Raw genomic sequence first — 45293 nt, forward strand, 5'->3', positions numbered from 1 at the left:
AGGGGATATGACGTCCCCGCAGGCCAGCGAGCGCCGCGGGCCACCGGCTGCCCCCGCCGACTTCCAACCCGAGAAATGCGGCGAACGCCATCTGCGCCTGTTCGACGGGAATTTCGATCAATTCTGGTCCTATGCCGAACGCCATGGCTGGACCGGGGTCGGGGAATTCGCCTGGTCCGTCCCCCATCCGGAAGGGGAGGCGGACGCCGTCTGGCGCGCCCGCGCGAAGCAATGCTTCCTGGAGGTCGAACGGCGCAACATGGGCCGTAGCGACGTCGTCAGCCTCTACACCCTCGGCTATTTCCTGTGGCATGGCGGCACCGCCTTCGGCTTCGAACGCGACCCCGCGAAGCAACCCGGCGTGCGGGAGCGCGGCTATCGCATGCTGCTGCGCGCGCGCCAGATGGGGTATGAGAAAGCCTCGCTCGCGCTGGTGGGCGTGCATTACTCAATGGTTCGCGCCCTCGACACGGCGGCGTTGCGCCGCATGCGCGACGGCACCGACCCGTCGCCGACGCCGGAATGGTGGCCCTCGACCGACCGATTGCTAGAGGATTTGAACGCCATGGGGGCGAAGGGGCTGGCCGGCGCGTTCCTCTCGCTCAGCTCGATCTATCGCGAGCGCTGGCTGATGGCGGAATATTTCCACATCGACCACAAGGGCGAGCCCGTGCGCGGCCCGGACCCCGACCTCCTCAAGGCGTCGAACGTCTATACCCATTGGTACGATACGTTGCGCGCGGAGCAGAACCTGACCGTCGGTGTCCCCTCGCCCCGCCCGTGATCCCCGCCCGTGCCCCCATGATCTCCGCCTGCGGCCCCTGCCGGGCGGTCCATGCGGAAGCCGATTGACAAAACCATATAAAGATATTTTTATATGTAGGAGGAAACGCGCTACGAGGCGTCGATCATGGACGAGTTGCTGCAAGGCCTGCGCGCCGCCGCCGAACCGACGAGGCTTCGGGTCCTGGCCTTGTGCGCGCATGCGGAGCTGACGGTCTCCGAACTTGTCCGCATCCTGGGGCAGAGCCAGCCGCGCGTCTCCCGGCATCTGAAATTGATGGTGGAGGCCGGCCTGCTGGAACGTTTCCAGGAAGGCAACTGGGCGCGCTACCGCCTGGCCGGGATCGGGACGCCGACGCTTTCCGACAAGAACGCGGACCGTCATGCCGCCGTCGCGCGCTTCGCGGAGGCGGTGATCGATCTGCTGCCGGCCGACGACCGGACACTCGGACGCGATCTGGATCGGCTGCAGAAGATCAAGGCGGAGCGTGACCGCGCCGCCCAGGACTACTTCGCCCGCAACGCCAAGCGCTGGGACCGCATCCGGGCGCTGCATGTCGACGAAAAGGAAGTGAATCAAGCGCTGGTTCGCGTTTTCGGCGCGGATCGCGGCGCGCGTTCGCTCGGCCGGTTCCTCGATGTCGGAACGGGCACCGGCCGGATTTTGGAGCTTCTGGCCCCCCGGGCGGAGGCGGCCGTCGGCGTCGACAGTTCATCCGCGATGCTGTCCATCGCGCGGGCGGCGATCGACCGGGCGCACCTCAACCACTGTCAGGTGCGCCAGGGCGACATGTATCAGCTTCCCTTCGCCGACGGGGCGTTCGACAGCGTTTCCGTCCATATGGTGCTACATTACGCGGACGAACCGGCCCGGGTGCTGGAGGAAGCCGCACGCGTTCTTGCCCCCGGCGGACGGTTGGTGGTGATCGATTTCGAGGCGCACAATCTGGCCGAGCTTCGGGCCGAGCATCAGCACCGCTGGGCCGGTTTCGAGCAGGAGGACGTGCGGGAGTGGATGCGGGACGTCGGATTTCAGGTCCATCCCGTCGAGACATTGGAGGGTGGGCCGCTGACGGTCTGCCTATGGGTCGGCGAACGGCCGGCCGAAGCGAACGAGAACGCCCTCGCGGCGGGCTAGGCGAACGGCGTCGAGCCCATAGCGGTCGGGTGAAGGAGGAGGCGAGAAGCCCATGCGCACCATCCGCGATACGCTTACCCATCGGGTCACGCTGACCGACGGTTCCGTGGCCCGCAGCCTGCGTGGCGCCGCGATCGACCCGGCGCGGGACTTCTTCGGCCAGACCGATCTCTACGAAGCCCTGAACCTGACCCGGATCGATCTGGTTCGTGCGTCCCATAAGGCCTTCCTGGAGGCCGGGGCGGACGTGATCCGCACCAACACGCTGCGCGCCAATCCGCTGACCCTGGCCGCCCACGGGATGGCGGAGGAAACCTTCATCCTGAACTACAACGGCGCCCAGGCGGCGGCCGAGGCCGTGGACAGCGTACCGGGCCGCGGCCGGCGGCGCTTCGTGCTGGGTGTCGTGCGCGACGACGGTTGGGATGTCGGCCCGGCCGAGGTCGAGGCCGCCGTCGACACCCAGGTCCAGGGTCTGATCGCCGGCGGGGCGGACGGCATCCTGCTCGACGTCATGCCGGGCCTGGGCCGCATCCAGGCCATGCTTTCCGGCGCGCGGCGCGCGCGGGCGGCGCTCGGCTGCGAGACGGCGATCTTCCTGCAGAAGACCGAGACCGGCCCCGGCTTCGGGCCGCGCACGCTCGATTCCTGCGACGGGGTCGTGCGCTACCGCCAGGGCGACGCCGCGCGGACGGCCTGGCTCGACGCGGCGATCGCCGATGGCCGGGTCAATCTGATCGGCGGCGGCGCGACGCCGGAGCAGACGGCGCGCATCGATCAGGCGCTACGCCAGCGGGCGGAGGACAATCTGCGCCCCGTTCTCGGCTGGCTGCGCGACCAGACGAGCGTGGACGACTTCGAGCCCGCGTCGAGCTGGACCACCTTCCCCGAGGCGGAGATGCCCGCCCCGGTCGCCGTGAAGGTCTGAGGCTACCGACATCCCTCCCCCACGAGAGGGGGGAGGGACTTTCTTCCCCGGTGGACATAGCCGCATCGCCCCCGATGACGCTGCGGCGACGGTAAGCGACGTTGCCGCGCATTCCGGCGGTACGGCGATTTCCTACAAAACGGCGGTGGACGGATGATCGTCCGACCACCCGCGCCGCCACGCATCGCGCCACATTTCGCCGGGAAACGCCGCCATGACCGACACCGTCATCAGTTCCGCCACCAAGACCCACATCATCGGCTTCGACCGCCCCTTCACGGTGATCGGCGAGCGCATCAATCCGACCGGGCGCAAGAAGCTCGCCGCCGAGATGAAGGAATATAATTTCGAGACGGTGGAGAAGGACGCGCTGGCCCAGGTCGCGGCGGGCGCCCATATGCTCGACGTCAATGCGGGCATCCCGCTGGCCGACGAGCCGGATATCCTGGCGAAATCGATCCAATTGGTGCAGTCGCTGACCGACGTGCCGCTGTGTATCGACAGCTCGATCGTGGAAGCGCTGGAGCGCGGCCTGGAGGTCTATCAGGGCAAGGCCCTGCTCAACTCCGTCACCGGCGAGGAGGAGCGGCTGGAGGCCGTCCTGCCGCTGGTGAAGAAGTATAATTGCGCGGTCGTCGGCATCTCGAACGACGAGACCGGCATCTCCGAGGACCCCGATGTCCGCTTCGAGGTCGCCCGGACGATCGTCGAGCGCGCCGCCGATTTCGGTATCCCGCGCGAGGATGTGGTGATCGACCCGCTGGTCATGCCGATCGGCGCGCTGGGCAATGCGGGCCAGGGCGCGCTGCGCCTGATCCGCCGCCTGCGCGAGGAACTCAAGGTCAACACCACCTGCGGCGCGTCGAACATGAGCTTCGGCCTGCCGAACCGACACGGCCTCAACGCCTCCTTCCTGTCGATGGCGATCGGGGCCGGCATGACGACGGCCATCATGAACCCGCTGCACGAGCAGGAGATGCACTCCGTCTGGGGCGCGGACGTGATCGCCGGTCACGACAAGGACTGCGCGAGCTGGATCCGCCGCTTCCGCGAACCCGCGGCCGAGGGCGCCGAGGCCGGAACCGGCGCGCGCGGCGGCCGGGGCGAACGGCGCCGGCGCCGCGTCGCCTGATCGACCCTTCCCGCGAATCAGTCGAGGATCGGCGGCATGGCGGATCCGGTAACGGTCCAGAACGTGAACGGGGCGGCGGCGGACGATCAGGATCCGCCGCCGTCGCGCTTGGCCCATGTGGTCTTCACCCCTTCCGGCAAGCATGGGGATTTCCCCGTGGGCACGCCGATCCTGCAAGCCGCCCGCACGCTCGGCGTCGATCTCGATTCCGTGTGCGGCGGCCGGGGCATCTGCGGGCGATGCCAGGTGGTGCCGGGCTTCGGTGACTTCTCCAAGTTCAAGGTCAGAAGCCAGCCGGACCACCTCTCCGCCTTCTCCCAGGTCGAGACCCGCTATAAGGACAAGCGTGGGCTGAAGGACGGCCGGCGCCTTGGCTGTTCCGCCGTGATCCTGGGCGATCTCGTCGTGGACGTGCCCGAGGACAGCCAGGTCCACAAACAGGTCGTGCGCAAGCGCGCCGAGGTCCGCAATATCGAGATCGACCCGGTCGTCACCCTGCATTATGTCGAGGTCCGTCAACCGGACATGCATCACCCCTCCGGCGATCTGGAGCGGCTGGAAGCGGCGCTTGAGGAACAATGGGACATCCGTGTCGACCGCGCGGACCTGCCCGTTCTGCAACATCTGCAAAAGGCACTGCGCGCCGGGGACTGGAAGGTTACGGCGGCGGTGCGCAATGGGCATAAGCTGGTTCATGCCTGGCCCGGATTCCACGATCGGTCCTTTGGCTGCGCGGTCGACATCGGCTCGACCACCATGTCGGTGCATCTGACCGACCTGCAAAGCGGCGAGGTCGTCAGTTCCGTGGGCGCGATGAACCCCCAGATCCGCTTCGGCGAGGATCTGATGAGCCGCGTCTCCTACGTCATGATGAATCCGGGCGGCGACAAGGAAATGACGGCGGCCGTGCGCGAGACGCTCGGCTTCCTGATCCTGCAGGCGACGACGGAGGCCGGCATCGACCCGACCGACGTGCTGGAACTTACCCTTGTCGGCAATCCGATCATGCATCACCTGATGCTGGGAATAGACCCGACGGAGCTTGGCTGGGCGCCCTTCGCGCTGGCGACGAACGAGGCGCTTCGCGTCTGGGCCTCCCAGATCGGGCTGGAGGGCAAGGTCAATCCGGGCGCGCGCGCCTATTTCCTGCCCTGCGTGGCAGGTCATGTGGGCGCGGACGCGGCCGCGGTGGTGCTGTCGGAAGCGCCGCATCTACTCGACGAGGTGACGTTGATCGTCGATGTCGGCACCAATGCGGAAATCGTGCTGGGCAATAAGGAACGGTTGCTGGCCTGCTCCAGCCCGACCGGCCCGGCGCTGGAAGGCGCGCAGATTTCCGCCGGCCAGCGCGCCGCCAACGGCGCGATCGAACGCGTGCGCATCGACCCCGAGACGCTGGAGCCGCGCTTCAAGGTAATCGGCGCCGATCTTTGGTCCGACGAGGAAGGTTTCGACGAGGCCGCGCGGCGCACCGGCATCACCGGCATCTGCGGCTCCGGCATCATCGAGGTGCTGGCGGAGATGTATCTGGCCGGCCTGATCGACGAGGACGGCGTGATCGACGGCGCCATGGCGGCGCGCACCGAGCGCATCGTCGCGGAGGGGCGGACCTTCTCCTATGTCCTGAGCCGCCCGGCCGGTGGGCGCGATCCGGAAATCCGGATAACGCAGGCGGATGTGCGCGCGATCCAACTGGCCAAGGCGGCGCTCTATGCCGGGGCGCAGTTACTGGTGGATAAATTCGGGCGCGAACCCGACCGCGTCGTCCTTGCCGGCGCCTTCGGCAGCCATATCGACGCGAAATACGCGATGATCCTGGGGCTGGTGCCCGACTGCCATCTCGACCGGGTCCAGTCGGTCGGCAACGCCGCCGGAACGGGCGCGCGCATCGCGCTGCTGAACCGCAAGGCCCGCGACTGGATTCGCAAGACGGTGCGCGACATCGAGAAGATCGAAACCGCCGTGGAGCCCCGGTTCCAGGAACATTTCGTCGGCGCCATGGCCTTCCCGCACAAGACCGCGCCCTTCCCCAAGCTGCGGGAGGCGGTAACCCTGCCCCCGCGCAAGCAGGCCGCGAAAGCCGGCAATGGCGACGGCGAGGATGGCGGGCGCCGTCGGCGTCGTCGTCGCGGCTAAACGGGTCGCGAATTCGTGGGTGATGGGACGCGTCGCGCGTAATTCTGCGCCCCGGAAACATTCATGGGCACCGGATAGTCGCACCCATACCGGCGCCAGGCGGGAGCAAGGCCGATGACGGAAGTGAGAGCGATGAACGAGGTCGACCAGATCATCGATTTCATGAGCAGCTGTTCGCTCGAGGTGACGCCGAACGGCGCCGCCAAGATCGACGACTTCCGCGATCTGCTGCGCGAGGGGCAGACGGTCTATGTCACCTTCCTGCCGGGCTCGGACTTCGCCGACACGGTGACGACGGTCAAGAAGCTGAAGGCGCAGGGCATGCGCCCGGTGCCGCATCTCGCCGCGCGCTCGATCCCCTCCAAGGCGTTCCTGGAGGAGAACCTGAAGATGCTCCACGGGGAATGCCGGATCGACGAGGCATTGTTGATCGGCGGCGGCGTCGACAACCCGGTCGGCGAATTCACGGAGAGCATGCAGGTTCTGCGCACCGGGCTGTTCCAGAAATACGGAATATCCAGGATCGGTGTCGCCGGCCATCCGGAGGGCAGCCCCGACATCCCGCCGGAGGAATGCGACCGCGCGATCCGCGAGAAAAACGCCTTCGCCAAGGAAAACGGGCTGTCGATGTATATCGCGACCCAGTTCTGCTTCGAGGCGGAGCCGATCGTCGAATGGGACCGCCATCTGCGCGAGGAGGTCGGCAACGAATTACCGATCCATATCGGAATCCCCGGCCTCGCCACCATCAAGACCCTGCTCAAGCATGCCCAGCAATGCGGCATCGGCAATTCGATGCGCGTGCTGACCCGTCAGGCGGCCAACATCACCAAGCTGATGACGGTGCGCGAACCGGACAAGCTGGTCCGCGATCTGGCGATGGAGCGGGCGCGCAATCCGGAATTCGGCGTGCGCCAGTGCCACCTCTATCCGCTGGGCGGGCTCAAGAAATCCGCCGCCTGGCTGCACGGCGTGCAGGACGGCAAGATCCAACTTCAGCGTAAGGGCGGCTTCTCCACCGAATATTCGGTGGAGTGAGCGGATAGCGGCCAGGGAATAACCGTCGGCGGGGATGTTAGCCCAGCGCCCGGTCCAGATCCGCGATCAGATCGTCCACGGTCTCCAGCCCGACCGACAGGCGGATAACGCCGTCGGAGATGCAGAGATGCGCGCGTTCCTCCGGCTTCAGGCGCTGGTGCGTCGTCGTCGCGGGGTGGGTGACGAGGCTCTTCGCATCGCCGAGATTGTTCGAGATATCGATCAGCCGCAGCGCGTTCAACACCTTGAAGGCCGCATCCTTGCCGCCCGCCACCTCGAAGGTGACGAGAGTGCCGTAGCCGCTCATCTGACGTTTCGCCAGATCGTGCTGGGCGAAGCTCTCGAGCCCCGGATACCAGACCTTCGTCACGCCCGCACCCCGGCCTTCGAGCCAACGGGCGATTCGCTCCGCGCTCTGGCACTGACGCTCGACCCGCAGTGGCAGCGTCTCCAGTCCCTTCACCATCACCCAGGCATTGAAGGGGGAGAGCGAGGGGCCGGTATGGCGATAGAAGGGCACGAACTTCTCGTCGATGAAGGCCTGGCTCGCCAACACCGCGCCACCGAGGCACCGTCCCTGCCCATCCATATGCTTGGTCGCGGAATATGTGACCACATCCGCGCCCAGTTCCATCGGCTTCTGCAGGAGCGGTGTCGCGAAGACGTTGTCGACCACCACGCACGCGCCGGCCGCGCGGGCCAGTTTCGACACCGCGGCCAGATCGACCATCTCCAGCATCGGGTTGGAAGGCGTCTCCAGGAAAACCGCCTCCGCCCCCTGTTCAAGCGCATCCCGCCATTGGTCGAGATCCGTGCCGTCCACCATGGTGCAGGTGACACCGAAGCGCGGCAGGATTTCCGAGACGACGATCTTGCAGGAGCCGAAGAGCGCGCGGCTCGCCACGATCCGGTCGCCGGCGGAAAGCTGACAGGCCAGCGCGGAGAAAACCGCCGCCATGCCGCTCGCCGTGGCGCGGCAGGCCTCCGCCCCTTCCAAGCGCGCCAGGCGTTCCTCGAACATGGTGACGGTCGGGTTGCCGTAGCGGGAATAGATATAGGCGTCGGTCTCGCCCTTGAAGGCGGCCTCCGCCTGCTCCGCGCTGTCATAGACATAGCCGGAGGTAAGGAAGAGCGCCTCGCTCGTCTCCCGGAAGGGGCTGCGCTCCAACCCACCGCGTACCAGTTCCGTGTCCCGGCCCAGGCCGCCGTCCACCGGTTTCGAGGTCATACCGTCCATCCCGCGATCCAATCGAAAATACGAATATACCGTGAGCCGCTCGGTCGAGCGTCCAGTCCGGATTAGCCCTGTTGCCAAGGCAGGCCGGCGACCTTCCAGCCACCGACGGTGCCGCGATGCTGGGCCATGTCCTTGTCGCCCTCGAACCCTTCGGCCACGTTGTAGCAGTGGGCGTAGCCGGCCTCCGTCAGCGCGATCGCCGCATGCATCGACCGCACGCCGGACCGGCAGAGGAACAGCACCGGCACTTCCGGATCGGGAACGATGCGCGTCACCTGCTCCACGAACTCCGCATTGGGGGAGCCGTCGGGAAAGCGTTGCCACTCCACGAATTCCGCCTTGCGGTCGAGGGGGGAGAGATCGGGAACCCCGACATATTGCCATTCGGCCAGCGTGCGTACGTCGATCAGCACCGCCGCCGGCTCCGATTCCAGCATCTTCCAGGCCGCTTTCGGATCAAGATCGCCCGCATAGTCCGCCATCGGACCCAAACTCCCCTTGCCCTGTCGAAATCCTGCCGGCCCGCGACCGGCCCCATGCTCATAGAATAATTTCACACAAAAGAAAAGGACAAATGGGCGGTGCAACATATCGTTCGTGGAATATCGGGGCTAATGCGGCCTATGGACCGCGCGCCAGGGCGAGCGCCGCCACCTCGTCCGGGGCGAAGGGGATGGCGGGCGGCGCCAGCCCTTGCGCGGCGAGCGCGCGCTCGGCCTCCGGTCCGACACCACACAAAATCATGCGCACGCCACGCCGCGACGCCTTGCGGTGCAGCATCTCCAACGTCTGGACGGCGGTGGAATCGATCAGGGCGGTCCGGCTCAAATCGACGACCAAGGCGCTGTGCCTGTCCGCGATGCGGTCGAGGACGGCCCCGACCGACCCGGCCGCGCCGAAGAAGAAAACCCCCGTGATGCGCAGGATGACGACGTCCGGGTCGCTTGCCGTCCGCCCGTCATAGGCCTGGCGCCGGTCGGGCGCGCCATCCGCCCGGTCCTCGTCCACGAAGGGCCGGTCGGCACTGACCGCCGTCATGCGGGAAAGGCGGTGCAGGAACAGGACGGAGCCGAGCGCCACGCCCACCACGATCGCCTCCGTCAGGTCGCGCAGAACCGTGATCAGGAAGACGCAGCCCAGCACCGCCGCATCCCCCCGTGAAGAGCGAAACAGCGCCGAAAGCGCCTGCCATTCGATCATGTTCCAGGCGACGACCGCCAAGACCCCCGCAAGACAGGCGAGCGGGATATAGCCGGCGAGCGGCGCCGCCAGCCCCATGAAGGCCAGCAGGAACAGCGCATGCAGCATGCCCGCGACCGGTCCGCGCGCGCCCGCGCGTACATTGGTGGCGGTGCGCGCGATCGTGCCCGTGACGCAGAGGCCCCCGAACAGGGCGGAGGCGCAGTTCGCCACCCCTTGCGCCGCCAACTCGCAATTCGACCGATGCCGCCGCCCCGTCATCCCGTCGGCCACCACGGCGGACAGCAAGGATTCGATCGCCCCCAACAGCGCGAAGCCAACGGCGTTTGGCGCCACCGCGACGATCTGCGCCCAGGACAGGTCGGGCAGGCTGGGGCTCGGCAAGGTGCGGGGCACACCGCCGAAAGCGCTCTCGATCGTCGCGACGGGCGCCGCCATCGCCGCCGCGGCGGCCGACGCCACGGCCACCGCGATCAACATGCCGGGCCAGCCGGGCCGGAACCGTTTCACCCCGACGATCATCAGGATCGTCCCCGCCGCTATGCCGGCCGCCCAGGGATTGAAGGTTCCCAGGGACGCGGCCAGCACGGGCAGTTTCTCCAGGAACGGCCCGGGCTCATCCCCTTCCAGGGCAAGGCCGAGCAAGGGGCGCAACTGACTGGCGAAGATAATGACGGCGATGCCGGCGGTGAAGCCGACGGTCACGGGATAGGGGATGAACTTGATATAGGTGCCAAGCCGCAGCAGCCCCAAAACCGTCAACAGAAGCCCGGAGAGCAGGACCGCCGTGAACAACCCCTCCATTCCGTGCTGCTGGACCGTCGCCGCCACCAGCACGATGAAGGCCCCCGCCGGCCCACCGATCTGGAACCGGCTGCCACCCAGCGCCGACACCAGGAAGCCACCGACGATGGCGGTATAGAGCCCCTGGGCCGGCGTGCCGCCGGAGGCGATGGCGATCGCCATGGAAAGCGGCAGGGCGACGACGGCGACCGTCATTCCGGCGAGCGCGTCGTCCCGCAATCCGGCGAGGCCATAGCCCTCGCGCAGCACGGTCACGAGCTTCGGGGTGAAGAGTTCCGCGAAACTCGGCCGGGAAATGGACGTGGCGGCGGGATCGGACATGGGGACTCACCTGACGCAGGAAGGCCGGCGGCGGAAACCGCCGACAAGGGGACGTGAATGCGAGGGGTCCATTTGCGCCGAGCGCACCGGCCCGCGTCATGCGACGGATTGACGCGGAAGGCGGGCGTACCGCGCCCTTTCCCGGACGCTACCCGACCGCGCGGGTACCGGATTGGAAGGTGATCGGCATCCGCCCTTCCGCGAAACCATCGACCGATAGATCCCAGGAACCGTCCGGCCAGATGAATCGCGCCGTCCCGGCCACCGGGTCATAAACCGCCGTATAGATCGTGCCGAAGCCCGTGCGATAGGCGTTGGTATAGAGCGGCGGCTTGGCGAAGGCGGCGATCAGGGCGTCCTCCGTCATGTCCGGATCGTTGATGCGGAAATGCAGGAACTGCTCGCGTTCCAGCGTCGCGGTGGCGCGCGCGTGATCGTGCCATTCGATCCGGCCCTGGTGGTTCGTGGCATAGGCGACCGCCTTCACCACCGGCTTGCGGTCGGGCGCCAGATAGGCCGTGGCGAACCGCCCGCCGCGATCGACCACCGTCACGTTATAGGCCATGTGCGTCGGGATGGAGGAGAGCGTCTCCGTCGCCTGGGCCACGGTCGAGCAGGTCTCCAGCACATAGCGCAGGATCAGCGGAATGCCGAAACCCGGGCCCACCGTCTTGCGCCCACCAAAGGTCAGGCTGATGGCCAGCCCACGCTCGTTCACCCCATCCAACACGCCCCACATGCAATCCGTCATCGCCAGGACGGATGTGCGGCCGAAGCGCGTCTTCATGATCAACCCGTCGGAAAGCGCGGGCGCGTAATCGTAATTGCGGATCAGCAAGGGCCGCTCGCCGAGCCACACCACCTGACTGCATCCGGAGATATAGGCGGGCGGCTTCCACAGGCTGAGGAACCGCGCCGCCAAGTCTCCGCCGCCCGCCCAGTCGCACAGCCGCTCATAGGTCTGCAGCAACTCCGGCATATGCGCGGCGATCGCATCGCGGCAGGCGACATAGGTCGGGCGCTGCTCCAACCCGTCGGAAAGGTACCAACGCCGATAGGCCGGCCAGAGCTGGGCGAAGAGAGTCGCCCATTTCCGGCCGGCCTTGTCGATCTCCAACGCCTGGAAGGTCAGTTCCACCCTATCGCCCCGATCGCGCCCCGTTCTAGAGGATCTTGTAGGCGCCCGATTGCGGCACCGGCTGCAGGCCGCGCCCCTTGAACTTGGCGCGCATACCGTCGATCCATTTCTTCGCCCGGGTATTGAGCCGGAAATTGTCGGTCATCAAGCGCCCGCGCGTCACCAGGATGCCGAGGTCCGCGCCCTCGTAACGATAATCCCCGACACCGGAGATGCGCAGGAAGAAGGCCTCGTTCTCGCTCGCCACCGCGCGGCGGTGATAGTCGAAACGGGAATAGTCGATGCTGCCGTCCTCGTTCATGTGATAGATGCCGCTCTCCGGCGCCTCGGTGATTATATCGACCGAATCCTGCGTATGCTTCATCACATATTGCGACCAGCTGTCGATATTGTCCGGGTCCGACCAGCGGCCGTTCAGCGCGTGCACGTCGAGTTCGAACGGCACGTCGGAGAATTCCAGCAGATGGAACAGGAAGAGCGGCGCGTCGGCATGGGCGAAAGCCGCGTGATTGGTCATCGAACTGGCCCCGGTGATGCGGGGGTTGAGCTCACCCAGATACATCTCCTCCGTCTCGGTATCGATCAAGAAGTCGAGCTCGAAATAGCCGCGATAGCCTTCCTTGCGAAGCTGCTCGCCGAACTTGAAGGTATAGTCGCGGGCCTTCTCGCGAATCTCGGGCGTGAAGCTGTCGGCGAAGATCTCGTTGCCGCACCAGCCCCCTTTATAGGGGGTCAGTTCCTTGAACCCGACCAGTTCCGTCATCAGGGGACCGACGATAGTCCCCTGCTTGGTGGTGCAGGCCTCGATCGCGGAGCCACGGCAGTTGATCCGCTTCATCACCTTGATCTCGCCCTGGCCGACGATCTCCGACTGGTGGCGCTTGAAATCCTGCTCGGAGGAGATGAAGAAGGTCGTGTGGCCGCTATCGCCATAGGCCGATTGCAGCACGAGGTCCGGGCCCAGGTCCTTCGACACCCGCCGCAGATCCTCATAGGAATCGATCCGGGCGAGCACGTTCGGCACGGAAGGCACGCCCGCCTTGTCGCCGATGCGCACGGTCTCGATCTTGTTGTCGACGCGGTTGCGCAGCTTCGCCTTCGGAAACCACACCTTCATGCCGGCCTTGCGGGCCAGGGCCTCCGTCTCGTCGTCGAACATCAGGAAGACGCCGGCCGGATGACGGCCCAGGCGGTCGGTGAAATCCAATACCTCCTTATGCTGGAGGAGGTAGTTATTGATATCCTCGATCGACTGGAACTCCGCATGCGGCGCCTCGGAGGGAACGAAAACGTTCGGATGGCGGCCGTCATAGCAGTCGATATAATTGATATATTTGAAATTCCGAACCCACTCATCCATGCCGAGAAGGTTGAAGTTCGTCGCGCTGATAAAGACGATCGGCCGCTCGTTGCGATGGAAGAAGCGGCGGATGTCCGACATTCCGCGCAGCACTTTTTTCGGCTTACGCGCCGGTGCGTGCTTCGCCGTGGTTTTCTGGGCGGACGCCGCCTTCGCGGCCATCTTCTTTGCCCCGACCTTCTTCGTTCCAGCCTTCTTCGTGCCGGCCTTCTTGGCGGTGGCTTTCCTCGGTGCAGCCATGACGCAATGTCTCCCTGTTCTCGCCTGCGGTCCCTATCGCTTCGATTAGCCCCCGGTCGGCCGGTATGCCCGGCTCAATTCTTCTTGGCGGCGGCGGCTTCCAGCGCGCCTTCGGTGAAGACGCGCAGGCCCAGCTCCGGCCGGTATCCGTGGATTTCCTTGACGTCGAGGGCGCGCATGAAATCCAGGATTTCCCGACTCAGCACCTGTCCCGGCACCAGGATGGGAAAACCCGGCGGATAAGGGATGATGAAGGTCGAGGAGACGACCTCCCGCCCGCGCGCCATCTCGGCATCAAGGGTACCGTCCGCCATGTTGAGATATTCGCAGTTCTCCCCGTCATAGGAGAGGAAATAAGCCCGCCGCATATCGCCTTCCGGCGTTTCCTCCCGCCCGCCGAAGCGGAAGCTGTCGTGGAAACGGCTGAAATCCGGCAGGGGCGGCAAATCCTCGATCAAGGACGCGACCTTGCGGTCATGCAGATCGCGCTCGAAATCGGAACTGTCGTCGAGACGTTCCTCCAACTCCTGCGCGATCTTCACCAGAACCTCGATCAGATAGGCGACGGAGGAGCGCGTGGTCCCGATATTGGTCATGAACAGGACCGTGTTGCGCGAGGTCTTGTTGATCTGGATACCGTATTTGTCCATCAACTCCTGGTTCTTGAAGCTGTCGCCGTCGAGCCCCGTGCGCCCGATCTCCAGCGTCACGCGGGTCGCGTCCAGCACGAACTCGTCCCCCGCCCAGGCGTCCCAAATATCGGCCCAGCCATGGCCGGGCTCGTAATAGGCCTCCATCCCGCTCTCGCGGAAACCCGACGGGATCATGTCCTTCGCCCGCAGCACCCGGAAATATTTCGAGAGGATCGGATGCGTCGCGATCTTCTCGCGCAGGATCATCGCGAGTTCGACCTGCTTCTGCACGAACTCGAAGCCTTCAAGCTCCACCTGCCGGCGGCCGATATCGAGGGAGGCGACGATCTGATAATTCGGCGAGGTCGAGGTATGGGTCATGTAGGCCTCGTGAAAGGCCTCCTCCACCTTGCCCTTATAGTCCTGGTCGTGGATGTGGATCATCGAGCCCTGGCGCAGCGCCGTCAGCGTCTTGTGCGTCGACTGGCAGGCATAGACGCGCACCCGCGCGGCGTCCGGGTCCGGCATCAGCGGCCGGTCGAGCCAGGTGGCGTCGTCTTCCGGGTCTAGCTTGTCGAACTCGGCCTTCCAGGCCTCGTACTTCGCGCGGTAATCTCCGCCCCGGAACCGCTCGCGCAGGGTCTGGGCATTGTGCATCGCCGTGCGCTGGCGATAGGTCGGCCCGAAGCGCGCGAAGCCGAACCACGCCTCGTCCCACAGGAAGACGAGATCGGGTTTGATGGCGAGGCACTCCATCATCACCCGTTCGACATTGTAGACGATGCCGTCGAAGGTGCAGTTGGTCAGCAGCAGCATCCGCACGCGGTCGAGCTTGCCCGCCCGCTTATAGGCCAGCAGCCGGTGCTTGATCTCGCGCAGCGGCACGGCCCCGTACATCGAATATTCGTTCAGCGGATAGCTGTCGAGATAACTCACATGCGCGCCCGCCAGCACCATGCCGTAATGGTGCGATTTATGGCAGTCGCGATCGACCAGCACGATATCGTCCGGCTTCACCAGCGCCTGCACGACGATCTTGTTGCAGGTCGAGGTGCCGTTGGTGGCGAAGAAGGTCTGGCGCGCCCCGAAGGCGCGGGCGGCCAGTTCCTGCGCGCGCTTGATCGGCCCGTGCGGCTCCAGCAGCGAGTCGAGCCCGCCCGAGGTCGCCGACGTCTCGGCCAGGAAGATGTTCATGCCGTAGAAATCGCCCATGTCGCGAATCCAGTGCGACTTGGCGATCGACTTGCCCCGGCTGATCGGCATGGCGTGGAAAACGCCCGTGGGCTGACGGGAATAATCCTTCAGCGCGGTGAAGAACGGTGTGCGGTAGCGCGAGGTTACACCCCTCAGGATATTGAGGTGCAACTCCATGTAATCTTCCTGGTTATAGAAGATGCGGCGGCAATTCTCGCACGCCTTGCCCGCGATCTCCTCCACCGATTGATCGGTCACCAGATAGACGTCGAGTTCCGGCCGGAGCTTGCCGATCGCATAGGCGAGCGACATGCCCAGATCCTCCGGCGGAATATCCTCGAAGCTCTCATCGCCCAGGCGGTTGAGGTAGCGTTTCAACACCGGCATGTCGTGCCGGCTCTCGAACGGGAAGCCATAGCGCACCACGACCGCCTGGATATTGTGATTGAAGAGCACGCCGATCAGCGCATCCTCGAAGGAACCGACGACAACGCCTTCATAGACGAAAGGGTCCTCCGCCCGGCGCTTGTCGCGCAGCGAGGCGCGCAGCGTATGTTCCTGATGCGGGGAGAGATCATCGACGATCATCACCTCGAAATAGGGCCGCGCGCGGGCGCGCTCCTCGGCCGTGTCGGCGCCGCGGTCGTCCTCCTCCTCGTCGTCGGTCGGGATCAGGTGGATATGACGCCGCCGATAGCTGTCGGACATGAGCGATCGCGTGACCCGCCCCACCGTGTGGGCGAGCGTCGCATATTCCCGCTGCACGAACATGTGGCGCAGCTGATCCATCGCATGGCGGCCGGGGAAGGCCCAATAACTCTCGATCGGGTCGAGTTCATCCAACAGGCGTTCGACCGTCACCTCGAAATGGGCGAGTTGCTCGCGCCGCGACTTTCCATCCGATTGGCGCTGCGCCAAGCGGGCCGTCGCGTTCTTCAGTCGGTTCCAGCCGTCGCTCCGCAATTGGGAGGCGCTGTAATGCGCGGTCAGGTCGTTCCGCTTGGAACCCTGGCGGGCAGGTACCGATCCGGTACCGCGTTCGGTCGTCGCGTTCGCGTCGTCGTTCATCCCCGTTCAGCCGACATCCGCCCGGTCACCGCATCGGCTCTGGGCGCGCAACGTCCCGTCGATCGGGGAAACCGTCGCGCCCTTGCAGCCGATACGATGGGTCGCGCGCGCCCCAAGCTGCATGAGTCTCGGAGGGGCTGGGTCACGCGAGCCGGTCGAAACGTCGCTGTCCCTGTTCAAGCACCTATTTTTATGACCCGCCGTCCTGCATGGAACGGCGCTGCGAGTATTCACGGAGACCCGCTATCGTCACCATAGGCCGCGATCAGGGGATTAGCCAACCCTTCCCTTCGGTGTGCGAAAAACCCTTTGGGGAGGAAGGATGTTTCGATCAACCGGACGTATTACGCAGGCGCTGGCCGATCCAGCCGCTCAGCCCGCCATGCGGCGCGCCGGCGCCGGCCGGCTCTGCCAGCGGCGTGGAATAGCCAGGCTCCAACGTGCCGGGACGGGGCGCGCCGAGGCCGGCGCGCGAACCGCGCGCCGGCATCTCCAACGCGCCCAGATGGTTGAGATAGGTGCCGTCGAAGCGCTGGCGGTCATAGACCGCGAAATCGACATCCCGGTCACGGAAACTTTTCAGGGTCTGGCCGAGGCCCTTGAGGCCGGTCTCGCGCTGCCGGCGCACCTGGGCCAAGTCGATCTCGATCGGGATGATCTCCTCCTGCCCGGCCGCCTGATAGAGCACCGTGCCCGAGGGATCGACGACGCAGGACCGCCCGCAGCCGCCCGCGCCGAGACCGTTGATGTCGAAGATATAGCTCTGGAACATCGCGGCGGAGGACCGCGCGATCACCGTCTCGATCTCGCGATCGATCGTGCCGGTCAGAACCGGGTGCAGAATCACCTCCGCGCCCATGGCGCTCAAGGTGCGCGTCGTCTCCGGGAACCAGATGTCATAGCAGATGGAAACGCCGAACCGGCCGACCTCCGGCACGTCGAAGGTCAGGAACTCCGTCCCCGCCTCGATCCCCGCCTCATAGGGTCGAAAGGGAAACATCTTGCGATAGCGCCCGACGACCTCGCCGTGCGGATTGATGACGCTGGCCGTGTTGTAGATCGTATCGCCCACCTTCTCGAACATCGATCCGGGCAACAGCCAGACACCGTGCTTGCGCGCCATCTCCTGGAAGGCTTCCTCGGCGGCGCCCGGCAGATCGGTCGCGTGGTGCGGCAACGGCCCATAGGGGGCGAGTTCGGAGAACATCACCATTTGAACCCAGGGGAAGCGCGCGACCGCCAGATCGAGCCGATGGCCCATGGCGGTGATATTTTCCTCGTGCGCGCCGACATACATCTGGATGCCGGCAATTGCGAAGGGCTGCATGACAACCTGTCCCATTTAAGTGACCAACCCCATTTTCCGCCCGGGCGGGCCGTATGGTCGGCGCGCTCTCACGGGCATCCCGGCCGGCCGGACGGCCGAACTCCAGGATCGGGTTAGAGCCGGAACCTACTCCCCGCCGGGTCCTTTGAAAAGCCGCCTCGTCGGCGCGCCTCAGAGCGTGCCAAGCGTTCTATCCGCAATCTGGGAGAGCGCGCGGGCATCCGGATTGACCTTGGCCAGGACCTGCATGCCCTGCATGGTGTTGAGCAGGAAGCGAGCGATCGCGCGCGGCGACTCGTCGGCGGCGATCTCTCCCCGCTCCTGACCGCGGCGGACCAGCAGGTCGAGCGCATTCTCCATCCGGGCGAGCGCCCGGCGCGCGCTTTCGGAAATGGCGGCGTCGCGCGTCCCGAACTCGCACACCGTATTGGTGACGAGACACCCGATCCCACGCATCTCCAGGCATCGCGCGATAAGGCGATCGAACAGATCGCGCAGCACGTCCGGCACCGGCCGGTCCGTATCCTCCAGGGCCAGGCCGGCCAGAAGCCCGATCTCGCCGTAATGCTCCAATGCCTTCAGGAACAGCGCATGCTTGTCGCCGAAAGTGCCGTAGAGGCTCGCCCGGTTGATACCCGTGGCGGCGACAAGATCCTCGACCGAGGTCGCCTCGTAGCCACGAGCCCAGAAGGCGCGCATCGCCCGGTCAAGGACGCGGTCGGGATCGAAGGACTTGGTGCGCGGCATTATTCATCCTCCGTCAAGCAGTTTCGGCGATATGGAACGACCGTTCAACTATGCAGGCGGCATGCCAAGGTTTGCCGGGCATGAGCGGCCTTGCTATGACGGAATCGTTCACCCTTCCACCCCGCCGCGCAACCTCAGGAGGAAACCGATGTTCGAGAGCCCCGCCCGATCGGTTCCCCGGGTCGAGGACATGCGATTGCTGACCGGCCATGGCCGGTTCGTGGAGGACGGCCGCCCGCCGGAGTCCCTCGGCGCGCCGCTGCATGCGGCCGTCGCGCGCAGCGAGACACCCCACGCCCGGATCACCGGCATCGATGTGGAGGAAGCCCGCGCCATGCCGGGCGTGCGCGCGGTCTATACCGGCGCGGACCTGGACCGGCTGGGCCTGCGCCCCCTGCCCTGCCTGACCCCGATCGAAAGCACGGACGGCACGCCCTTCGACCCGCCCGTGCGCGACGCGCTAGCGCGCGGGACAGTGCGCTTCGTCGGCGACCCCGTCGCCTTCGTCGTGGCGGAGAGCGAGGCCGCGGCCGTCGAGGCGGCGGAAGCCGTGATGGTGGATTATGACGACCTGCCCCCCGTGACGGACCCGACACGCTCCGAAGCGGTCGGCTTCGTCTGGGAGGACGGCGACCGCGCCGCCACCGACGCCGCCTTCGACAGGGCCGCGCGGGTGGTCGAGATCGCGGATGTCGTCAACAACCGCATCATCATAACGCCGATCGAGACGCGCTCCGCGCTCGCCTGGGTCGACCCTTCCGACGGGCGCGCGACCCTGGTGACGCAGACCCAGGGCGTGCATCTGATGCGCAAGCTGGTCGCCGGCACGCTGGGCATGGAGGAGAGCGGCCTGCGCGTGCTGACCCAGGATGTCGGCGGCAGTTTCGGCATCAAGCTGATGAACTACCCGGAGCAATCGCTGGCGCTGGCCGCCGCGCGCGATCTTGGCCGCCCGGTCCGTTGGGTGGCGAGCCGCGCGGAATGCTTCCTCTCCGACGCGCACGGCCGCGATCAGGTAAGCCGCGCCGCCTTCGCCCTCGACGCCGAGGGCCGCATCCTGGCGCTACGGTGCGAGACGCGCGGCAATATCGGCGCCTATGCCTCGGCGCTCGGCCCCGGCGTGCTGTCCAAAGGGTTCGCCAAGACGCTCGGCCATTGCTACCGCGTGCCGGTTCTTCATCTGCGGGCCACGGGTGTCTTCACCAACACCGCGCCGACCGACGCCTATCGCGGCGCCGGCAAGCCGGAGAGCGAATATCTGGTGGAACGGCTGGTGGAGAAAACCGCCCGCGCCCTGGGCGAGGACCCGATAGATTTCCGCCGCCGCAACCTGCTGACGGCGGAGGAGATGCCCTACAAGGCCGCCAACGGCTTCACCTATGACAGCGCCGATTTCCCCGGCGTGATGGAAAAGGCGGTGGCGGCCTCCGACCGCGCGGGCCTGGCGGCGCGACGGCGGGAAAGCGCGGCGCGCGGCCAACGGCGCGGCTGGGGCGTCGGCCTCTATCTGCACCTGACCGGCGGCGATCCGGCGGAGACCAGCGAGGTGCTGCTGGAGCGCGACGGCACGGTGAGCGTGCTGACCGGCGTCCAGGCCTCCGGCCAGGGGCACGAGACCGCCTTTGCCCAACTCGTCGCGGAGCGGCTGGAGATCGAAATCGACCGGGTCCGCGTCGTCGAGGGAGATAGCGAACGGATACGGCGCGGCGGCGGAACGGGGGGGTCTTCCTCCCTTCCCATCGCGGCGGTGACGATCGGCCGCGCGACGGAGGCGATGCTGGACGCCGCCCGCGCGCTGGCGGCGGACGAGTTGGAAGCGGCGGCCGGCGATCTGGAATATGGCGCGGGGACCTTCACCATCGCCGGGACCGATCGACGCATCAGCCTCGCCGAATTGGCCGAACGCCTGCCGGAGGAGAAAGCCGGCCAGTGCGCCGGTCTCGCCGATCACGAAGGGGAGTTTCAGACCGTGCCGCACGGCGCCTATGCCGTGGAGGTCGAGGTCGATCCCGAAACCGGCCGGGTACGGATCGACCGGCTGACCTGCATCGACGACCTCGGCCGGCGGCTCAACCCGATGATCGCGGAAGGCCAACTCCATGGCGGGCTTGCCCAGGGGATCGGGCAGGCGCTTCTCGAACGCACCGCCTACGACCCGGAAAGCGGCCAACTCCTGACCGGAAGCCTGATGGATTACTGCCTGCCGCGCGCGGACGACCTGCCGGCGTTCGACTGCCACCCGGCGGACGTGCCGACGACGGCCAATCCGCTCGGCATGAAGGGGGCGGGCGAGGTCGCCTGCATCGGCGTGCCGGCGGCCGTGATCAACGCGCTGTGCGACGCGCTCGACATCGACCATATCGACATGCCGGCCACGCCCGAACGGGTCTGGCGGGCGCTTCGGGCCACCGCGGGCGACAATCGGGCCGACTAGCCGATGACCCAGGCGCCGACGGCGTTCCGGCAAGCGGTTTCCTCGCCGTCATAGGTCTCGCCCTCGACCTCGACGGTGGCGGCATAGTCGCGGCACAGCCGCCCCTCCGCATCGACATAGGTGCGCAGCGGCGTGATCGTCCCGCCGGAGCCCGTATCCGGATTTTGCCAGGAAGCGGTCTCGCCCGCCGGGGCCTCGGTCAGGCTGGTATAGGCGGCCTCGTGCATCGCGCGCCGATCCATCGCCGTCAGCCGGTCCGTCACCGAATATCCCGCATAGGCGCCGCCGGCGCCCAAGAGCAGCGCGGCGATCACCTGGCCCGTGCCGCCCCCGATCAGTTGATAGCCGATCAGCGCCCCGCCGAGCGCGCCCGCGATCGTGCCGGTGGCGACCTTGTCCTCCCGGCTGCTGTTGGGAGAGATGCAGCCGGATAGGGCGACCGTCACGGCCAACGCGGCCGCCAGGGCGCGCAGGCGCGGTCCCTTGCATCCGTGCCGGCTCTTTGTCTGTCGGCTGTCGCTCACCATCTGTGTCATAAGACGTCATCCCCCCATGGGCGGGCCCCTGCGGCCCATGCATATGCGAAGGATATAGCAGGATTCATGCCACGAAACGCTTCGATCCGTCACCTCGTCAAATGCATCCCGATGATCCTGGCGGCCGGTCTCGCGCTGGGCGGATGCGCGGAGCCGCCCCGCTTCGTCAATCCGGATGTGCCGCAGGATCAATGGCCGCTCGACCGAAGCGCCTGCCGGCAGAAGGCGGACGAATTGGCGGCGCGGCAACTCGACGACGAGTTGTCCAGCGACCAGATCACCGGCGCGACCAGCAGCCTTTCCAAGCAAATGGCCGTGGAGGACGCGAAGGACATGCGCCAACGTTATTATCAGGGGTGTCTCTCCGCACGCGGCTATCGCGACGCGAACCAATAGACCCGGTCAGTAGCGTGCCTCCTGGGTGAGCGCCCCGGCCTCCCGATAGTCACGCGCGGGGGCTGGCCCGCCAGCCTGCCCGACAGCCGGCCCGCCAGCCTGCTCACCCAGGACGCGCGTCGGATCGGCGACGATCAACGCCAGTTCCCCATCGCCGACCCGTACGCCCATCGGCATGTGGCCGATCACATCCCCGTCACTCTGCACCGGCTCGCCCGGCGGGCCCAGGAAGCGGACATGCCGCGCCTGAAGAATCTCGACCTCCGCCTGCCGGGGAATGCGATTGAGCAGGAGCGCGAGGCCGCATCGCAGCAAGGCGACCCGACGACCGTCGCGCACCAGAACGACCGACAGATGATCGTCGCCGAGCCGCGCATCCGGCGCGATCACGAAAGGTCCGGCATAGTGCGCGGCGTGCGTCACCACGGCGAGCGCCGCATGCTCCACCCGCCCGTCGATGTCGAGTTCGATGCGCCTGCTCGACGGGCGCAGGATTTCCCGGAACGCGACGAGGGCATAGGCGAGTTTCCCGATCCGGCGCTTGAGGGCGGAGTTCACGCCCGCGACGACACGCGCGTCGATCCCGGCGCTCGCCATCAACAAAAACCCCCGTTCCCCCGCCAGCGCGGGCCGGATGCGCACGATATGTCCGCGCCCCACCGTCCGGGCCGCCCCGCTGATGGTCAGCCCGTGGCCGAGTTCCCAGGCCAGCACATTCGCGGTTCCCAGCGGCGCGATGGCGAGCGGCAGCGGCCGGTCGATCAGGCCGTTCGCGACCTCGTTGATCGTCCCGTCGCCCCCTGCCGCCAGGACGACATCGACATCCGCCGGCATCAGTGACGCGGCGATGCGCGTCGCGTCCCCCGGCCCTTCCGTGCGCCGGACCAGCACCTCGTGCCCTTCCTGACGCAGTCGCCGCAACAGCCGGCGCAGTCTGCCGCGCTGCCGCGCGCCCGCCGCCGGATTATAGATCACCGCCACGCGCGCGCGATTCGCCGGTTTTTCGGACATCAAGACTCCAACAGGCACCCAGGGGAAAGGAGAACGCGTCTTTTTTGGCGAATTAGTAACGTTTCCATGTCATCCACATGAATCAACGGTGAATATAAAATGAAACACGCGATATTTGGAGTTATTACTCCGGTCTGTAACATTGAATCCTTATCCAGACCCCAACGAACCGGACCGATACATGGCCATTCGGAAGGGAACCGATCATGCACGGACTCCGCGGCGTCAGCCGGTACCGCACCGTCTGGATTTCGGACACGCATCTCGGGACACGGGGGTGCAAGGCCGAGTATTTGCTCGACTTCCTGCGTCATACCGAGGCGGAGACGCTCTATCTCGTCGGCGACATCGTCGATGGCTGGCGTCTCAAGCGGTCCTGGTATTGGAACGAGACCCAGAACGCGGTCGTCCAGGAAGTGCTGCGCAAGAGCCGCAACGGCACCAAGGTGATCTACGTCCCCGGTAATCACGATGAATGCCTGCGTGATTACACGAATCTATTCTTCGGCGGGGTTCTGGTGGCCAAGGAGGCGATCCATGTCGGTGCCGACGGCCGCCGCTTCCTGGTGATCCACGGCGACGAGTTCGACAGCGTGGTGCGCTATGCCAAGTGGTTGGCATTGCTCGGCGACTGGGCCTACACGGTCCTGCTGGCCATGAACGGTCAATTGAACCGGGTGCGCCGCTGGCTGAACCTGCCTTACTGGTCGCTTTCGGCCTATCTGAAGCACAAGGTGAAGAACGCCGTCGAGTTCATCAGCCGTTTCGAGGACGCGCTGGCCGACGAGGCGCGCGGGCGTGGCGTCGACGGCGTCATCTGCGGCCATATTCACCATCCGGAAATGCGGATGATCGACGGTGTCCTCTATTGCAACGACGGCGACTGGGTGGAGAGCTGCACCGCGCTGGTCGAGGGCGAGGACGGACGGCTGGAAATCGTGCGCTGGACCGAGGCGCCGGAGCGCGTGGGCGCGCCCTTCCCCGCCGCCCTGCCGGCGCCGGTCGCGAAACGCGGCGGAAAGACGATCGAGAAGCCGGTGGGCGCCTGACCGATGGCCCGTCTGTCCGACGCCCGGCAGAGCGAACGCGCGATTGTCGATTTCGGCAAGGGACGTCCGGTCGCCATCATTTCCGATGCTTGGTACCCTCAGATCAACGGCGTCGTGCGCACGCTCCAGCGCATGGTCGATGCGCTGAACGGCTTCGGCCATCCGACACGCGTGATCGGGCCGGACCGTTTCCGCACCATCCCTTGTCCCAGCTATCCGGAAATCCGGCTGGCGATCGATGCCTGGGCGCGCCTGCCGAAACTGTTGGACGAGACCCCGGACGAGGCGATCCATATCGCGACCGAGGGACCGCTTGGCCAGGCGGCGCGCCGCTATTGCCTGCGCCGCGGGCGCCCTTTCACGACGGCCTTCCACACGCGCTTTCCCGAATATGTGCAGGCACGCATCCGCCTGCCGCTTTCCTGGACCTATGGCTTCATGCGGCGGTTCCACGGCGCCGCGCAATGCACCATGGTGACGACGGAGAGCATGCGCCGCGATCTCGAAGGTTGGGGGTTTCGCAACCTCGCCCTTTGGACCCGCGGGGTCGATACGGACCTCTTCCACCCCAGGGAGAAGGGCGCGCTGAACCTGCCGCGACCGATCTTCATGAATGTCGGCCGGGTCGCGGTGGAGAAGAATATCGGCAAGTTCCTCGACCTCGAATTGCCCGGCAGCAAGGTCGTGGTCGGCGACGGCCCGCAGATAGCCGAACTGCGCGAGGCCTATCCGGAGGTCCATTTCCTCGGCGCCAGGGAGGGCGAGGAACTCGCGGACCTTTACGCGGCGGCCGACGTCTTCGTCTTTCCCAGCCGTACGGACACCTTCGGCCTTGTCCTGCTGGAAGCGCTGGCGAGCGGCGTGCCGGTGGCCGCCTATCCGGTCAACGGTCCGATCGACGTCATCCGCGATCCGGCCGTCGGCGTTCTGGACGAGGATCTGGGGGCGGCCGCGCGCAGGGCTCTCGATTGCGATCCGGCGGCCTGTCGGCGCTATGCGCTCGGCTATTCGTGGGACGCCTCCGCGCGCCAATTCCTGGATAATCTAAGCCCCATCCTGGCCTGACGGGTATCGTCCCGGCCTAACGCGGCGGGCTCAGAACCCCTTCAGGATATAGGCGACGGGACAGTCGGGATGCTGGCGGATGTGATCCGGCAGGCCGCGCTTCGCCAGGAAATCATGGACCGCGCGCGAGCATCCCTCCCAATCGTAATAGTCGTCGATCAGAATCAGCCCGCCGGGCGCGACATGATCATAAAGCGCATCCAGGATCGTCATGGTGGAGTCGTACCAATCGCCATCCATGCGCAGGATCGCGATCGGACGATCCGGCACGAAACCCGGCAGGGTGTCGGAGAACCAGCCCTGATGGATGCCCCGGGTGCGCGGCTCCAGGCCGAAGCGGCGGATATTCTCGCGAAATTCCGTCTCGCTGGCGGTGTTGTTATCGTGCCAGAAGCCTTCCCCGGCCTCGATCTCCCGCGCACGCTCGCCGTCGCGCTCCGTGGTGGGGGGCAGTCCCTGGAAGGAATCGAAGAAATAAAGCGCGGAGAGCGCGGGCAATGCCGTCGCGATGCCGAAGGACATACCGCCGCGCCATGTGCCGCATTCGACATAGGCCCCGTCCGAGAGCGCGGGCGTGCGCGCCAGCGCCTGCTCGCACAGCTCGATATTGGCGACATAGCGCCGCCGGGGTACCATCGAAAACTCCCTGAACCGCCGCCAAATGGCCCGGCGCCTGAACTTTCCGATAAGGGTTCGTAACGCCATGGGAGACGACCGGCATCCATGAAGGGGTGGAACGGAACGGACGCGTCCCGCCCGGGGAGGAGCATCCCGGACGACGGCCGCGAACCGCGCGAAAGCTAGCGAACGCCCCGCCCTCCGGCAAGCCCCGATGCCGACTATCGGAGTGACGTCATGGGACGAGCGTGATATAGACCGCGCGCGCTGCCGCCCGGGCCAATCGCGCGCGGGCGCCATGGACACGCCTTGTTGAGAGTTGAATGGCTTCGAAATCCAAGATCTCGGATGACGATACGCGTGTTCTCGTCGCCCGCCTCTGGCGCGACTACATGCGCTTTTATCTCGGCCGGCTCACCGTTGCCGTCATCTGCATGGCAATCGTCGGCGGCGCCTCCGGCGGCATCGTCTATCTGGTGGAACAGACGCTCGACGAAGCGCTGATCGCCGGATCGGAGACGATGATCTGGACCGTCGCGATCGGCTTCCTGATCGTGGCCTTCACGCGCGGAGCCGCGAACTTCGCCCAGACCACGCTGATGCATTCGGTCGGCCTGCGCATCATCCAGCGGATGCAGGGTCAGATGTTCAACGCCTTGCAACGCGCGGACATCCAATATCTGCATGACGAGGGGACGGCGCGGCAGCTCTCGCGTTTCTCCAACGACGTCAATTTCCTGCGCGACGCGATCAGCAAGGTCTTTACCAGCGCCGGACGCGATTCCCTTGTGGTGCTCGTCCTGGTCGGCCAGATGTTCTATCTGAACTGGCAGATGGCGGTGGTCGCCTTTGTCTTCTTCCCGGTATCCGTCCTGCCGATCGTGCGCATCGGGCGCCGGCTGCGTCGGGTCTCGGCGACGACCCAGAGCGAATTCGGCCAGATGACCTCGGTCCTCGACGACTCGCTCAAGGGGGCGCGGCAGGTCCGCGCCTACCGCATGCAGGATTACGAACAGCGCCGCGCGGACAACGCCTTCGCGGAGATGTACCGGCTGGTCTTCAAGGCCGCCGTGGTGCGTTCGCTCACCTATCCGATCATGGACGGGCTGTCCGGCGCCGCGTTGGCCGCGATCCTGGTCTGGGGCGGCTATCAGATCCTCCAGGACACGATGACCGTGGGCGAGTTCATGGCCTTCTTCATGGCGGTGATAACGGCCTATCAGCCGATGCGCTCGATCGCGAACCTGAACGCCGCCCTGCAGGAAGGGCTGGCCGCCGCCCAGCGCATCTTCTCCATCATCGATTACGAGCCGCGCATCCAGGACAAGCCGGACGCGCGGACCCTCGTTCCCGAATCCGGACGCGTCGCCTTGCGCGACGTTCATTTCTCCTACAGTTCCGGCGAACCGGTGCTGCATGGCGTCGATCTGGAGGTTCCGGCCGGCGAGACGGTGGCGCTGGTCGGCCCGTCGGGGGCGGGGAAATCGACCGTCCTCAACCTCATCCCGCGCTTCTACGACGTCGCCGCCGGCGCGGTCGAGGTCGACGGCCAGGACGTGCGCGACGTGACGATGGATTCGCTGCTGGCCCAGATCGGGCTCGTCAGCCAGGAGACGACGCTCTTCAACGACACGGTCCGCGCCAATATCGCCTATGGCCGGACAGGCGCGAGCGAGGCGGAAATCGTCGAGGCCGCGAAATCCGCCGCCGCCCATGATTTCATCATGGGCCTGCCGCAAGGGTACGAGACGGTGGTCGGCGAGCAGGGCGTGAAGCTATCGGGCGGCCAGCGTCAGCGCATCGCCATCGCGCGCGCCATGTTGAAGAACGCGCCGATCCTGCTGCTGGACGAGGCGACATCGGCCCTGGACACCGAATCCGAACGCCAGGTCCAGGGCGCGCTGAAACGCCTGATGGCGGGCCGCACCGTGGTAGTCATCGCGCATCGGCTCTCGACCATCGCGGACGCCGACCGGATCTATGTCATGCAGGGCGGTCGCGTCGTCGAAAGCGGCACGCACAGCAGCTTGAGCGCGCATGGCGGCCTTTATGCCCGACTGCAGGCCATGCAGTTCCAAGGTATCGAGGAAGTACCCGCGAGTGATCCGGAACCTGATCGCCCGAGCGATGATATAGAGGGCTCCGACGGCGACCTAGACAGGCGCGAGCAGGCCGCCGGTCCGAGTGGACGTTAGAGAGGCGCCATGGCCCCGCCCCGCGCCCCCCGTGCCCTGTTTCGCGCGGTCTCCCGCGCCTTGACCCGCGCGCATTGGGTTCACGCCCTGTCGCGTGAGATCATCATCTGGTATATCCGCTTTGTCCGCCTGACCTCCATTTGGCGTATCGAGGGCACGGCGGATCGCGACCGGCTGCACGACATCGGCCAACCCTTTCTCATCATTCTCTGGCACAACCGCATCGCCATGATGCCCTATGCCTGGGAAGAGGAGACGCGGAACCTGACCGTGATGGCCTCGTCCCACCGCGACGGACAGCTCGTGATCGACGGGCTGGGACGCTTCGGCTTCTCGGCCATTCCGATCGACAGCAGGCAGGGCGGTTCCGGCCCGACCCGCCAGGTTCTGCGTGTGCTGAAGGAGGGACGCTGTGTCGGTATCACGCCCGACGGGCCGCGCGGTCCCCGCATGCGGATGCGCCCCGCGATGGCGCAACTCGCCGCCATGGCACAGGTCCCGATCGTCCCTGTTACTTATGGGGTTTCCCGCCGCAAGCTGCTGTCGAGCTGGGACCGTTTCCTTTTGCCGATCCCCTTTTCGCGCGCGATCTGCCTGTGGGGCGAGGCCATCGACCCGCCCGCGCGCGGCGACCCGGCCGACCTGGAGCGATGCACGCGGGAGATGGAAGCGGCGCTCAACGACCTTAGCGCCACCTGCGATCGCCGCTGCGGGGTCGATCCGATCGAGCCCGCGCCCGAAGGCAGCGCCCCCCGACCAGGAAGCCGGGAGCGCACCCGGGAGGGAAACGCCTGATGCTGTGGCGGGGTCTCTATCGCACGGCGTCGGCGCTGTCCGCGCCCGCGCTGTCGATTTATCTGCGCCGGCGCGTGACGCACGGCAAGGAAGACCCGACCCGCTTCGCCGAGCGCCGGGGCGAGGCATCGATCGCGCGCCCCGAGGGACGGTTGATCTGGATTCACGCCGCGAGCAACGGCGAGGCGATGTCTGCCCAACCGCTGATCGAGCGGCTGGGCGCGCGCGATCCCTCGGCTTGGGTATTGTTGACGACGGGCACGGTAACCTCCGCCCAGTTGATGGCGAAACGCCTGCCCCCACGCGCGCTGCATCAATATGTGCCGGTCGACCGGTTCGGCTGGGTCCGGCGCTTCCTCGATCATTGGCAGCCGGACGCGGGCATATGGCTCGAATCCGAACTCTGGCCGAACCTGCTGTGGGAGATGCGGGACGCGGGCCGGCCCACGATACTGGTGAACGGACGCATCTCGGAGCGGTCCTTCCGGCGATGGCGGCGTACGCCCAGCCTCGCCCGCGATCTGTTGGGCGGGTTCGCGCTGTGCCTCGCCCAGACCGACCAGGAGGCGGAGCGGCTGCGCCTCCTCGGCGCGCGTGATGCGGCTTGCGTCGGCAATCTGAAATTCTCCGCCCCGCCGCTACCAGTGGACCCGGACCTGCTTGCCGCCATGCGCCGGGCGATCGGCGAGCGCCCCTTCTGGCTCGCGGCCAGCACCCATCCGGGCGAGGAGGAGATCGTCGCCGATGTCCATGCGCGCCTCGCCCCTACCCGTCCGGGCCTCCTTACCATCCTCGTGCCGCGTCATCCGGTTCGCGGCGGCACGATCGCCGAGGCCCTGCGGGAACATGGGCTGCGCGTGGCGCGCCGATCCGAGACCCCGTTGCCGCCCGGGGATATCGACATCTATCTCGCCGACACGCTCGGCGAATTGGGTCTTTTCTACAGCTTGTCGGATATCGCCCTGATCGGCGGCAGCCTGACCGGCGGTATCGGGGGGCATAATCCGGTCGAGGCGATCCAGATGGGAGCGATTCCCCTGCTCGGCCCCGATATGAGCAACTTCGAGAGCGTCGCCCAGGATCTGTTACGGGGCCAGGGGGCACGGCGTGTCGGCAACGCCACGACGATCGCGGAGACCGTCACCTCCCTGTTGGCGAACGACGAGACAAGACATCGCATGGCCCATGCAGGCGCCGCGATCGCCGAACGGAACCGCGACGTGGTGGATCAAGTGATGGCCCGCATGGAGCCCTGGCTGCCTCCCACAGCCCTCAAGGCCGGCGGGGCGCGATGAAGACCCCGGCCCATTGGCGCCGGGACGGCGCGGTCGCCCGGCTGCTCGCGCCGCTGGGCGCGCTCTATGCCGGCGCGGGACGGTTGCGCCGCCGCCTTGTCACCCCCTATCGCGCCGGTCTGCCGGTAATCTGCGTCGGCAACGTCACGGCGGGCGGGGCCGGCAAGACCCCGGTCGTCCAGGCCCTGGTCGCCTTGCTGTCGGAACGGGGCGCGCGGCCCGCGATCCTGCTGCGCGGCCATGGCGGGCGCGAAGCCGGACCCCTGCGGGTCGATACCGCGCGCCATGGCGCCCGCGATGTGGGGGACGAGGCGCTGCTTCACGCCGAACTGGCGCCGACCTGGATCGCGCGCGACCGGGCGGCCGGCGCCCGGGCGGTGGAGGCCGCGCGGGACGACCGCGGCGGGCCCGATATCCTTATCCTGGATGACGGCTTCCAGAATCCCGGCCTCTCGCACGATCTGTCGTTCCTGGTCTTCGACGGGGCGGCCGGTCTCGGTAATGGGCGGATGATCCCGGCGGGCCCGCTGCGCGAACCATTGGCCGACGCGCTCGCCCGCGCGGACGCGGTCGTGTTGGTCGGCGCGGACGCGGGCGGACTGGCGCGGCGGGTACCGGGCGGAATGCCGCTTACCGCCGCGCGCATGACGCCGCGCCTGCCGGAGGGGCTCTCCCCCGGCGACCGGGTCGTCGCCTTCGCCGGAATCGGCCGGCCGGAGAAATTCTTCGAGGCGCTGGAGGGGCTCGGCCTCGCCATCGTCGAGCGCGTGGCTTTCGCGGATCACCACCCCTATAGCACGCATGATCTACGCGATATCGCGGATCGGGCGCGGACGGCACGGGCGGTGCCGGTAACGACGGCGAAGGACGCCGCGCGGCTTGCCGGACAGGACGCGGCCGGTATTCTGCGGGGCCTTCGGGTCGTGCCGGCGACGTTGTCCTTCGAAAGACCCGATATTGTCTTCACCCTGCTCGACCGGCTATTGAAGCACTCATGACATCGGCGAACTCCGCCCCCAAGATGCCCTGGCGCAGGCGGTTCCTATATCACCTGCAAAGTGTCGCGTTGCATGGCACGCTCGCCCTGCTGCGGATTCTGCCGTTCGAGATCGCCTCGCGCATCGGCGGGTTGGTCTTCCGCACGGTCGGCCCGCGCCTATCCGCCGACCGGGTGGCGCGGCGGAATCTGCGCGCGGCCTTCCCCGACCTGACCCGCGCGGAGGAGGACCGGATCGTGCGCGAGGTCTGGGACAATCTCGGGCGCGGCGCGGCGGAATATGCCCAGATCACGGGGCTCGACACCTTCGACCCGAACCGGATCGAGATCGTGGGCGAGGATCATCTGCTGACCGCGCGCGATTCGGGGGCGCCCTTCATCGTGTTCAGCGCCCATATGGGCAATTGGGAGATGGCGAGCCTTGCCGCCGCGCAACGTGGCTGTTTGCTGACCAATATCTACCGGCCGGCCAGCAACCCCGGCATCGACCGCCTGATTCGCCGCGTCCGCTCCGAATTCTGCGCCGAACTGCTGCCGAAGGGCCGGGAAGGGGCGCGCGGCGCGCTCCGCGCGATGAAGGAGAACCGGCCGCTCGGCCTTCTGATCGACCAGAAATTCAACGAGGGCCTACCGATCCCCTTCTTCGGCCGCCCTGCCTATACCGCGAGCGCGCCGGCCGAACTCGCCCTGCGGTTCCGTTGCCGGGTCCTGCCCGTGCGGTTGGAACGCCTGCCCGACGCCCGCTTCCGGATCACCATCGAGCCCCCGATGGAACTGCCCGATAGCGGGGACAGGAACCAGGATATCGAGGCTCTTCTGACCGCCATGAACGCGCGTGTCGAGGAATGGGTCCGCGCGCGCCCCGGGCAATGGTTCTGGGTCCACCGGCGCTGGCCGAAGGGCGGCTGATACCGTCAGTTTCCGGTTCCCTCCGGCATCGACGGCACGAATAGCGCGGCATCCAACCGCTTCCCGAACCAGTTGATCCGCCAATCGAGATGCGGGCCCGTGGCGCGGCCCGTCGCCCCCACGGTGCCGATCGCATCACCCCGCGCCACCCTCTGACCGGGCGTGACCGCGATGCTATCCATATGCAGGAAGGCGGAGGCGAGTCCGCGCCCGTGATCGATCATCAAGGTGCCGCCGGAGAAATACATATCCGGCACCGCCAACGAGACCACCCCGTCCGCCGGGGCCACCACCGGCGTGCCGGTCGGGACCGCGACATCGACACCGTAATGCGGCTGGCGCGGCTCGCCATTCAAGATGCGTTGAGAGCCGAAGACGCCCGAAATCGGCCCCTTCACCGGCCAGATCCAACCGCTGTCGAACCAGGTATCCGCGCTGTCGCGCACCCGGGCCTCGGCGACGAGAGCAGCGTCGGCGCGAATACGCGCCAGAACCGAGTCCGGCGGGCTCACCTTATTCTCCGGCAAGCCGTCGATGCGCTGGATATCGTAATCGCGCTGCGCGATCGACAGGGTCTCCACCCGCCTATCGCCGGCCGGGCCGGTGATCTCCAGACGCATCGCGGCCGGGTCGTCGCGATGGAAGCCGATAACGAAGCGCCCGTCCGCTCCGACCCGCACGTCGTGCCCATCGAAACGAACCCGCGCCCCCGGATCGACCTTCCCGATCGCATAGCCGCCCTGCTGGAATTCCGCCTGAAGGAATTCCACCGCCCCCGCGGCCGCCGGAACCTGAAGCCCCAGCAGAAGGAGGGAAAATACGGCCGCCCGGCGCAGACAACGAACGATCGCCATCAGAAGAGGTCCCCCTGCTTCGCCGCCACCCCGGGTGGGCGTTTCGCGGCTGCCTTAGGCTTGGATTTCGTGGAAGAGCCGCGCCCGTCACCGGAGACCAGCGCATGGCGCCGGGTGTCGCGGGCGAATTCGATCTCGATCCCCTCCCCGGCCGTGAGCGCCGCGCCATCCGCGACCAACGTCCCGTCGTCCGCCCGGCGGACAACGGCATATCCCCGTTCCAGGACACGGGCATAGCTGAGGCTTTCCAGCATCGCGCCGGCGCGTTCCAGCCGATCCGCCCCCTCGCCGATCGCCGCGCCCGCCGCCCGGTCGAGTCGCGCCCCGAGGCGCCGGTCGGCGAAGCGTTCCCCCCGCCGGTCGATCGCGGCCCGCGCCCCTTGGGCGAGCCGCTGGGCCGCATCGGCCAATTGCCGTTCCCCGTGGCGGATCACCTGGGTCGGCGTGCGCAGGCGCGCGGCGGTCTGCTCCAACTCCCGCGCGCGGTGACGCAGGGCGCGCGGCATCGCCTCGCCCAGGCGTTCCGCCCCGTCATCCAGGCGTTGGGTCGCGGCATCCAGAATCTGCGCCGGCTTCGGCAGGCCGCGCGCCAGCCCCTCCAGCGCCCGGGCGCGATCGGTCACCCCCCGATGGACGGCCCCGACGAGCCGCCTCTCGCGATCCATCAGGTCGCCCAGCAGGTCGCTTCGCACCGGCACCGCCATCTCCGCCGCCGCGCTCGGCGTCGGGGCCCGCCGGTCGGCCGCGAAATCGATCAAGGTCGTATCGGTCTCGTGTCCGACGGCGGAGATCAAGGGAATCGCGCTCGCCGCCGCCGCGCGGACCACCACCTCCTCGTTGAAGGCCCAAAGATCCTCCAGCGACCCGCCACCACGCGCGACGATCAAAACATCCGGACGCGGCACCGCCCCGCCGGCCGAACCGCCGGGAGAACCACCGGGCTTAAGGGCATTGAAGCCCGCGATGGCGTCCGCCACCTGACCAGCCGCCGCTTCCCCCTGCACGACGACGGGCCAGACCAGGACATGGCGGGGAAAGCGATCGCGCAGCCGGTGCAGGATATCGCGGATCACCGCCCCGGTGGGCGAGGTGACGACGCCGATCACATCCGGCAGATAGGGCAGCGGTCGCTTACGCGCCTCGTCGAACAGCCCCTCCGCGGCGAGGGCCTTGCGCCGGTCCTCCAACAGCTTGAGAAGCGCGCCCTCCCCCGCCAGTTCCAGGCTGTCGATCACGATCTGATATTTCGAACGGCCGGGATATGTCGTCAGCCGTCCGGTGGCGATCACCTCCAGCCCGTCCTCCGGCTTGACCGACAACCGCCCCGCCGTGCCGCGCCAGCACACGGCGTCGAGCACCGCGTCCGTATCCTTCATCGTCATGTAGAGATGACCGGAGGCCGCGCGCTTGAAGCCCGAAATCTCGCCGCGCACCCGGACATAGGAGAAGGCATCCTCCACCGTCCGTTTGAGCGCGCGGGAAAGCTCCGAGACGCTCAGTTCCGGAACATTGCCCGGCGTGGCGGGGGCAGGGGTGGGGGTGGGGGTGGGGGCGGTGGGTTCGGTCATGACGCGACCGAGACTCGAGCGATCGGACCGCGCCGTCAAGCGTCGCCCGCCGCGCGCGCCGCGTCCCAGGCGGTTTCCCTTCACCGACCCACATGCTATCTCCCGCCCATTCGGGAGCGGCCCCGCATGGCGAGAGAAGGACAGTGCATCATGCGCATTCTGGTGGTCGGTAGCGGCGGGCGCGAACATGCCTTGTGCTGGGCGATCGCGGCCTCGCCTGTGTGCGAGACGCTCTACTGCGCGCCGGGCAACGCCGGCATCGCGCAAGAGGCCCAGTGCCTCGACATAAAGGCGGACGATATCGACGCCCTCGTCGCCTTCGCGGAGAAGGAGGGGATCGACCTCGTCGTCGTCGGACCGGAGGCGCCGCTGGTGGCCGGCCTCGCCGATCGTCTGAAGGCCGCCGGCATCCGTGTCTTCGGGCCAAGCGCGGCGGCCGCAGCGCTTGAGGGCTCCAAGCGTTTCGCCAAGGATCTCTGCGCCAAATACGATATCCCGACCGCCGCCTTCGGCACCTTCACGGACGCGGACGCCGCCAAGGCCTATATCCGGGAGCGCGGCGCGCCGATCGTGGTGAAGGCGGACGGTCTGGCCGCCGGCAAGGGCGTGACCGTCGCCACCACGGTGGAGGAAGCCTGCGCCGCCGTCGATCAGGCCATGGTCGACGGCGCCTTCGGCGCAGCCGGCGCGACGCTGGTGGTCGAGGAATTCATGGAGGGGGAGGAGCTTTCCTTCTTCGCCCTGGTGGACGGCGCGAACGCGCTGCCGCTCGCCTCCGCCCAGGATCACAAGGCCGCGCACGACGGCGACAAGGGGCCGAATACCGGTGGCATGGGCGCCTATTCCCCCGCCCCCGTCTGCACGCCAGCGCTGGAACAACGCATCATCGACGACATCCTGACACCGACCGTCCGGTCGATGGCGGCGGAGGGGACACCCTATCAGGGGGTGCTGTTCATCGGCCTGATGGTGACGACCGACGGCCCGAAGGTGGTGGAATACAATGTCCGCTTCGGCGACCCGGAATGCCAGGTGCTGATGATGCGCTTGAAGTCGGACCTGCTGCCGGCGCTGGTGGCCACGGCCGACGGCGTGCTCTCCGCCGCCGATCTGCGCTGGTACGATGACGAGACGGCGCTGACCGTCGTGCTCGCGGCCGAAGGCTATCCGGGCACCTATGAGAAGAATACCGTGATATCCGGGATCGAGCGGGCGGAGGAGGACCCGGAGGTCACCGTCTTCCATGCCGGCACGGCGCGCGACGCGGACGGCACGTTGCGCGCGACGGGCGGCCGGGTGCTGAACGTCACCGCGCGCGGGCGCAGCGTCACCGAGGCGCAAGCGGCCGCCTATCGCGCGGTCGACGCGATCGACTGGCCGCAGGGATATTGCCGCCGGGATATCGGCTGGCGCGCCGTCACGCGGGAAAGCGGCGGCGCCTGACGCGCCGGGACGGCGCCCCTTGAATGGGGGAGTGAATGGCGGAGCTTCTGCGCGACAATCCGCTGCTGATCGCCGGGGTAGTGATCCTGTTGGCCGCGATGCTCGCCGCGCGGGGCCGGATGCGTCGGGGGCCGTCGGACACGGGCGGGCGGGACCCCGCCCACCGGCGCGGCCACGTACCCAGGCCGTCGTCGGAGCGAAGCGCCGCCCGGATCGGCCGCGAACGTCGGCGCGCTCGCATCCAGATGATCTTGGCCCTGTTCTGCATCCTGGGCTTTACTCTGATCGCCATCGTGAACAGTTTCTAGCCGTCTCTTCCATCCATCCTAACGCTTCCGCATAGAAACGGGATTTTCAGCAGATGACCGATGATAGCCGCACCGGCGCCGACCAGCAGTCCCTGGACCTGATCGAGGAAATGCTGGAACGCGCCAGGAAGGCCGGGGCCGATCAGGCCGATGCGATCGTCGCCCATGCGATCAGCCTGAGCCACGCCCAGCGCCTCGGCAAGGTGGAGCAATTGGAACGCTCGGAGAGCCGCGATCTCGGCCTGCGCGTCATTATCGGCAAGCAACAGGCCTGCGTCTCCGGCAATGACTGGAAGCCGGACGCGCTGGCCGAACTGGTCGAGCGCGCCATCGCCATGGCGGGCACGGTGCCGGACGACCCCTATTGCGGGCTGGCGGAGGAAGGCGCGCTCGGCCGGCCGCCCTTCCCCGACGTCGATGGCTGCGACCCGGTCGAGCCGGCGGCGGAGCTATTGATCGAACGCGCCAAGGCGGCGGAGGAGGCGGCGCTGGCCGTCGACGGCGTCACCAATTCGGAAGGGGCGGAAAGCTCCTGGGCGCGCTGGTCGATCGCGCTCGGCGCCAGCAACGGTTTCCGCGGCGGCTATGAGAATTCGCGCCACGGCGTGGGTGTCTCCGTCCTGGCCGGCGAGGGCGTGGCAATGGAAAGCGACCATGACTTCACGTCCAAGGTCCATGGCGCCGACCTGGAGGACCCGACGGCGATCGGACGCAAGGCGGGCGAGCTTGCCGTCGCGAAACTGAACCCGCGTAAGGGCCCGACCCGGAAATGTCCGGTCGTCTTCGACCCCCGGGTTTCCAATTCGATGCTCCGCCACCTGGCCGGCGCCATCAACGGCAGCGCGATCGCGCGCGGCACGAGTTTCCTGAAGGACCGGATGGGGGAGCGGGTGATGGCCGCGGGCCTGACCGTCATCGACGATCCGCACCGCCCGCGCGGCCTCGCCTCCAAGCCGTTCGACGCGGAAGGGATCGCGACGGCGCGGCGCGCGCTGGTCGAGGACGGCATCCTGAAAAGCTGGGTGCTGGACCTGCGCACGGCGCGCCAACTCGACCTGGAGAGCACCGGCCATGCCGGGCGCGGCACCTCCAGCCCGCCCTCCCCGGGCACGACCAACCTTTATCTGGCGCCGGGAGCGCGAAGCCGCGCCGACCTGATCGGCGAGATCGAGGACGGCTTCTACGTCACCAGCCTGATGGGAATGGGCGTAAACGGCGTCACGGGCGATTACAGCCGGGGCGCGTCGGGCTTCTGGATCGAGAAGGGCGAGATCACCTATCCGGTCAGCGAAATGACCATCGCCGGAAACCTGAAGGATATGTTCCTGGGGATGGAAGCGGCCGACGATCTTGATTTCCGTTACGGCACCAACGCGCCCACCCTGCGGATCCAGACCATGACCGTGGCGGGCCAGTAGAGGAGCCGTCGGGCCTTTCGGCACGCCGACTTGCACTTCCCGCGCGCGGCGAATCGTGACGTCCTTCGTCCCAGATAAGGCTCGGAGCAAGGAAGGAACCCGCGCGATGGCGGCCGACATCCGAACCGCGATCGCCAAGGCGATCAAGCAGGCCGACCGGTCGTGGTTCAACGAGAATTACGACAAGCAGGCCGCCGCCGTCCTTCAGACGCTGCGCCGGGACGGCTATGCCATCGTACCGGTGGAGCCCGATGCCGGCACGATAGAAGCCGGCGTGGAGGCGATGCAGGCGGGCCGTCATCGTCCGGCCGACGTCTTGCGCAGCCTTTATCGGGCGATGGTCGCGGCCGGGCGCGCGGACTGACGGGGCAGAAAGTGGAAGGGCCTTCCGCACCCTCCATTCAGGCGATCAAGGCATCCGACGCCGCGCCGGGACCGACGGCATCGGGCACGAGGGCCGCGGCCTGCTCGATGACCTCGGCCCCGGCCTCGGCGCGATAGGCGTTTTCGCTCAGGTAACGGCGCCATTTGCGCCCGCCCGGCCGGCCGTTGAAAAGCCCCAGGATATGGCGCGTGATGTGATGCAGCGGCACCCCCGCCCCGAGGCGTTCGCGCACATAGGGCAGCAGATCCGCCACGATTTGGCCGCGCGTCTTCACCGGCGCCGCCATGTCGTCGAAGATCACCCGGTCGGCCTCAGCCAACATATAGGGGTCCTGATAGGCCGCGCGGCCGATCATCACGCCGTCGAGACCGCCGTCGATCAGATCGCGGGCCGTCGCCAGATCCTTCACCCCGCCGTTGAGGACGATGCTCAACTCCGGCCGCTCGGCCTTCAATCGCTTCACCACATCGTAGCGCAGCGGGGGAATCTCCCGGTTCTCCTTGGGGCTGAGGCCCGCCAGGATCGCGATGCGCGCATGGACGATGAAGTGGCGGCAGCCGCTTTCCGCCACGGTATCGACGAAACGCAACAGGTCCTCGTACTCCTCCCGCCCGTCGATGCCGATGCGCGACTTCACCGTCACCGGGATATCGACAACGCCACGCATGGCGGCGATGCAGTCGCGCACGCGGTCCGGCTCCGCCATCAGGCAGGCGCCGAAACGGCCGTTCCGCACCCGATCCGACGGGCAGCCGACATTGAGGTTAAGCTCGTCATAACCATACCCGGCGGCGATCGCGGACGCTTCCGCCAACTCCACCGGATCGGACCCGCCGAGTTGGCAGGCCACCGGATGTTCCGCCGGATCGAAGCCGAGCAGCCGGTCCCGGTCGCCATGCAGGATCGCCTGGGCCGTCACCATTTCGGTATAGAGCAGCGCATGCCCGCTGATCAGGCGCAGGAAGTACCGGTCGTACCGGTCCGTCCAGTCCATCATCGGCGCCACCGAAAGGCGCGGATCGATCGCATCGGTCATCGCCAAGACCATTCCTTCCAGCATTCTCGGGCAGGCGGCGCGTATACGCCACCACGAGCCATTACTTAACGGATGCCGAGCGCTTGACCAACCGGGGAGCGCTTGCTCCATTGTCCCTTATGCGCCGGAGGCGCGCGCGACCACCCATTGCGGGCGCGGCGAGCCCGGCGAAAGGTGCAAGACGGAAATGGCCATTGGTCCTTCCGATACCATGTTCGCCGCCATGCTCGCGGCCGCCGCCCTCCTCGGGGGTGTCGTCGGTATGTTTCTTGCCCGGCGCCGTGGGGATCGCGGCGTCCCCGACAACGCCGACGCGCCCCAATCGGGTGACCCACGGGTTCTCCAGGATGCCCTCGACCATATGGAGGAAGGAATCGCGGTCGTCGACCGCGATTTGCGGCTGGTTGCCTGGAACCTTGGCTATCGTCACGTGCTGGGATTGCCGCGCGGATTGTTGACGCCGGGGGAACCGATAGAGACCGCCATACGCCACTGCTTCGACTCGGGCATCCTCGCCGCCGACGACGAGGGGGTGGACGCCGCCGTCGACCGGCTGATCGCGAATATGCGTGATCCCACGGCCGATCCCGAGATATGTCGCACGACGAACGATCGACTGATCGCGATTACACGGGTTCCGCTTCCCGACGGCGGCACGATCAATCGCTATGCCGATGTGACCGAGCGCGTTCGCATGGAAGAGGCCCTCCGTCTTTCGGAGGAACGCTACGCACTCGCGGCCCAGGCGTCCTCGGAAGGGATCTGGGACTGGGATATCGTCAGGGGCCGCGCCTATTATTCGACGCGCTGGCTTTCCCTCCTGGGGCTTTCGGCAGCCGACATCGCCGGCACTCCCGCCGATTGGATCGACCGGGTGCATCCACGCGACCGCGACACGCTCAAGATCGCGCTCGACGCCTATCTCGACGGGGAAAGCGACCGCTTCGCGGAAGAAGTGCGCATGAAGCACGCCGACGGCGACACCCTATGGGTCTCGGTGACCGGGGCCGCGGTCTGGCGCGACGAGACCGGGGCCGAGGCCACGGGACCGATCCCCGCGCGACGCGGCGCGCGGCCCGAACGGCTCGTCGGCTCCCTGACCGATATCACCAAGCGCAAGCGGGCGGAGGAACGGCTGATCCACGATGCGCTTTACGATTCGGTGACGGGCTTGCCCAATCGCGCCCTCTTCCTCGACCGGATCGAGCAGCGGCTGCACCATTGGATCGCGCGGGACCGGGCGGGCGAGCCGAACAAGGGGTTCGCCGTCCTCTTCCTCGACCTCGATCGATTCAAGGTGGTGAATGATTCCCTCGGCCATGACGTGGGGGACGAATTGCTGATCGACGTGGCCCGCAGGCTGGAAGGGGCGGCCAAGCCCGAGGATTCGCTCGCCCGGCTCTCCGGCGACGAATTCGGCGTGCTGCTTCCGGAGATCGGCGATGAGGCGGACGCGATCGAATGCGCCCACTGGCTTCAGGCCGATCTTTCCGCCGCGTTCCATCTGCGCGACCGCGAGATATTCACCACCGTGTGCATCGGTATCGCCATGCCCCAATCCGGCTTCCGCGCGGCGGAGGACATGCTGCGCGCGGCCGATATCGCCATGTACCGCGCCAAGGACAAGGGACATTCGAGCTGCATCGTCTTCGACCCCTCGATGCAGTCGATGGCGATCAGCCAACTCCAGTTGGAATCCGATCTGCGCCGCGCTGTCGAACGCGACGAGATCCTGATGCTCTACCAGCCGATCGTCGCCCTCGACAGCGGGCGTATCGCCGGGTTCGAGACGCTGGCACGCTGGAATCACCCGGAACGGGGGCTCGTTCAGCCGGCCGATTTCATCCCGCTCGCCGAGGATAACGGCCTCATCGCCTCGATCGGCGCGCAGGCGCTGCGCAAGAGCGTGAAGCAGATGCGTGTGTGGATGGATGAGCTGGGTCACCTCGCGCCGGACAGCATCTCCGTCAACCTGTCCGGCCGCCAATTGCAGGAACCCGACCTCGTGCGCGACCTGGAGGTTATGCTGGCCCGAGCCGGCGTTCCCGGAAGCCGCCTCAAGCTGGAGGTGACGGAAAGCATGATCATGCGCAATCCAGAGGCCACGTCGCGCACCTTGATGGAATTGAAGGACCTTGGAATCGCACTGTCGATCGACGATTTCGGGACCGGCTATTCCTCCCTCAGCTACCTGCACCGCTTCCCGTTCGACACGCTGAAGATCGACCGTTCCTTCGTCACCGCGATGACCGAGAGAAGCGAGAACGCCGAAATACTCCGCACGATCTCCCTACTGGCGCACACATTGGGCAAGGACGTGATCGCGGAAGGCGTGGAGCGGGCGGAGCAGTTGGAGGGCCTCGCCGCCATCGGTTGCGAGTTCGCGCAAGGCTTCCACTTCTCCCGGCCGCTCGACGCGCAGGCGGCCTCCACGCTGATGCGTACCGGCGGGTCCTGGGATATCCCGGGGCAGGCGGCCGATACCGATTAGCGAGACGGCCCCAGCCGGCGGCGCCGGCCGATCAGACGCCGATCAGACGTTGAATCGGAAATGGAAGACGTCGCCGTCCTCGGCGAGGTAATCGCGCCCCTCCAGCCGCATCTTACCGGCTTCCTTCGCGGCCGCCTCGGTACCGCACGCGAAATAATCCTCGCAGGAGATCGTCTCCGCCGCGATGAAGCCCCGCGTGAAGTCGGTATGGATGACGCCCGCGGCCTCCGGGGCCTTGGCGCCCCGGCGCACGGTCCAGGCCCGCGCCTCCTTCGGCCCGACGGTGAAGAAGGTGATCTGGTCGAGCAGTCGATAGCCCGCCTTGATGACCTTGGAGAGGCCGGTTTCCTCCAACCCCAGGCTTTCCAGGAACTCCGCCTTGTCGGCGGGATCGTCGAGTTGGGCGACCTCGGACTCGATGGCCGCGGAGATCACCACCGCCTCCGCCCCTTCCCGGGCGGCGCGCTCCTCGACACGCTTCGACTGCGCGTTGCCGGTGGCGGCGGCCTCCTCCTCCACATTACAGATATAGAGGATCGGCTTGGCCGTCAGCAGCGTCAGCCGCCTGAAGATCGGCCGTTCCTCCGGCGTGATATCGGCGAGGCGCGCCGGCTTGCCGTCGCGCAGCAGGTCGAGCGCCTTCTGCATGACGGCGACCTCTTCCTTCGCGTCCTTCTCGCCGGACTTCGCCTTCTTCTCCAACGGAACGATGCGGCGCTCCAGGCTTTCCAGATCGGCCAGCATCAACTCGGTCTCGACCGTCTCCGCGTCGCGGATCGGGTCGACCGACCCCTCCACATGGGTGATGTCGCCACTGTCGAAGCACCGCAGCACATGGCAGACCGCGTCCACTTCGCGGATATTGGCGAGGAACTGGTTGCCCAACCCCTCCCCCTTCGAGGCGCCCTTCACCAATCCGGCGATATCGACGAATTCCAATTGCGTGGGAATGATCTTCGCGGACTTGGCGAGTTCGGCCAGCTTCTCCAGCCGATGATCGGGCACGGCGACGCGGCCGGTGTTCGGTTCGATCGTGCAGAAGGGGAAGTTCGCGGCCTGCGCCGCCTGGGTTTCCGTCAGCGCGTTGAACAGGGTGGACTTGCCCACATTCGGCAGCCCGACGATCCCGAGATTGAAGCCCATGGCTGCGCTCAGTCCTTTCCGAACAGCTTTTTAAGGGCGCCGCCCAGCGCCCCTTTATCCTGGCCGCCCCCATCTTCGGCGCGATCCGCCAGCAGGCGTTCCGCGGCCGTCATACCCTTGCGGCCGGAAGACGGCCCGGCGGCGTCACCGCCGGCCTCGGCGGTGGTCTGCTTCTTATAGGGTTTCGGCGGGCGGGCGCCGATATCCTGCGCCGCCTTCGACATGAAGTCGGAGGCATTGCCGCCAACCAGCACCCCCATATGATGACTGGTCGCCTCCAGCACGCGTTCGACCATCTCCGCCTCCGCCTTGGCGAAATCGCCGAGGACGTGGGAGATCACCTTCTCCTTCGCGCCGGGATGATCGATCCCGAGCCGCAGACGCCAATAGGCCTTGCCGATATGGGCGTCGATCGACTTCAGCCCGTTATGACCGCCATGGCCGCCATCCTGCTTCACCCGGACCTTGCCGAGCGCGAGGTCGAGTTCGTCATAGATGACGAGAACCTCGGAGGGGTCGAGCTTGAAGAAGCGGAGCGCCTCCCCGACGGCACGGCCGGATTCGTTCATGAAGGTCGTGGGTTTCAGCAGCAGGACCTTCTCGCCGCCGATCGCGCCCTCGGCCGCCTGGCCTTGGAAACGCGCGCGCCAGGGGCCGAAATCATGACGGCGGACCAGCCGATCCGCCGCCATGAATCCGATATTATGCCGGTTTCCCTCGTATTTCGGACCGGGATTGCCCAGCCCGACGAGGAGGCGCATCGCCCCAGACACGGCCGGTCGGTCCTACTCCTTCGACTCCGCGTCGGAGTCGCCCTCGTCGGCATCGTCCTCGGCGGCTTCCGCCTCGGAGTCGGCGCCGAACTCCTCGCCGGCTTCCTGATCCTCGGCCTCGATCTCCTCGACCGCCGCTTCCGAGCGCGGCGCGTCGATATTGGCGACGACCGGATCGCGGTCGGTAATGGCGGAAACCACCCCTTCCGGCAGCTTCAGGTTCGAGATGTGGATCGTGTCGCCCATCTCATAGCCGGTCAGATCGCACACGACCTCTTCCGGAATGTCGTCGGCCGCGCAATAGAGCTCGACCTCGTACCGCACGACGGAAAGAATGCCGCCACGGTCCAGCCCGGGGCTGTCGTCCTCGTTGATGAAGCTGACGGGGACGTTCACGTTGATCTTGGTCGACTTGCCGACGCGCAGGAAATCGACATGCAGCGGCAGGTCCGTGACCGGATGAAGCTGCATGTCGCGCGGCAGCGCGCGTTCCTTCTTCCCACCCTCGACGTCGAGTTCGTAGACGGTGTTATAGAAGTGACCGCCCATCAGTTCGCGCATCAGGTGGCGCGGCTCGATGGAGATCATCTGGGGGTCCTTGCGGTCGCCATAGACGACGCAGGGGACCAGCCCCTGCCGACGCACCGCGCGAGCCGCCCCCTTGCCAGCCCGTTCCCGCTTGGCCGCGGGAAGAACAGATTGCTCAGACATTGCCAATGCTCCTCGTTCATTTGCTTGGCGTCATGATCCCGGCCCGACCTCCAGGGGTGTCGGCGCCAGACCTTTCCAACGCGGGCGATCGCCCCGACCAATCCGGACAACCGGACTGGCCCAGGCAAATCGCCTAAACCAACCGGGGCCGCCCCGTCCCACGAAGCAGCCCTGTCGATCCGATTTCCGCGTATTACCCGGAAAAGCGGCGGTCTTTTACACTTAATCGAACAGGCTGGAAACCGATTTCTCCTCGGAAATCCGCCGGATCGCCTCGGCCAGCAACGGGGCGATCGAAACCTGGCGCACCGTCTGGGAGACCCGCACCGCCTCCGTCGCCATGATCGAATCGGTGATGACCAGCGATTCCAGCGGCGAGGCGGAGACACGCGCCACCGCCCCGCCCGAGAGCACCCCGTGCGTCACATAGGCGGAGACCGAGGCGGCACCGTTGTCGATCAGCGCCTGCGCCGCGTTGCAGAGCGTGCCGGCACTATCCACGATATCGTCGATCAGGACGCAGCGCCGCCCATCCGGCTCGCCGATGATGTTCATCACCTCGGAATGGCCGGCCTTCTCGCGCCGCTTGTCGATGATGGCAAGATCGCATTCCAGCCGCTTGGCCAGGGCCCGGGCGCGCACCACGCCGCCCACATCCGGCGAGACGACCAGCATCTCGTCATCGCCGTTCATGCTCTCCTGCAAGTCCTTATGCAGCACGGGCAGGGCGAAGAGATTGTCCGTCGGCACCTCGAAGAAACCCTGGATCTGCCCCGCATGCAGATCGATCGTCAGCACGCGATCGGCGCCCGCCTGCTCGATCAGATTGGCGACCAGCTTGGCCGAGATCGGCGTGCGCGGTCCGGTCTTCCGATCCTGGCGCGCATAGCCGTAATAGGGAATGACCGCCGTGATGCGCCGGGCCGATCCGCGCCGCAGCGCGTCGATCATGACCAGCAGTTCCATCAGATTGTCGTTCGCGGGGAAGTTCGTCGATTGCACGACGAAGACATCCTCGCCCCGGACATTCTCCAGGATCTCCACGAAAATCTCCATGTCGGAGAATCGTCGGATCGATGCCTTGGTCAACGGGACATTGAGATACGCGGAAATGGCCTCGGCCAGCGGCCGGTTGGAATTCCCTGCGAGAATTTTCATGCGATGCGGTTCCCCATGGGCGCCACGGCGGAGGCCGCGACGCGCCTTCCGGCAAGGTCGGCATGGGCCACGCCGACGGCTGTACCCGCGCGCCCAGTCGCGAAGGTTCCCAGCGGCCGTCCGGCGCCCCTCGGCGCCGTTGATATATCAAGGCCTCCCGGGGGTGTAAATGACGCGACGCAAAAAGTCGGGGCGACGGTCCGCCGCCCCCCTTTATGGATGGCCCGCCCCTCCCGCCGACATCTGTTTAAGATGTCGGTATCCAAAGAAGGAAGGAGCGAG

The 45293-nt window shown here is 66.8% G+C and carries 39 protein-coding genes; 21 read left to right on the forward strand and 18 right to left on the reverse strand.

Annotated elements, in window-relative coordinates; all coding sequences use genetic code 11:
- Nucleotides 1-7: 7 nt before the first annotated feature.
- From KAJ83_RS17795 to KAJ83_RS17820, 6 genes are all read left to right on the forward strand, one after another.
- On the forward strand, nt 8-784 hold the full coding sequence (locus KAJ83_RS17795; protein ID WP_210683467.1) for a hypothetical protein: 777 nt from the start codon (nt 8-10) through the stop codon (nt 782-784).
- Nucleotides 785-910: 126 nt separating this feature from the next.
- The gene (locus tag KAJ83_RS17800) at nt 911-1921 is read left to right on the forward strand and encodes an ArsR/SmtB family transcription factor (protein ID WP_210683468.1); all 1011 of its coding nucleotides are present in this window, start codon (nt 911-913) and stop codon (nt 1919-1921) included.
- A gap of 52 nt (nt 1922-1973) precedes the next feature.
- Nucleotides 1974-2849, forward strand: coding sequence for a homocysteine S-methyltransferase family protein (locus KAJ83_RS17805; RefSeq protein WP_210683469.1), 876 nt, complete (start codon nt 1974-1976; stop codon nt 2847-2849).
- A 214-nt stretch (nt 2850-3063) separates the two neighbouring features.
- Nucleotides 3064-3981, forward strand: coding sequence for a methyltetrahydrofolate cobalamin methyltransferase (locus KAJ83_RS17810; protein WP_210683470.1), 918 nt, complete (start codon nt 3064-3066; stop codon nt 3979-3981).
- A 36-nt stretch (nt 3982-4017) separates the two neighbouring features.
- On the forward strand, nt 4018-6117 hold the full coding sequence (locus KAJ83_RS17815; protein ID WP_210683471.1) for an ASKHA domain-containing protein: 2100 nt from the start codon (nt 4018-4020) through the stop codon (nt 6115-6117).
- A gap of 114 nt (nt 6118-6231) precedes the next feature.
- Nucleotides 6232-7155 (forward strand): methylenetetrahydrofolate reductase, encoded by a 924-nt coding sequence (locus tag KAJ83_RS17820; RefSeq protein ID WP_210683472.1) that lies wholly within the window; start codon nt 6232-6234, stop codon nt 7153-7155.
- 37 nt (nt 7156-7192) lie between these two features.
- On the opposite strand, the gene KAJ83_RS17825 is transcribed toward KAJ83_RS17820, so the two are convergent.
- From KAJ83_RS17825 to KAJ83_RS17845, 5 genes are all read right to left on the reverse strand, one after another.
- Nucleotides 7193-8392 carry an O-succinylhomoserine sulfhydrylase gene (locus KAJ83_RS17825; RefSeq protein WP_379786824.1) on the reverse strand — a complete coding sequence of 400 codons (1200 nt, stop codon included), beginning with the start codon at nt 8390-8392 and terminating at the stop codon, nt 7193-7195.
- A gap of 62 nt (nt 8393-8454) precedes the next feature.
- The gene (locus tag KAJ83_RS17830) at nt 8455-8874 is read right to left on the reverse strand and encodes a rhodanese-like domain-containing protein (RefSeq protein WP_210683474.1); all 420 of its coding nucleotides are present in this window, start codon (nt 8872-8874) and stop codon (nt 8455-8457) included.
- A gap of 139 nt (nt 8875-9013) precedes the next feature.
- On the reverse strand, nt 9014-10717 hold the full coding sequence (locus KAJ83_RS17835; RefSeq protein ID WP_210683475.1) for a SulP family inorganic anion transporter: 1704 nt from the start codon (nt 10715-10717) through the stop codon (nt 9014-9016).
- Nucleotides 10718-10865: 148 nt separating this feature from the next.
- Complete coding sequence (locus tag KAJ83_RS17840; protein WP_210683476.1) at nt 10866-11855, reverse strand: C45 family autoproteolytic acyltransferase/hydrolase; 990 nt, start codon at nt 11853-11855, stop codon at nt 10866-10868.
- A 25-nt stretch (nt 11856-11880) separates the two neighbouring features.
- Complete coding sequence (locus KAJ83_RS17845) at nt 11881-13296, reverse strand: biotin carboxylase (protein ID WP_246484855.1); 1416 nt, start codon at nt 13294-13296, stop codon at nt 11881-11883.
- On the opposite strand from KAJ83_RS17845, the gene KAJ83_RS19445 reads away from it, so the two are divergent.
- Nucleotides 13286-13504, forward strand: a complete 219-nt coding sequence (locus KAJ83_RS19445; protein WP_246484857.1) for a hypothetical protein — start codon at nt 13286-13288, stop codon at nt 13502-13504. The genes KAJ83_RS17845 and KAJ83_RS19445 overlap by 11 nt on opposite strands.
- A gap of 25 nt (nt 13505-13529) precedes the next feature.
- Here KAJ83_RS19445 and KAJ83_RS17850 read toward each other — a convergent pair whose 3' ends face one another.
- The 3 genes from KAJ83_RS17850 to KAJ83_RS17860 all read right to left on the reverse strand — a co-directional run bounded on the left by KAJ83_RS17850 (nt 13530) and on the right by KAJ83_RS17860 (nt 18423).
- Complete coding sequence (locus KAJ83_RS17850) at nt 13530-16349, reverse strand: aminotransferase class I/II-fold pyridoxal phosphate-dependent enzyme (RefSeq protein ID WP_210683478.1); 2820 nt, start codon at nt 16347-16349, stop codon at nt 13530-13532.
- Between the two features lie 331 nt (nt 16350-16680).
- Nucleotides 16681-17676 carry a carbon-nitrogen hydrolase family protein gene (locus tag KAJ83_RS17855; RefSeq protein ID WP_210683479.1) on the reverse strand — a complete coding sequence of 332 codons (996 nt, stop codon included), beginning with the start codon at nt 17674-17676 and terminating at the stop codon, nt 16681-16683.
- Nucleotides 17677-17847: 171 nt separating this feature from the next.
- Nucleotides 17848-18423, reverse strand: a complete 576-nt coding sequence (locus KAJ83_RS17860) for a TetR/AcrR family transcriptional regulator (RefSeq protein WP_210683480.1) — start codon at nt 18421-18423, stop codon at nt 17848-17850.
- Nucleotides 18424-18571: 148 nt separating this feature from the next.
- Between KAJ83_RS17860 and KAJ83_RS17865 the strand changes: the two genes are divergently transcribed.
- Complete coding sequence (locus tag KAJ83_RS17865; RefSeq protein WP_210683481.1) at nt 18572-20857, forward strand: xanthine dehydrogenase family protein molybdopterin-binding subunit; 2286 nt, start codon at nt 18572-18574, stop codon at nt 20855-20857.
- Here the strand turns inward: KAJ83_RS17865 and KAJ83_RS17870 are convergent.
- Nucleotides 20854-21393 (reverse strand): RT0821/Lpp0805 family surface protein, encoded by a 540-nt coding sequence (locus KAJ83_RS17870; RefSeq protein ID WP_210683482.1) that lies wholly within the window; start codon nt 21391-21393, stop codon nt 20854-20856. The genes KAJ83_RS17865 and KAJ83_RS17870 overlap by 4 nt on opposite strands.
- A 66-nt stretch (nt 21394-21459) precedes the next feature.
- Between KAJ83_RS17870 and KAJ83_RS17875 the strand changes: the two genes are divergently transcribed.
- Nucleotides 21460-21789: a hypothetical protein gene (locus KAJ83_RS17875; RefSeq protein ID WP_210683483.1), complete on the forward strand. Its 330-nt coding sequence runs from the start codon at nt 21460-21462 to the stop codon at nt 21787-21789.
- Nucleotides 21790-21795: 6 nt separating this feature from the next.
- Here KAJ83_RS17875 and KAJ83_RS17880 read toward each other — a convergent pair whose 3' ends face one another.
- Nucleotides 21796-22800 carry a diacylglycerol/lipid kinase family protein gene (locus KAJ83_RS17880; RefSeq protein WP_210683484.1) on the reverse strand — a complete coding sequence of 335 codons (1005 nt, stop codon included), beginning with the start codon at nt 22798-22800 and terminating at the stop codon, nt 21796-21798.
- Between the two features lie 206 nt (nt 22801-23006).
- On the opposite strand from KAJ83_RS17880, the gene KAJ83_RS17885 reads away from it, so the two are divergent.
- Together KAJ83_RS17885 and KAJ83_RS17890 are read left to right on the forward strand one after the other, a co-directional pair.
- Complete coding sequence (locus tag KAJ83_RS17885) at nt 23007-23849, forward strand: UDP-2,3-diacylglucosamine diphosphatase (protein WP_210683485.1); 843 nt, start codon at nt 23007-23009, stop codon at nt 23847-23849.
- A 3-nt stretch (nt 23850-23852) separates the two neighbouring features.
- On the forward strand, nt 23853-24914 hold the full coding sequence (locus KAJ83_RS17890; protein WP_210683486.1) for a glycosyltransferase family 4 protein: 1062 nt from the start codon (nt 23853-23855) through the stop codon (nt 24912-24914).
- 30 nt (nt 24915-24944) lie between these two features.
- On the opposite strand, the gene KAJ83_RS17895 is transcribed toward KAJ83_RS17890, so the two are convergent.
- Nucleotides 24945-25550 (reverse strand): TylF/MycF/NovP-related O-methyltransferase, encoded by a 606-nt coding sequence (locus KAJ83_RS17895; protein ID WP_210683487.1) that lies wholly within the window; start codon nt 25548-25550, stop codon nt 24945-24947.
- A gap of 305 nt (nt 25551-25855) precedes the next feature.
- Between KAJ83_RS17895 and KAJ83_RS17900 the strand changes: the two genes are divergently transcribed.
- The 5 genes from KAJ83_RS17900 to KAJ83_RS17920 are packed head-to-tail and all read left to right on the forward strand — an operon-like array spanning nt 25856 to nt 31723.
- Nucleotides 25856-27727: an ABC transporter ATP-binding protein gene (locus tag KAJ83_RS17900; protein WP_210683488.1), complete on the forward strand. Its 1872-nt coding sequence runs from the start codon at nt 25856-25858 to the stop codon at nt 27725-27727.
- 9 nt (nt 27728-27736) lie between these two features.
- Nucleotides 27737-28522 carry a lysophospholipid acyltransferase family protein gene (locus tag KAJ83_RS17905; protein ID WP_210683489.1) on the forward strand — a complete coding sequence of 262 codons (786 nt, stop codon included), beginning with the start codon at nt 27737-27739 and terminating at the stop codon, nt 28520-28522.
- Nucleotides 28522-29817: a 3-deoxy-D-manno-octulosonic acid transferase gene (locus KAJ83_RS17910; protein ID WP_210683490.1), complete on the forward strand. Its 1296-nt coding sequence runs from the start codon at nt 28522-28524 to the stop codon at nt 29815-29817. The genes KAJ83_RS17905 and KAJ83_RS17910 overlap by 1 nt, the downstream gene beginning before the upstream one ends.
- Nucleotides 29814-30815, forward strand: a complete 1002-nt coding sequence (gene lpxK, locus KAJ83_RS17915; RefSeq protein ID WP_210683491.1) for a tetraacyldisaccharide 4'-kinase — start codon at nt 29814-29816, stop codon at nt 30813-30815. The genes KAJ83_RS17910 and lpxK overlap by 4 nt, the downstream gene beginning before the upstream one ends.
- Nucleotides 30812-31723, forward strand: a complete 912-nt coding sequence (locus KAJ83_RS17920) for a lysophospholipid acyltransferase family protein (RefSeq protein ID WP_210683492.1) — start codon at nt 30812-30814, stop codon at nt 31721-31723. Before lpxK ends, KAJ83_RS17920 begins: the two co-directional genes overlap by 4 nt.
- 5 nt (nt 31724-31728) lie before the next feature.
- Here the strand turns inward: KAJ83_RS17920 and KAJ83_RS17925 are convergent, their stop codons facing one another.
- Both KAJ83_RS17925 and xseA read right to left on the reverse strand, forming a co-directional pair.
- On the reverse strand, nt 31729-32577 hold the full coding sequence (locus KAJ83_RS17925; protein ID WP_210683493.1) for a M23 family metallopeptidase: 849 nt from the start codon (nt 32575-32577) through the stop codon (nt 31729-31731).
- A complete protein-coding gene (gene xseA / locus KAJ83_RS17930; RefSeq protein WP_210683494.1) occupies nt 32577-34145 on the reverse strand; it encodes an exodeoxyribonuclease VII large subunit in 1569 nt (522 codons plus the stop codon). Before xseA ends, KAJ83_RS17925 begins: the two co-directional genes overlap by 1 nt.
- 150 nt (nt 34146-34295) lie before the next feature.
- Between xseA and purD the strand changes: the two genes are divergently transcribed.
- The 4 genes from purD (at nt 34296) to KAJ83_RS17950 (ending at nt 37678) form a co-directional block, all read left to right on the forward strand.
- The gene (gene purD, locus KAJ83_RS17935; RefSeq protein ID WP_210683506.1) at nt 34296-35588 is read left to right on the forward strand and encodes a phosphoribosylamine--glycine ligase; all 1293 of its coding nucleotides are present in this window, start codon (nt 34296-34298) and stop codon (nt 35586-35588) included.
- 35 nt (nt 35589-35623) lie between these two features.
- The gene (locus KAJ83_RS17940) at nt 35624-35896 is read left to right on the forward strand and encodes a hypothetical protein (protein WP_210683495.1); all 273 of its coding nucleotides are present in this window, start codon (nt 35624-35626) and stop codon (nt 35894-35896) included.
- A 53-nt stretch (nt 35897-35949) separates the two neighbouring features.
- On the forward strand, nt 35950-37314 hold the full coding sequence (locus KAJ83_RS17945; protein ID WP_210683496.1) for a TldD/PmbA family protein: 1365 nt from the start codon (nt 35950-35952) through the stop codon (nt 37312-37314).
- A gap of 106 nt (nt 37315-37420) precedes the next feature.
- Nucleotides 37421-37678, forward strand: a complete 258-nt coding sequence (locus KAJ83_RS17950; RefSeq protein WP_210683497.1) for a hypothetical protein — start codon at nt 37421-37423, stop codon at nt 37676-37678.
- 37 nt (nt 37679-37715) lie between these two features.
- Here KAJ83_RS17950 and dusA read toward each other — a convergent pair whose 3' ends face one another.
- The gene (gene dusA / locus KAJ83_RS17955; RefSeq protein ID WP_210683498.1) at nt 37716-38735 is read right to left on the reverse strand and encodes a tRNA dihydrouridine(20/20a) synthase DusA; all 1020 of its coding nucleotides are present in this window, start codon (nt 38733-38735) and stop codon (nt 37716-37718) included.
- Between the two features lie 187 nt (nt 38736-38922).
- Between dusA and KAJ83_RS17960 the strand changes: the two genes are divergently transcribed.
- Entirely contained in the window at nt 38923-41226 is a 2304-nt protein-coding gene (locus KAJ83_RS17960; RefSeq protein ID WP_210683499.1) for a putative bifunctional diguanylate cyclase/phosphodiesterase, read from the forward strand.
- A 42-nt stretch (nt 41227-41268) separates the two neighbouring features.
- Here the strand turns inward: KAJ83_RS17960 and ychF are convergent, their stop codons facing one another.
- The 4 genes from ychF to KAJ83_RS17980 all read right to left on the reverse strand — a co-directional run bounded on the left by ychF (nt 41269) and on the right by KAJ83_RS17980 (nt 45011).
- Nucleotides 41269-42369 carry a redox-regulated ATPase YchF gene (gene ychF, locus KAJ83_RS17965; protein ID WP_210683500.1) on the reverse strand — a complete coding sequence of 367 codons (1101 nt, stop codon included), beginning with the start codon at nt 42367-42369 and terminating at the stop codon, nt 41269-41271.
- 8 nt (nt 42370-42377) lie between these two features.
- Nucleotides 42378-43130 carry an aminoacyl-tRNA hydrolase gene (gene pth / locus KAJ83_RS17970; protein ID WP_210683507.1) on the reverse strand — a complete coding sequence of 251 codons (753 nt, stop codon included), beginning with the start codon at nt 43128-43130 and terminating at the stop codon, nt 42378-42380.
- A 24-nt stretch (nt 43131-43154) separates the two neighbouring features.
- Nucleotides 43155-43853, reverse strand: a complete 699-nt coding sequence (locus KAJ83_RS17975; protein ID WP_210683501.1) for a 50S ribosomal protein L25/general stress protein Ctc — start codon at nt 43851-43853, stop codon at nt 43155-43157.
- A gap of 222 nt (nt 43854-44075) precedes the next feature.
- Nucleotides 44076-45011, reverse strand: a complete 936-nt coding sequence (locus KAJ83_RS17980) for a ribose-phosphate pyrophosphokinase (protein WP_210683502.1) — start codon at nt 45009-45011, stop codon at nt 44076-44078.
- Nucleotides 45012-45293: the final 282 nt, after the last annotated feature.

It is taken from the genome of Marivibrio halodurans, assembly GCF_017963645.1.
GTDB lineage: Bacteria > Pseudomonadota > Alphaproteobacteria > UBA8366 > Aestuariispiraceae > Marivibrio > Marivibrio halodurans.

Bases quoted from the DNA above. Each gene is read 5' to 3' on its own strand.
- KAJ83_RS17795 (WP_210683467.1), top strand. From the start codon at position 8: ATGACGTCCCCGCAGGCCAGCGAGCGCCGCGGGCCACCGGCTGCCCCC.
- KAJ83_RS17800 (WP_210683468.1), top strand. From the start codon at position 911: ATGGACGAGTTGCTGCAAGGCCTGCGCGCCGCCGCCGAACCGACGAGG.
- KAJ83_RS17805 (WP_210683469.1), top strand. From the start codon at position 1,974: ATGCGCACCATCCGCGATACGCTTACCCATCGGGTCACGCTGACCGAC.
- KAJ83_RS17810 (WP_210683470.1), top strand. From the start codon at position 3,064: ATGACCGACACCGTCATCAGTTCCGCCACCAAGACCCACATCATCGGC.
- KAJ83_RS17815 (WP_210683471.1), top strand. From the start codon at position 4,018: ATGGCGGATCCGGTAACGGTCCAGAACGTGAACGGGGCGGCGGCGGAC.
- KAJ83_RS17820 (WP_210683472.1), top strand. From the start codon at position 6,232: ATGACGGAAGTGAGAGCGATGAACGAGGTCGACCAGATCATCGATTTC.
- KAJ83_RS17825 (WP_379786824.1), bottom strand. From the start codon at position 8,392: ATGGACGGTATGACCTCGAAACCGGTGGACGGCGGCCTGGGCCGGGAC.
- KAJ83_RS17830 (WP_210683474.1), bottom strand. From the start codon at position 8,874: ATGGCGGACTATGCGGGCGATCTTGATCCGAAAGCGGCCTGGAAGATG.
- KAJ83_RS17835 (WP_210683475.1), bottom strand. From the start codon at position 10,717: ATGTCCGATCCCGCCGCCACGTCCATTTCCCGGCCGAGTTTCGCGGAA.
- KAJ83_RS19445 (WP_246484857.1), top strand. From the start codon at position 13,286: ATGTCCGACATTCCGCGCAGCACTTTTTTCGGCTTACGCGCCGGTGCG.
- KAJ83_RS17845 (WP_246484855.1), bottom strand. From the start codon at position 13,296: ATGTCGGACATCCGCCGCTTCTTCCATCGCAACGAGCGGCCGATCGTC.
- KAJ83_RS17850 (WP_210683478.1), bottom strand. From the start codon at position 16,349: ATGAACGACGACGCGAACGCGACGACCGAACGCGGTACCGGATCGGTA.
- KAJ83_RS17855 (WP_210683479.1), bottom strand. From the start codon at position 17,676: ATGCAGCCCTTCGCAATTGCCGGCATCCAGATGTATGTCGGCGCGCAC.
- KAJ83_RS17860 (WP_210683480.1), bottom strand. From the start codon at position 18,423: ATGCCGCGCACCAAGTCCTTCGATCCCGACCGCGTCCTTGACCGGGCG.
- KAJ83_RS17865 (WP_210683481.1), top strand. From the start codon at position 18,572: ATGTTCGAGAGCCCCGCCCGATCGGTTCCCCGGGTCGAGGACATGCGA.
- KAJ83_RS17870 (WP_210683482.1), bottom strand. From the start codon at position 21,393: ATGACACAGATGGTGAGCGACAGCCGACAGACAAAGAGCCGGCACGGA.
- KAJ83_RS17875 (WP_210683483.1), top strand. From the start codon at position 21,460: ATGCCACGAAACGCTTCGATCCGTCACCTCGTCAAATGCATCCCGATG.
- KAJ83_RS17880 (WP_210683484.1), bottom strand. From the start codon at position 22,800: ATGTCCGAAAAACCGGCGAATCGCGCGCGCGTGGCGGTGATCTATAAT.
- KAJ83_RS17885 (WP_210683485.1), top strand. From the start codon at position 23,007: ATGCACGGACTCCGCGGCGTCAGCCGGTACCGCACCGTCTGGATTTCG.
- KAJ83_RS17890 (WP_210683486.1), top strand. From the start codon at position 23,853: ATGGCCCGTCTGTCCGACGCCCGGCAGAGCGAACGCGCGATTGTCGAT.
- KAJ83_RS17895 (WP_210683487.1), bottom strand. From the start codon at position 25,550: ATGGTACCCCGGCGGCGCTATGTCGCCAATATCGAGCTGTGCGAGCAG.
- KAJ83_RS17900 (WP_210683488.1), top strand. From the start codon at position 25,856: ATGGCTTCGAAATCCAAGATCTCGGATGACGATACGCGTGTTCTCGTC.
- KAJ83_RS17905 (WP_210683489.1), top strand. From the start codon at position 27,737: ATGGCCCCGCCCCGCGCCCCCCGTGCCCTGTTTCGCGCGGTCTCCCGC.
- KAJ83_RS17910 (WP_210683490.1), top strand. From the start codon at position 28,522: ATGCTGTGGCGGGGTCTCTATCGCACGGCGTCGGCGCTGTCCGCGCCC.
- lpxK (WP_210683491.1), top strand. From the start codon at position 29,814: ATGAAGACCCCGGCCCATTGGCGCCGGGACGGCGCGGTCGCCCGGCTG.
- KAJ83_RS17920 (WP_210683492.1), top strand. From the start codon at position 30,812: ATGACATCGGCGAACTCCGCCCCCAAGATGCCCTGGCGCAGGCGGTTC.
- KAJ83_RS17925 (WP_210683493.1), bottom strand. From the start codon at position 32,577: ATGGCGATCGTTCGTTGTCTGCGCCGGGCGGCCGTATTTTCCCTCCTT.
- xseA (WP_210683494.1), bottom strand. From the start codon at position 34,145: ATGACCGAACCCACCGCCCCCACCCCCACCCCCACCCCTGCCCCCGCC.
- purD (WP_210683506.1), top strand. From the start codon at position 34,296: ATGCGCATTCTGGTGGTCGGTAGCGGCGGGCGCGAACATGCCTTGTGC.
- KAJ83_RS17940 (WP_210683495.1), top strand. From the start codon at position 35,624: ATGGCGGAGCTTCTGCGCGACAATCCGCTGCTGATCGCCGGGGTAGTG.
- KAJ83_RS17945 (WP_210683496.1), top strand. From the start codon at position 35,950: ATGACCGATGATAGCCGCACCGGCGCCGACCAGCAGTCCCTGGACCTG.
- KAJ83_RS17950 (WP_210683497.1), top strand. From the start codon at position 37,421: ATGGCGGCCGACATCCGAACCGCGATCGCCAAGGCGATCAAGCAGGCC.
- dusA (WP_210683498.1), bottom strand. From the start codon at position 38,735: ATGACCGATGCGATCGATCCGCGCCTTTCGGTGGCGCCGATGATGGAC.
- KAJ83_RS17960 (WP_210683499.1), top strand. From the start codon at position 38,923: ATGGCCATTGGTCCTTCCGATACCATGTTCGCCGCCATGCTCGCGGCC.
- ychF (WP_210683500.1), bottom strand. From the start codon at position 42,369: ATGGGCTTCAATCTCGGGATCGTCGGGCTGCCGAATGTGGGCAAGTCC.
- pth (WP_210683507.1), bottom strand. From the start codon at position 43,130: ATGCGCCTCCTCGTCGGGCTGGGCAATCCCGGTCCGAAATACGAGGGA.
- KAJ83_RS17975 (WP_210683501.1), bottom strand. From the start codon at position 43,853: ATGTCTGAGCAATCTGTTCTTCCCGCGGCCAAGCGGGAACGGGCTGGC.
- KAJ83_RS17980 (WP_210683502.1), bottom strand. From the start codon at position 45,011: ATGAAAATTCTCGCAGGGAATTCCAACCGGCCGCTGGCCGAGGCCATT.